The sequence below is a fragment of the Pseudomonas mucidolens genome, assembly GCF_900106045.1.
GTDB classification, from domain to species: Bacteria; Pseudomonadota; Gammaproteobacteria; order Pseudomonadales; family Pseudomonadaceae; genus Aquipseudomonas; species Aquipseudomonas mucidolens.
In genome coordinates this window covers 4,751,918-4,809,588 of the sequence record NZ_LT629802.1, presented here as the reverse complement: position 1 = coordinate 4,809,588, position 57,671 = coordinate 4,751,918, and the positions used below count along the sequence as shown (strand labels likewise).

Below are 57,671 nucleotides of genomic sequence, written 5' to 3'. Positions count from 1 at the left end.
CTCGGAGGACTTGTCGATGAATACGTCATCGGTTGGCGCATCGACTGTCACGGTACCGACGGTTTCGCCGGCCTTGATAGTGATGGTCGCGTTGTTGTCGAGCTTCAGAGTCACGTCAGACCCGGCCTTGTTGCTCAAGGTCGCGGTGTAGGTGATCTGGCCACCTTCGTTAACCGATGACGGAGCCGTCAAGGTCACGGTCGTGGTGTCATCAGTGCCCGGTGTGTCGGTGACAGTGGTAGTAACGGTGTCAGTTCCCGGAACCAGATTCTCGAAGTGCCCACCGCCCGCGACGTTAGTGATCGCAGTGCTGACGGTTTGGTCGCCGGCGTACACATCGTTTGGCGCCAGAACCGAAACAGTGCCACTCGACTGGTTCACACCAATGGTAATGGTCTCGCCATTACCCAGAGTCACAGTCAACGGATTGGTGATGTTCGTCACCGGAGCGCCGTTTTTATCCACAAGGCTGGCGGTGTAAACGATCTGACCACCTTCACCCACAGTGTTGGTAGCGCTCAGTACGACCTTCACATCATCAATGGTGTCATTGATCTGCGTCGTCGCCCCGCCGGGTGCGATATCAAGTTTCTCGAAACCACCCCCTACGACGTGCGGATTAATCGTGACGTTGATCGGACCTGCATCTTTGAAGACATCGTCGCCTGGCGCCTTGGAAATCACCTGGCCTGTGGTTTCGCCCTTGGCAATGGTGATGACATCACCATTGCTCAGCGTGAGGGTCAGGTCGCTGCCGGCTTTGTTGCTCAAGGTCGCAGTGTAGGTGATGGTGCCGCCTTCGCTGGCTTGGGCGGGCGCCGTCAGGGTTACGGTGGTGGTATCGGTAGTGCCCGGCGTATCGGTCACAGTGGTGGTGACCGGCGTGGTGCCCGGCACCAGGTTTTCGAAGTGCGCGCCACCGCTTACGTTGGCGATGGCGGTGGTAACGGTCTGAGTACCTTCATACACATCGTTCGGCGCAGGCGCGGTGACAGTGCCGCTGGACTGGTTCACACCGATGGTGATGGTCTGGCCATTGCCCAAGGTCACGGTCAGCGGGTTGCTGATATTAGTCACCGGCGCACCGTTTTTATCCACAAGGCTGGCGGTGTAGACGATGGTGCCGCCTTCGCCAACGGTAGGCGTGGCGGTCAGCACCACATCGACCTTGTCGATCGTGTCGTTAATGGTGGTGGTTGCACCGTCACCAGCGACTTCCAGTTTCTCGAAGTTGCCGCCAGTAGCGTCAGTGATCTTGACTGTCTGGGTGCTGTTGTCGACGAACACGTCATCGCCAGGCGCATCAACCGTCACGGAGCCGACCGTTTCGCCCTGCTTGATGACGATGGTGGAGCCGTTATCCAGCTTCAGCGTGACGTCAGCGCCCGCTTTATTGGACAGCGTGGCGGTATAGGTGATCTGGCCGCCTTCGTTGACAGAGCTAGGCGCGCCCAGCGTCACGGTGGTGGTGTCGACCGAGTCGGTAACGGTCGTCACGGCGGGCGTGGTGCTCGGCACCAGGTTTTCAAAGTTGCCGCCGCTAGCGCCGGTGATGGTGGTGCTGACGGTGCTGCCGTTAACGTAGACATCGTTCGCCGGTGTATCGACGACCACGGTGCCGACCGACTCGCCGGCCTTGATAGTGATCACTGAACCATTGGACAGCGTGACGGTGACGGGTGTCTGCGCCGGGTTGGTCAGCGTCGCGGTATAGGTGATCTGGCCGCCTTCGGTGACCGTCTCGCCCGCAGTCAGGGTCACGGTGGTGGTGTCGAGGGTGTCGGTGATCTGGGTCATGGCCGGCGTCGGGTCGACGGTCAGGACCAGATTGGCGCCGCCGGTGGTGCCGGTGACCGTCACACTGATCTGGCTTGGGTCGATGTACGGGCTGTCGTTGGGGGCCAACGGTACATTGACGGAGCCGGTCAATTGGCCGGCCGGGATGGTGATCACCGAACCGTTGGACAGCGTGACGTTCAGGTCAGTGCTGGATGCCTGGGTAATGGTCGCGGTGTAGGTCAGTACGCCGCCGGCCTCGGTGATCGTCGGGGTCGCGCCCAAGGTCAGCGTGGCCGCCTGTTGTACCAGGCCGCTCGTGTTCGCGGCGCCACCCGTCTGTTGGGTCAGGGTCGAAGCGGCAGAGCTTGGCCCCGCAGTGGGGAAGCCGATCACGGGGGCGACGCTGCCCGCGGTTGCATCCAGCATCACAAAGCTGTGCCCGCCACCCGCAGCGCCCGTACCCGCGGCGGTTGCGCCGGCTGCCGTGGCTTCGAGTTCGGTCGTCGGGTCAGCACCGGCGGCAATGGCTTGCTGCAGTTCGGCAACCGATGGCGCGGCTTGCGCGGTCGCTGCGGCCAGGTCGGCGCTGGAATCAGGTGCGTCGGCGCTCCATTGCGTGTCGCGGCCCAGGTCCAGGATGCGACCGTCGGCCAACTCCAGGCTCACCGCGCCAGACAGGCCGGTGTCGATCTGATCACCTACAAATAACCGGTCACCTTCAACGAGTACACGTCGGGTCCCTTCCGGAGAAATAACAAAAACCTGACCAACAATGCTTTTGACTGTGGCAACAACACTGCTCATTGAAGATTTCTCCGGCGATCCGTTCGGGTGACTTCCATAATCCTGGCTACTATTTTGAGCAGCCGTATGGAGGCGATTTAAATTTTGACAGTCAGTATCGTCAATATTTTGGCTTTATTCTTCGATGATTAAGTTTGTGCCAAACTATTGACCTTCTTGGCGCCATCCTAAACAATCGCCCCACTAATGTCACATTGATATTTGCGCGGCGATCCGTCCTACATATGTGAACCAGTTCCGTTTTTTGAACTTTCCGACGTACGGTCCATAAGGTTGCCATTTTCCGCCGCTGCGGCACGATCCGCGGTGACTTGAGACAAGATGTCCTGGGGAATTCCTAAATGCGTCTACACCTTCTAAAGGCAATACCGTTCGCTCTCGCCGCCAGTTTCGTACAGGCCCAGACGTTGCCGCAGGCCATGCAGCAAGCGTTGGACGTGCACCCGGAAATTCAGGCAGGCGTGAACAGCCGTCTGGCCGCCGACTACCAGTTGAAGGCAGCTCGCGGCGGTTACCTGCCTCGTGTGGATGTGTTGGCCGGTTATGGGCGTGCAGGCACTGATAACTCCACCACCCGCGCCATCGGCGGTTCCGATCACTGGGACACGCTGAATCGTGGTGAGTCGAGCTTGCGGCTGCAGCAAATGATTTTTGACGGTTTTGCCACCTCCAGTGAAGTAGGGCGTCAACAAGCCACCGTCAATGCCCGTGCCTACTCGTTGCTTGGTACTTCCGAGCGTACTGCCCTGACCGTCGCCCAGGTTTACTTGGAAGTCCTGACCCGTCGTGAGTTCGTGCGCCTGGCTGAAGATAATCTGCGTAATCACGAACGCATTTACGACCAGATCAAGCTGCGCACCCAGCGCGGTGTGGGCAGCGGCGCCGACCTGGACCAGGCCGAAGCGCGTCTGGCCCAGGCCCGTAACAACCTGATCACCGAACAAACCAACCTGGCTGACGCCGAGACCAACTATCTCAGCGCCGTTGGCCAGATGCCCGACCAGTTGGAACGCCCGCCGACCTTCATGGCCATGCTGCCCGCCGATCTGAACGAAGCGCGTCGCCAGATGCTCGACAACAGCCCGATCCTGCGCTCGGCCGAATCCGATATCGTCGCTGCCGAACAACAGTACGAGGCCGCCAAATCCTCGTTCTACCCACGCTTTGATGCCGAACTGGGTACTAATGCCGACAACAACGTCGGTGGCGAGCCTTCCCACAGCAACGGCTGGGAAGCCATGGTGCGCATGCGCTTCAATCTGTTTGCCGGCGGCAGCAACAAGGCCGATCTCGAGTCCAAGTCCTATCAGTCTAATCAGGCTTTGGATATCCGCAACAACGCCCTGCGCCAGTTGAATGAAGAGCTGGGCCTGGCCTGGAACGCCTTGAACAACGCCAATGCCCAAGTGCCGATCGCCCAGCAATACGTCGATCACAGCACCAGCGTGCGTACGGCCTATCAGAAACAATTCAGCCTCGGCGAGCGCACGCTGCTCGACTTGCTCGACAGCGAAAACGAATTGTTCACCGCGGCGCGTCGTCTGGAAGAGATAAAAAACGTTCAGTTATTTACTCAGTATCGAATCAAGGCGACCATGGGCGAGTTGCTCAAGAGCCAGGGAGTGGTCGCACCAATGGCCTCCGTTGTACAGAACGATGTGAAGCCGAAAGTTCAACTGCCTGGGATGAATTGAGCTATTCCTTATAGTCCCATCAGTTAGTTGAGAGTGCCCGCGTGGAATCAGAAGTCAGTCGAGTTCATCTCAGTCATGATCCACGCACGTTGCACGATGACCCGTTACTTGATGGGTTGTTAGCGCTTTGTGCCTTGCACCAGAAACCCGCCAGTGCAGCGATGCTGACCACCGGCCTGCCATTGCCATCCCAGCGTCTGAGCGCCGATTTGTTGGCCCGTGCCGCGGCTCGGGCCGGTTTGCAGGGGCGTCTGTTGCAACGCAAGCTGGATGCAATTCCCGCCATTGCCATGCCGGCGCTGCTGTTGCTCAAAGAGGGTCGCACCGCCGTGCTGCTCGGTTGGCAGGGTGAAGACGAAGCGCAGGTGCTGCTCAGCGAAAGCGATGGCGGCGAAACCATCGTCAAGCGCCAGGCGCTGGCCGATGACTACACCGGCAAAGTGTTCTTTGCTCAACCCCAACACAAGTTCGACGTCAGCCACGGCACCCTGATTCCGCGTGCCCGTTCCTGGTTTCGCGATACCCTCAAGCGTTCGCGCTGGTTGTACGCCGACGCCATCGCCGCCAGTTTCCTGATCAACATCATCGCCATGGCTGCGCCGTTGTTCGTAATGAACGTCTACGACCGCGTGGTGCCGAACCAAGCCATTGCGACCCTGTGGGTACTGGCCACCGGTATTTTCATCGCCTACACCTTCGACCTGATCCTCAAAAGCCTGCGCAGTTTGTGCCTGGACCTGGCCGGCAAGAAAACCGACCTGATCATTTCGGCGACGCTGTTCGAGCGTATTGTCGGCATGTCGATGAAGTACCGCCCGGCGCGAGTCGGCAGCTTCGCCCAGAACATCCACGAGTTTCAAAGCCTGCGCGATTTTCTCGCGTCCCTGACCTTGACCAGCCTGATTGACCTGCCGTTCACCCTGCTGATTTTCCTGGTGATCGCCCTGCTCGGCGGGCACTTGGTGTGGATCCCGATGTTGGCCTTCCCGATTGCCCTGGGCATCGGTTACCTGTTGCAAAAGCCGCTGGTTGCGACCATGGAGCGGACCATGGCCTTGGCTTCCGAGCGCCAGTCGAGCCTGATTGAAACCCTGGCCGGGCTGGATGCGGTCAAGGTCAACAACGCTGAGAGCGAGCGCCAATACCAGTGGGAACAAACCATCGGTACCCTCAGCCGTCTTGAGTTGCGGGTGAAGATGCTCTCCGGGCTGTCGATGAATATCACCTTGCTGATCCAGCAACTCGCCGGTGTGATCATGATCGTCTTCGGCGTCTACCAGATCATTGACGGCAACCTCAGCATGGGCGGCCTGATTGCCTGCTACATGCTCAGCGGTCGTGCGCTCAGCCCGCTGGCGTCATTGTCGGGCCTGATGACCCGTTACCAGCAGGCCAAGGTCACCATGGTCTCCACCGACCAGATGATGGAGCTGCCTCAGGAGCGCAACTTCGAAGAGCGTCCCCTGAGTCGTCGCACCCTGCAAGGCGCCATCGAGTGCCGAGGCTTGAACTTTACGTACCCCAACCAGCAGAACATGGCGCTCAGGAATATCAACCTGGTGATCAAGCCCGGGGAGAAAATCGGCATCATCGGCCGTAGCGGTTCGGGCAAGAGCTCCCTGGCCAAACTGATCGTCGGCCTCTACCAGCCAGACTCCGGCGCCTTGCTGGTGGACGGTGTGGATATTCGCCAGATCGACGTCAGCGAACTGCGCCATAACGTCGGCTATGTGCCGCAAGACATCCAGTTACTGGCCGGCACCCTGAGGGACAATCTGGTCTCCGGCGCCCGCTACGTCGAAGACGAACTGGTGCTGCAAGCCGCTGAACTGGCGGGCGTGCATGAGTTTGCCCGGCTGCATCCGCAAGGCTACGAACTGCAAGTGGGCGAGCGTGGCCAAAACCTCTCCGGCGGCCAGCGGCAAAACGTCGCCTTGGCTCGCGCCCTGCTGCTCAATCCACCCATTCTGTTGCTGGATGAACCCACCAGCGCCATGGACAACACCGGTGAAGAACGCTTGAAACAGCGCCTGCAATCCGTTGTGGAAAACAAGACCGTGGTGCTGGTGACACACCGCGCGTCGTTGCTCTCCCTGGTGGACCGTTTGTTGGTGATCGACCGAGGGCAAATCCTCGCGGATGGTCCGAAAGCCGTGGTGATGGATGCGTTGAAGAAGGGGCAGATCAGTGTTGCGTAAATTCAAGGATGCGGTCCGTCGCTATTTCATTGGTTCCGATTCGCTGGATGGCCAGCCACTGCCGGAGGTCAAGAAAGCCCTGATCGAAGACGCTCCCCGCGTGGTGCGTCTGACCATCTGGGGGATTATCGGTTTTTTCCTGTGCATGTTGCTGTGGTCCGGCTTCGCCGAGATTGACGAGGTGACCCGAGGCGATGGCAAGGCCATTCCTTCCTCCAAACTGCAGAAGATCCAGAACCTTGAAGGCGGTATCGTCGCCGAGCTGTACGTCAAGGAAGGGCAGATCGTCGAGGCCGGTGCGCCGCTGATTCGTCTGGACGACACCCGGTTTGTCTCCAATGCCGGGGAAAGCGAGGCCCAGCGCTTGTCCTTGCTGCTGCGCATCGAGCGTTTGAGTGCCCAGGTCGAAGACCGGCCGCTGAACATTCCCGAGGACGTGCGCGTCGCCGCGCCAAAGCAGGCCGTGAGCGAGCAATCGTTGTACGAAAGCCGTCGCCAGCAGTTCAAGGACGAAATCGGTGGCCTGCAAGAGCAACTGACGCAACGCGAACAGGAACTGCGCGAATACACCTCCAAGCAGAGTCAGTACCGCAACCAACTGTCGTTGCAGCGTCAGGAAATCAACATGTCCGAACCGCTGGTCGCCCAGGGCGCGGTGTCGCCGGTGGAAGTGCTGCGTCTCAAACGTGCGGAAATAGAGACCCGCGGGCAACTGGATGCCACCACGCTGGCGATCCCGCGCGCGCAGTCGGCGATCAAGGAAGTGCAACGCAAGATCGACGAAACCCGTGGCAAATACCGCAGTGAGGCCCTGACCGAACTCAATGAAGCGCGCACCGACCTGAACAAGGCCCAGGCTACCGGCAAAGCGTTGGAAGACCGTGTGAGCCGGACCCTGGTTACCTCGCCGGTACGCGGGATCGTGAAACAGTTGCTGGTCAACACCATCGGCGGTGTGATCCAGCCTGGCAGCGACATGGTGGAAATCGTGCCCCTGGATGACACCTTGCTGGTGGAAGCCAAGATCCGCCCGCAAGACATTGCCTTCCTGCACCCCGGGCAGGAAGCGATGGTCAAGTTCACTGCCTACGACTACACCATCTACGGCGGCCTGAAAGCCAAGCTCGAGCGCATCGGTGCCGATACCATTACCGACGAAGACAAGAAAACCACCTACTACATGATCACTTTGCGCACCGACCGCAGCCATTTGGGCACGGACGAAAAACCCCTGCTGATCATCCCGGGCATGGTCGCTTCGGTGGACATTATCACCGGCAAGAAAACCATCCTCAGCTACCTGCTCAAGCCCATCATCAAGGCCCGCGCCGAGGCGCTGCACGAGCGCTGATTTTCAGTGTCTGGGCGGGCCTCATCGCGAGCAAGCCCGCTCCCACATTTTGAGCGTGTACACCGATCCAGTGTGGGAGCGGGCTGCTCGCGATAGGGCCCTCAACCTCACCACAATTCCCAGCCTTGAATTCCAAAACACCCTATCGTTATTCTCTAACGGTATTTAAATTCTAATTCTTATATCTATAAAGTCACTCTCCTGACTGCCAGGGAGTGATTCCATGTCCACCGTCACAGCCGCTTTTCCCGCAACCCAAACCTTCGACATCCGCCCATTCCCCGGCAGCGTAGGCGCCGAGATCATTGGCCTGGATTTGTCTCGCCCGGTCAACGGCCAGGACTTCGCCCGGATTCATCGCGCGCACCTGGATCACCATGTCGTGGTGTTTCGTGACCAGCACATTACCCCCGAACAACAAATCGCCTTCAGTCGTCGCTTCGGGGTGTTGCAGATCCACGTGCTCAAGCAGTTCCTGCTGGCCAATCACCCGGAAATCCTCATCGTTTCCAACATCATCGAGAAGGGCCAGTCGATCGGCCTGGGCGATGCGGGAAAATTCTGGCATTCAGACCTGTCGTATAAAGAACTGCCCAGCCTGGGTTCCATGCTCCACGCCCAGGAGCTGCCGTCCGAAGGTGGCGACACACTGTTCGCCGACATGCACAAAGCCTGGGACCAATTGCCCGGGCACTTGCGCAAAGCCGTTGAAGGCCGCAGGGCCGCGCATTCTTACACCGCGCGTTACAGCGAAAGCAAATTCGCAGGCAACTGGCGTCCAACACTGACCCCTGAGCAGTTGGCGCAGGTGGCAGAGGTGGTGCACCCCATCGTACGCACCCATCCGGAAAACGGTCGTCAGGCACTGTTCGTCAGCGAGGGCTTCACCACGCGCATCGTCGGCCTGCCGGAAGACGAGAGTCGCGATCTGCTCACCCAGCTCTACGCCCACAGCGTGTTACCGGAAAACGTCTACCGCCATTCATGGCAGCCCCACGACCTGGTGTTCTGGGATAACCGCTCGCTGATCCACCTGGCGGCCGGCTGCCCCAGCCACCTGCGCCGCAAGCTGTTTCGCACCACCATCCAGGGCGACGCGCCCTTCTGACTCGGAGTATGAGCATGTCCAGGAAAACCCCTTTTGCACGATTGGCCGCGTCCGTTGGCCTGGGTGTCAGCCTGTTGGTCGGTGGTTTGATCGCACCGGCGGCGGCCCAGGCCGAAGGTGAGATACGCATCGCCGAACAGTTCGGCATCGTCTACCTGCTGCTCAATGTGGTGCGTGATCAGAACCTGATCGAGAAATACGGCAAACAGGAAGGCCTCGACATCAAAGTCGATTGGACCCAACTGTCCGGCGGCGCGGCAGTCAATGACGCGCTGCTCTCGGGCTCTATCGATATCGCCGGGGCAGGCGTCGGCCCATTGCTGACGATTTGGGATCGCACCTATGGTAAGCAGAACGTCAAAGCTGTGGCTTCCCTGGGCAACTTTCCCTACTACCTGGTAAGCAACAATCCCAAGGTCAAGACGATCGCTGACTTTACCGAGAAAGACCGGATTGCCGTGCCCGCCGTGGGTGTTTCCGTGCAGTCACGCTTCCTGCAATACGCCGCCGCCAAACAATGGGGCGACAAGGAATTCAACCGACTCGACAAGTACACCGTTGCTGTCCCCCACCCGGACGCTACGGCGGCGTTGATTGCTGGTGGCACCGAATTGACCGGGCACTTCTCTAATCCGCCGTTCCAGGACCAGGCCCTGGCTAACCCGAACGTGCACGTGGTGCTCAACACCTACGACCTGTTGGGTGCGAACTCGCCGACCGTGCTGTTTGCCACCGAAAAATTTCGCAACGACAACCCGAAAACCTATAAGGCCTTTGTCGACGCCTTGACCGAAGCTGCGCAGTTTACCCAGAACGACAAGGGCGCAGCCGCCGACACCTATATCCGCGTAACCAAGGCCAAGATCGATCGTGCCGAGCTGCTGAAAATCATCGACAACCCGCAGTTCGAGTTCAGCATTACGCCGAAAAACACGTACCCGCTGGCGGAGTTCCTCCACCGCGTCGGAGCAATCAAGCACAAACCCGAATCGTGGAAGGACTATTTCTTCCAGGATGCCAAGCCGCTGCAAGGAAGCTGAGATGAACGCACCCTTGCAAGGCCACGTGGCCAGCAACCTGAGCACCACCGACGCGCTGCTCTCGGTGGACCGTGTCAGCCTTGAGTACCGTACCCCCGAGCGTGTGGTGCGGGCGACTCATCAAGTCAGTTTCGACGTCGATCCGGCGGACCGTTTTGTATTATTGGGGCCTTCGGGCTGCGGTAAATCCACCTTGCTCAAGGCGGTGGCCGGTTTTATCACGCCCTGCGAAGGCGAGATCCGCCTGTTGGGGCAAAAGGTCGAGCAACCGGGTGCTGATCGCATCGTGGTGTTCCAGGAGTTCGACCAACTGCCCCCGTGGAAAACCGTGAAACAGAACGTGATGTTCCCGTTGCTGGCTTCCAAAACCCTCAAGCGACGGGAAGCTGAAGAGCGGGCGCTGTATTACCTCGACAAGGTTGGCCTCAGCGCCTTTGCCGATGCCTATCCTCACACCTTGTCCGGCGGCATGAAAGCCCGCGTGGCCATTGCCCGAGCGTTGGCCATGCAGCCAAAGATCCTGCTGATGGACGAACCTTTCGCCGCCCTTGATGCACTGACCCGGCGCAAGATGCAGGAAGAGCTGCTGCGGCTCTGGGAAGAAGTTCGCTTCACGCTGCTGTTCGTCACGCACTCCATTGAAGAAGCGCTGGTGGTGGGCAATCGCATCCTGTTGCTGTCGCCGCATCCAGGTCGGGTACGTGCAGAAATTCACAGTCATCAGTACGACCTGCACAGCCTTGGCGGTGTGGCATTCCAAGCCTCGGTGCGACGCATTCATCGGCTGTTGTTCGATGAAACGCCGCACGCTGAAACCGAGCTGGATTTCGCCGATATCCGCATCGCTTATTAAAGGATTGGCCCATGCGCCAGGAATATGAAATCACCCTGCAACGCTCCCCGGTGTTCCCGTAGAGCGCGTGTTGCCGTTGCGTCAGCGCCTTTGGCAACAAGGCTGGCTGCGCAAGGGCCTGATTCTGATCGTGCTCGCCCTCCTGTGGGAGGCCGCGGCGCGGTATCAAAATAACGATCTGTTATTGCCAAGTTTCCTGCAGACCTTTCACGCCTTCTACGAAGGCATCGCCAGTGACGAATTGCTGAGCAAAGTCAGCATCTCGCTGGTGGTGCTGCTCAAGGGCTATCTGATTGGCATTGTCCTGGCGTTTGCCCTGACCACCTTGGCGGTGTCGACGCAGTTGGGCCGCGACCTGTTGAGCACACTGACCTCAATGTTCAATCCGCTGCCGGCGATAGCCCTGCTGCCGTTGGCATTGCTGTGGTTTGGCCTGGGACAGAACAGCCTGATTTTCGTATTGGTGCACTCGGTGTTGTGGGCCTTGGCGCTGAACACTTATTCGGGTTTTCTTGGTGTCTCGGAAACCCTGCGCATGGCCGGCCGCAACTACGGTCTGAAGGGCATGCGCTTTGTGTTGTTCATCCTGATTCCTGCCGCGTTGCCGTCGATCCTTGCCGGCCTGAAAATCGGCTGGGCGTTTGCCTGGCGTACGTTGATTGCCGCCGAACTGGTATTTGGCGCTACCAGCGGCAAGGGTGGCTTGGGCTGGTACATCTTCCAGAATCGCAACGAGCTTTATACCGACAAAGTTTTCGCCGGTTTGGCGGTGGTGATCCTGATCGGCCTGCTAGTCGAAAACCTGGTGTTCGACACCCTGGAGCGCCTTACGGTGAAGCGCTGGGGCATGCAGCGATAAACAAGAATGATTGCCCTTCGATCGTTACGAGTTCGATAATGGCGGTCGAACCTGACGCCGACCCGGCGTCAGGCATGGCCGGTAAAAGGATTTACGATGATGCGGTTTTTTGTCTTGGCGACGGCATTGACTTTGTCGACATCGGTTTTTGCTGGATCCGCGCCAGAAGCGGTTTCCATGCCCAAGCCGGTCTATCCCAAAACCCTGACAACGACCTCAGGCCATGCGCGGATCAGCCTCAATATTCACAGTGACGGTTCGGTCAGCGATGTGAAAGCGCTCAGCGCCACCAAGCCGGCCTTTGGCAATGCCGCCGTGGAAGCGGCAAAACTATGGCGCTTCAAGCCCTGGACAGCGAGTGCCGACCGGCCTGCGGTGATCAAGGCGCAAAACGACATGGTTTTTACCCCCGAACTGGGAAGAACTGAGACGGTTCAACTGACGTTCACCCAAACGACTTATCAGTCTTGCAGCAAGTTGAACGAAGAAGTCAGCCAGTTCCGTCACGACCATCCGACCCGCGCATTGATCGACATGAAGAGCTTTGCCATCACCCGCGTGGCGGTAATGTTCCCGGCGTTGAGCGGTAAAAGCGACTACATCGAAGGTCTGGAAAGGGCGGATAAGTTGGAAAAAGAGCTGCCGAGAATCGTCCGAAAATGCCAGGCCAACCCTAGAGCGGCCTATGCCGACTTCCTTCCGGCTAATCTGAAGCGCTACCTGTAAAGCCTGCTACGATTGCGTTCGGTGTACTCCACACTGTTCACGAGTGCTTGGCATGCAATTACCGGATATGAACCTGCTGGTCGCCCTCGACGCCTTGCTTGATGAAGGCAGCGTCGTGGGTGCCGCCCGGCGGATGAACCTGAGCCCCGCCGCCATGAGCCGCACGCTGACGCGCATCCGCGAGGCGGTTGGCGATCCGATCCTGGTGCGCGCCGGTCGCGGCCTGGTGCCGACACCCAAGGCCCTCGAGTTACAGGGGCAGGTGCGCAATGTAGTGGAGCAGGCGGCGCTGCTGTTTCGCTCGGCGGACGAAGTGGACCTGAGCACCTTGCGCCGGCGCTTCAGCGTGCGCGCCAATGACTTTTTTGTCGGCGTGTATGGTGGCCGCCTGTTCGACACCATGGAACGCATGGCGCCCCATTGCGAACTGCGCTTTGTCCCGGAAGGCGACAGCGATGATGAAGCGTTGCGCGAAGGTCGACTCGACCTGCGGGTGGGCAACACCATGCCGATTACCCCGGAAGTGAAGGTGCAGAATCTGTTTTCCACCACCTTCGTTGGCCTGGCCAGGGAAGGGCATCCGCTGTTCGATGAAGAAATCACCGCCGCGCGATTTGCCAGCTACTCGCATATCAGCATCTCGCGCCGAGGCATCGCCCGCGGCCCGATCGATACCGCCCTCAACGCCCAGGGCCTGGAGCGCCGCGTGGCGATGATTGCACCTGGGTTTCACGGTGCGATGTTCATGCTGCCTGATTCCGACCTGATCCTGCCGGTGCCCAAGGAAGCGTTGTACAGCGCCAAACGCCTGAAGTTACCGCTGCGCGCCTTTGCCTTGCCGATCTCCCTGCCAACCCTGGTATTGACCCAGGCCTGGCATCCACGCTTCGACAAGGACCCGGCCCACAAATGGTTGCGTGAAACCGTGCGCGAGAGCTGCGAAGCCACCTGGCGCGAAGCGCAGCCCGTATGACACCTAAGCAAACCCGTGTAGGAGCGAGGGGGGCGCCTAGCTCTTGCTCGCGAAAAACGTCAACGATAACGCGCGCTGCCTGGTTAGACGCGGCGTCCTTGAGTTCTTCGCGAGCAAGCTCGCTCCTACAAAGTGTTGCTCTGATCATTGCGCCTGATGCACTTATAACCTGCCAATAAGTCAGTTTTCGTCATGTCTATGCCTTATTAAACTGCTCGGGTATTCTTTTTCCGAGCTGCATCCATGACTTCCCTCGCTGCCCCCTTGGCCGCAGCCAAACCCAACGCCATCAGCCCGCCGGTATTCGGCCCGCGCATCATTGTCGGCCTGGTCGGTGTGTTGCTCGCGGTGCTGGTCTCGGGCCTCAACGACATGGTGACCAAGGTCGCCCTCGCCGACATTCGCGGCGCGTTGTGCATCGGCTTTGACGAAGGCACCTGGCTGGTGGCCGCGTATACCGCGACGTCCGTGGCGGCCATGGCTTTCGCGCCGTGGTGCGCGGTGACCTTGTCCCTGCGTCGTTTCACCTTGTGGGCCATTGGCCTGTTTACCGTGTTGGGCGTGCTGTGTCCCTTCGCCCCGAACTATCAAAGCCTGTTGTTGCTGCGCACTGTGCAAGGTCTGGCGGGCGGCGCCTTGCCACCGATGCTGATGACCGTGGCCCTGCGTTTCCTGCCCGCCAATGTGAAATTGTACGGCCTGGCCGGCTATGCCCTGACCGCCACCTTCGGGCCCAGCCTCGGTACGCCGCTGGCCGCGTTGTGGACCGAGTATGTCGGCTGGCAATGGGCGTTCTGGCAAATCGTTGCGCCGTGCCTGCTGGCCATGGTCGCCGTGGCCTACGGCTTGCCCCAGGATCCGCTGCGCCTGGAACGCTTCAAGCAATTTAACTGGCGCGGCCTGCTGCTGGGATTTCCGGCGATCTGCATGCTGGTAATCGGTCTGTTGCAGGGCAATCGCCTGGATTGGTTCGAGTCGTCGCTGATCACCACATTGCTGTGCGGCGGGACGCTGTTGCTGGTGCTGTTCATGCTCAATGAATGGTTCCACCCGATGCCGTTTTTCAAATTGCAGATGCTCGGGCTGCGCAATCTGGCGTTCGCCTTGATCGTGTTGGCCGGGGTATTGGTGGTGTTGCTCGCGGTCATCCTCATCCCCTCCAATTACCTGGCACAGGTCCAGGGCTACCGGCCATTGCAGACCGCACCGGTGATGCTGGTCATGGCGCTGCCGCAGTTGATCGCGCTGCCGCTGGTGGCCGCGCTGTGCAACCTGCGCTGGGTCGATTGCCGCTGGGTATTGGGGATTGGCCTGAGCATGCTGGTGCTGTCCTGTGTCGGCGGCGCGCAACTGACATCAGCGTGGATTCGCGATGATTTCTATGCGCTGCAACTGCTGCAAATCTTCGGGCAACCGATGGCGGTGTTGCCGCTGCTGATGCTTTCCACCGGCAGCATCGTGCCAGCGGACGGGCCATTCGCCTCGGCCTGGTTCAATACCGTCAAAGGCTTGGCCGCCGTGGTCGCCACCGGCGTAATCGAGGCACTGACCACCCACCGTCTGCATTTCCACTCGTTGATGCTGGTGGATGCCCTGGGCAACTCACCGCTGGCGGACAGAGACGCCCCGGCACTTGCCCATCGGCTGCACCAGCAAGCCGTGGTGCTGACCTCTTCGGATCTCTATTACGTCATGGCGGCTGTCGCGGTGGTGTTGATCCTGCTGATTTTCTGGATGCCGACGCGGATCTATCCACCCCGTGCGCCGTCTTGACTGAACAAAGGATGCTTATGAAACGTAAAGACCAGATTGCCGTGGCCGCCATCAGCGTATTCGCGGTGGGCGTGTTGGTGTACCTGCTGGCACCGGGAATGTTTGGCAGCAAACGCCAGACCACCAATGATGCTTTTGTCGCGGCCGACTACACCCTGGTGGCGCCGCGGGTGACCGGGTTTATCAAGGAGGTGCTGGTGGAGGACAACCAGCGCGTCAAGGCCGGGCAGTTACTGGCGCTGATTGACGATCGCGACTTGCGTGCCGCCGCCGAGGCCGCCGATGCTGAAACACTGGTGGCGCAAGCACAGTTGAAAAATGCCGTGGCAACGTTGGAACGCCAAAGCTCGGTGATCGCCCAGGCCCAGGCGAAGGTGGCCGCGGATCGTGCCGAAATGGCTTTCGCCCAGCACGAACTGAGCCGCTACAACCACCTCGCCGGTGTCGGCGCCGGTACGGTACAGAATGCCCAGCAAGCCAAGACCCGCATCGACCAGGCCACTGCGGGCCTGGCCCATGCCACCGCTGTATTGGCGGCCGAACGCAAGCAAGTGGAAATCCTCAGCGCCCAACGCGATGCCGCCGAAGGTGGCTTGAAACGTGCCCAGGCTGCACTGGAAATGGCCAGCTACCAACTCTCCTATACGCGCATCGTCGCACCGGTCGACGGCATGGTCGGTGAGCGTGCCGTGCGCGTGGGCGCCTTTGTCACGCCCGGCAGCAGACTCCTCGCCGTGGTGCCGTTGGCCGATGCGTACGTGGTGGCCAATTTTCAGGAAACCCAACTGTCGCACATGCGCGCCGGGCAGGCCGTTGAAGTGCGCATCGACAGCCTTGACGGCAAGGTGCTCAACGGTCGCCTCGAAAGCCTGGCGCCGGCGACCGGTGTGACCTTCGCCTCGATCAAACCGGACAACGCCACCGGCAACTTCACCAAGGTGGTGCAGCGTGTACCGGTGAAGATCGTTCTGGAGCCCGGCCAGGCGCTGGCCGAACGTTTGCGGGTTGGCATGTCGGTGGAAGTCACTGTCGATACCCAACCGGCAACGCTGCCACGCGAGGTGGCCGAGCAATGAGACGGTTTGTTCTGCTCACGTTGAGCCTGTGCAGCCTGGGCGCTTGTACCCTTGGCCCGGATTTCCAGCAGCCGTCGGCGCCGCAGCTCACGCAATGGTCTACGCCCCAAGGTCGGCAGGCTGCCAGTCGAGCCGTTAACGAGCCTCTTGAACAGCGTTGGTGGGACGTGTTTCACGATGAGCAATTGTCGGCGCTGGTACGCCGCGCTTTGAACGACAACCTTGACCTGAAACTGGCCAGCAGTCGCCTGCAACAAAGCCGCGCCGTGCGCCAGGTGACCACCGCCGAGCGTTACCCGAACGTTGATGCCGGCGCTGACTACGGGCGCAAACGCAACAGTGCCAAGGGCCTGAATGATCCGTCCGGGCACAACGGTCGCTCGGCCTTCAACCTGTGGGACGCCGGGTTTTCCGCGTCTTGGGAGCTGGACTTCTGGGGCCGGGTAAAACGTCAAACCGAAGCTGCCGACGCCACCTTGCAAGTGGCCGAAAATGATCGTCGCGCCGTGCTGTTGTCGGTGCTGGCCGAGACCGCTCAGGACTATATCCAGCTGCGTGGTGTGCAGAATACCCGGTCCGTCACCGAGCAAAACCTGGACGTCGCGCGCCATAGCCTGAAGCTCTCGAAACTGCGCCTGGCCGATGGTGTGGCCACTTATCTGGACGTGGCCGAAGCCGCCGCTCAAGTGGCCACCATCGAAGCGCGCTTGCCGGATTTGCAGCAACGCCAGGACCGATTGATCAACGCCTTGAGCCTGTTGATGGGGCAGGCGCCGCAAGCGCTGCATGCACAACTGTCCAAGGATGCCGCCGTTCCCCAGACTCGGCGCCAGGTGGCTATCGGCTTGCCGTCGCAACTGGCTGAGCGTCGTCCCGACATTCGCCAGGCCGCAGCGCGCCTACATGCGGCCACCGCCAGCGTCGGCGTGGCCAAGGCTGATTTCTACCCGCGTATCACGCTGACAGGCAATCTTGGGTCCCAGGCCATGCAGTTGTCGGACTTCGGTTCCTGGGGCTCGCGTACCTTTGCTTTCGGCCCGCAATTGAGCCTGCCGATCTTTAATGGTGGACGCTTGCAGGGCATGCTTGATCTGCGCGAAGCCCAGCAACAGGAAACCGCCCTGGCCTACCAGCAAACAGTGCTGCGGGCCTGGCATGAAATCGACGATCAACTGTCCCGCTATAACGCCAGCCAACTGCGGCGCGACAGCCTCGCCGAGGCTGTGCGCCAGAACCGGATCGCCTTGGTCACCGCCCAGCAGCAGTACGTTGAAGGCGTGGTGGATTTCGTCAACGTGCTCACCGTGCAGAGTGCGTTGCTGGCGACTCAGGAACAGTGGGTGGCAAGCTCGACTGACGTGTCCCTGGCCATGGTCGGCTTGTACAAGGCGCTGGGCGGCGGCTGGGAATCGGTGTATCCGCTGCAGACCGCCGGAGGCCAAGCCACAAGTTTTTTACCCACCGCTGATTAGCACCCCTTCAGGCTAATGCCGATCAGTTAAGGCTTTTTGTAGGCGCGAGGGGGGCGCCTAGCCCTTACTCGCGAAGAACTCAAAGGCGCCGCGTTGATCCAGAAGGCACGCGTTATCGTTGAGGTTTTTCGCGAGCAAGCTTGCTCCTACAGGTTCCGCTCCCTCCGGGCGGTGTGACATCGCCGCACCACCTCATGGGTTCTGCAAAAACACCACGTAGCCGCGAAACCACTCAGCGCTCTTCAAGTAGTGCGGCGCCTGCCACTCTCCGCCCTGGATCAAGCCAATCTTGAACGGCAGGCCCAGTCGGTTCATCCGCGGCAGATAGGCGGCGTAGTCTGGGATGCTGTGGCGCCCCTGGTAGGTTTGCACCACCACTTCATCCACCACGCCCTTGAGTTGCGCGATGGCCTCGGGGTCGGCGTTGCTGCTCCAGTCCATCAGCCCAGTGATGCTCAGGCACAGGTCCCGGGGCAGGCGTCGGCGCAGGTCTTTGAGGAAGTCGGCGTATTCGTGCAAGTAGTGGGTGCGGGCGTCGAAGTCGATCTGAATACCGATTACCGGGTTGCCGGCCGCCCGCCAGCGTTGCACTTGCCCCAGCAGTTGGGTGTAGACCGACGCCGGCCAGCGCAACGTATGAGCGCGGTAGACCACCCACACTTCACCTTGACGGATGCGCGGCACGCTCATGCCTTGGGCGATGAACTGCACGCCACGCCCGGGTTGACGGCGGGTGGAATTGATCTGGCCCTGGAGGATGTACAGCGTCTTTGCCTGTTTGAGCACCGGCTGGGGCGCGACGCCGCTCCACAGCCAGAATGCATCATAGTCATGGGCGTCGACCGCGCCGAAGACCGGGCTCGCCAGCAGGAGCAGCGATAACCAGAAGCCTCTCACGTGCTTACCAGTAATACTGCAGCGACTTGCCCCACTGAGTGTCGGCAAACCCGCTTTTCAACTGACGGAACCAACCCTTGCGCAGCGCTTTGTCGACGTCTTCGCCACCGCAACTGTTATAGCCGGAAGGTGCATAGCAGTTGATGGCACGGAACAGCGCGTAGGCCTTGTCGTCACGGGGCGCCTTGGGATTGGCGATCACCTGTTTGTAGCCTTCAAGCCGCGAGAAGGTCTGACCTTTGAAATCCGAGGCGCTGCTGCCCAGGCTGCCAGCCGAACGGGCGTGTTCCAGCGGCATGCTGTCCAGGCCGTTACGCAGGATGAACTCGCCAAGGCAGTTGAGGCCTTGCGGGTTTTTTGGATCGTTCTGCAACGTGCCCGCGGTCTGCGCAATGCTCGGGCAGGCATAGCCTGATTGCGCCTGGTCGCCATTCCAGTGGAACAACTTCAGAGACTGTCCGCCGTCGTAGACATAGCCCAGGCTGGTGCCGAGCTTGTCTGCGGAAGGCGATGCCGGCAGTTGCTGCAAATCCTCGGCAAACGTTGCGAATTGGCCGCGCAGCAAGTCTTTGTAGAGCAGCACGAATTGTGCGGTGGAACGCTCCTGGGGATCGCTGGCCTGGGTGATCTGCTGGCGCAACAGCTCCGGACCGGCAACGCTGCGCAACAGGATATAACGCACCTGCCTGGACTGGATCGGCGAGTCGCTGGCGAACACCTTGGCCAACTGGCCGCTGCGCTCGTAATTCATGGCCAGTGCCAGTTCCAGTTGGTCGCGTTGCAACGGCTGCTTGGCCAGCGGCAACAGTTGCAGCCAAAGGTCTGCCGCGCCTTGCCAATCCTGCTTGGCTTCCAGCGCCAGGCCGCGCAGGGTCTGTTGGCTGAAGGCGAAGTAATCCAGGTTCGAGGGCAGTTCCCGTGGCAAATGCTTCAAGGCGCTGTCGGGCTGGTGCTCGACATACAGCGCGAACGCGGCTTGCACGTAGGCGTATAACGCCGGTTCGTTGGCAAACGCGGCTTTCTGGGTGTCGAGGATTTCGCGGGTCAGCTTGGGCGGGTTGGACGCGCGCATCCCCATCAGGTCACTGATCAGCAGCAGCATCGGATTGCTGACGCTATCGGCATAGCTTGTCAGTAATTTGTTGTCGGTTTCTTCCACCAGTTCGTCGATGGAGACGTTGCGCTGGGCATCGCTGGCTTCGGTCAGTTGCCAGACAAAATCCTCCGCCAGTTTGTTCGCGTCGTCTGCCAGCCAATGTACCCGGCGCAGCAGGCCGTGAGCGGAGGCGGCGTATTCGCCCTGTGGATAAGTTTTCAGGTAACTGAGGAAACTGTGCTCGGCTTCGTCCAAGGCATTTTTATCCACAGCCTGGCGCTGCGGCATGCCGTATTCGTCGAAGGCATTTTCCTGAGCATGATTCAGCGAGGCGCGGGCGATCATGTACACCGCCGTTTCCTTCAGCCAGGGCAGCGAGGTCACGGAGACGGCGACAAACCCGCGTTCGGCATACACAAAGCGTCCGCTGTAGAAGTCGGAAGCGGCGAGCAAATACGTCGTCAGCTCACGACCCTGGGTTGACGCGATCAACTGCGGTTCCAGGAGTACCGAGCCCTGCCAGTCGCAGGTGGTGAGCAACTTCAGGCGCGCGTTGGCCAGCAATGCCCGTTCATTTGCCGGAATATCCGCCTGGCTCACCTGACGGATAAACGCTGCCGCACTGTCATCGTTATTGCTGCGGCAGCGACTGCCTTCGCCGGACAGAAACTGCTCGCCTGCCGCTGGGGCGATCTCACGCTGGATGCCCAGTGAACCGAGTAACTGATCCAATTCGGTGCTGCTGGCCGCGCCTTGTTCTTCTGAAGATTGCATGGCAGGTGGGTTGGGTACCAGGCGATACACCGGAAACGGCACCGGTCCGAAACCCTGGGCCAGATCGTCTTCGCCCAAGGCATTCGGGGTCAGCGGCGCGGACTTCTGATCAGCCAGCAACAGTCGCAGGTTGACTCGGCTGTCGTTGCCGGGGCTCAGGAAGGGCATATTGCTGCAACCGGTGAGGGTGTCACGCGACACTCGCCAGTCGGGGTAGCACGAGTCATCGCTGCTGGCCTGGGCCTGGATCGAAACGCCGGCAAACAGGGCCAGTGTGAGGGATGACAGAAGACGGATGCGCATGAATGGTCCTTATTCCTAGAGTCCATGAGTGCCGCAGGGCGAAGAGGTGGGGATGATAGCGCGAAGATTACAAATTGTTGCACGGTCGGTAATGCCGATCAGCTAAGCACCGCCACCCCCACAGGATTGTTGTCTAACTGACCGGCATCAGGTGCCGAACACTCCTGTAAGCCACCCGTCCGCGAATTTGTATCAAAACTTGACTGAGCGGGATTCATTCTTCACCATATTGATAGTTAGCAAACTAACTTTATGCGAATCCTTACGTGTCCCAACCCCTCGAACACCTTCAGATGAACCTTAGCAGCAGCATGGTGGCAGGCGCCCGCAACTGGCGCAAAATCTGCCAGGCCACGCTGATGAACTACGGTATTTCCGAAGCCTGCGCGGTGCCGCTGTTGATGATCGGCCGCCTTGGCGACGGCGTGCATCAGGTCAAGGTCGCCCAGGCCTCCGGGATGGAAAGCCCGTCGCTGGTACGTCTGCTGGATCAGTTGTGCAGCGCCGGTTACGTCTGTCGTGCTGAAGATATCCACGACCGTCGGGCCAAGGCCTTGAGCCTGACCGCCCGGGGTCGCGAGTTGGTGCAAGCGGTGGAAGTGCAGTTGGTGCGTCTGCGCCATGAAGTGCTGGCGGGCATTGACGTCGCTGATCTGGAGACCGCGTTGCGGGTCCTGCGGGCCTTTGAAAACGCCAGTCATCCGGCTGCGGTCGCGCCGTCGTGAACGGATTTTTTACCGGCATGCCGCCAGCCCGCGACTGGGTTTATGGTGTGCGTACCTTCGCCGCATCGATGATCGCGCTGTACATCGCCATGCTGATGCAAATGCCGCGACCGTATTGGGCGATGGCCACGGTGTATATCGTGTCCAGCCCGTTTGTCGGTCCCACCAGCTCCAAGGCGTTGTACCGTGCCATCGGCACTTTTCTCGGGGCGATGGCGGCGGTGTTTTTCGTGCCGATGTTCGTGCAGACCCCGTACCTGCTGGCGATCGTGATCGCGCTGTGGACCGGGATTTTGCTGTTCTTGTCTCTGCATTTGCGCACTGCCAATAGCTACGCGCTGATGCTCGCGGGCTATACGTTGCCGCTGATTGCCTTGCCGGTGGTGGATAACCCGCTGGCGGTGTGGGATGTCGCCGAGGCGCGTACCGAAGAAATCTTCCTCGGGATTGTCGTGGCGGCCGTGGTCGGAGCGATGTTCTGGCCGCGGCGCCTGGCGCCGGTGTTCGATGCTTCGGTGAGCAAATGGTTTGCCGATGCCACGCTCTACAGCCAGCGCTTTTTGACCCGCAACGTGCAGCCCGAGGAAGTAGCCAGCTTGCGCGGTGGCATGGTCGCGACGTTCAACACATTGGAGTTGATGATCGGTCAACTGCCCCACGAGGGCGCGCGCCCACAAACCGTGCGCAATACCAAAGAGCTGCGCGGACGCATGATTCATTTGCTGCCGGTGGTGGATGCCCTGGATGACGCGCTGTATGCGCTGGAACGCCGTACCCCGGAATTGGTCGACACATTCGCGCCGTTGTTGACGGCTGCCAGCGAGTGGCTGGAAAGCACCGCCAATGACGCATCGGTTGAACGTTGGCGCGCCCTGCGTGACCAGCTTGAAGCCTTGCAGCCCGACGCCGACGCCTTGGACGATCGCCATCAGTTGCTGTTCTCCAATGCCTTGTATCGGCTGGGCGAATGGATTGATCTGTGGCAGGACTGCCGCAGCCTGCAAGCCGCGATCCAGTGTGAAAGCCAGGCGCCGTGGCGCGCGGTTTACCGGCATTGGCGCCTGGGCCGACTGACACCGTTTCTGGACCGTGGGCTGATGTTGTATTCGGCGTTTTCCACGGTCAGCGCGATTATCGTGGCCTCGGTGTTGTGGATTCTGCTGGGCTGGGCCGACGGCGGCAGCGCGGTGATTCTGGCGGCGGTGGCCTGTAGCTTCTTTGCCTCGATGGACGACCCGGCGCCGCAGATCTACCGGTTCTTTTTCTGGACCGCAATGTCGGTACTGTTCGCCAGCCTTTATCTGTTTCTGATCTTGCCCAACCTGCACGACTTCCCGATGCTGGTGCTGGCCTTTGCGGTGCCATTCATCTGCGTCGGCACGCTGACGGTGCAACCGCGGTTCTATCTGGGCATGCTGCTGACCATCGTCAACACCTCGTCGTTTATCAGCATTCAGGGCGCCTACGACGCTGATTTCCTGAGCTTCGCCAACGCCAACCTGGCAGGTCCGGTGGGCTTGTTGTTCGCCTTCGTCTGGACCCTGATCGCGCGGCCGTTCGGCGCGGAACTGGCGGCCAAACGCCTGACCCGTTTCAGCTGGCGCGACATTGTCAGTCTCACCGAACCCGCCACCCTGGCCGAGCACCGTCGCCTCGGCGTGCAGATGCTGGACCGTCTGATGCAACACCTGCCACGGCTGGCCATGACCGGACAGGACAGCGGTGTGGCCCTGCGCGAGTTGCGCGTGGCGTTGAACCTGTTGGACCTGTTGGCCTATGCGCCGCGGGTCCTCGGCGTGCCGCGCGTGTTGCTCGATCAAGTCGTGGCCGAGGTCGGCGCTTACTTCAAGGCGTGTCTGAAAGCCGGTGAACGCTTGCCGACGCCCAGCGGTCTGCTGATGACCCTTGACCGAACCCGGCGCGCGCTGAATGGCCAGGGCTTGCAGGACGCGGGCGAAACCCGTCTGCACCTGCTGCACGCCCTCAGCGGCTTGCGCCTGGCGCTGTTGCCCGGCGTCGAGTTTGTCGGCTCGGGCGAGATGCAAGCGCCGTTACCGGATGGAGCACCCTTATGATCGGTGACCTGGATATCAGCGGGGTATTCCTGCCCACGCTGTTGGTGCTGATGGGTATTACGTATGTGTTGTACCTGGTGGTGCATGGCTTATTGACGCGTGCTCACTTCTATCGCCTGGTCTGGCACCGGGCATTGTTCAATGTAGCTCTCTACGCGCTGTTGCTGGGCGCGGTGGACTCACTCAGTCGATACCTGATGACATGAAAAAACCTTTTTTGACGATCGGCCGTGTGGTCCTGACGTTATTGGTCGTGACCTTCGCCTGCGTGGTGGTCTGGCGCATGGTGATGTACTACATGTTTGCGCCCTGGACCCGCGACGGGCACATCCGCGCCGACATCGTGCAGATCGCCCCGGACGTCTCCGGGTTGATCCAGCATGTGGACGTGCATGACAACCAGTTGGTTAGCCGAGGCCAAGTGCTGTTTTCGGTGGATCAGGACCGCTTCCAACTGGCCTTGCGTCAAGCCCGGGCCGCGGTTGCCGACCGCCAGGAAACCCTGGCCCAGGCCCAGCGCGAAGCCAAGCGTAACCGTGGCCTGGGTAACCTGGTGGCCAGCGAGCAACTGGAGGAAAGCCTGTCTCGCGTGGCCCGTGCCCAGTCGGCCCTGGCCGAAGCGCAAGTGGCGGTCGACAGCGCCCAGCTCAACCTCGACCGCTCGGTGGTCCGCAGCCCGGTGGACGGCTACGTCAACGACCGCGCGCCCCGACCCCAGGAGTTTGTCACCGCCGGACGCCCGGTGCTGTCGGTGGTGGACAGCAACTCTTTCCACATCGATGGCTATTTTGAAGAGACCAAGCTCGACGGTATCCATGTCGGCCAAAGCGTCGACATTCGTGTGGTGGGCGACCGCGCCCGCCTGCGCGGGCATGTGCAGAGTATTGTTGCCGGGATCGAGGACCGCGACCGCACCAGTGGCTCCAACCTGTTGCCCAACGTCAACCCGGCCTTCAGTTGGGTGCGTCTGGCCCAGCGGATTCCCGTGCGCATTGCCTTTGATGAGGTGCCCGATGACTTCCGCATGATTGCCGGGCGCACGGCCACGGTGTCGATCATCGACGACCAGCCCAACGCTGGAGAAAAACCATGAAGCAACTGCTGGCAGCCGCCGGGCTGGGTCTGTTGTTGTCGGCCTGTCAGGTGGTTGGGCCGGATTACCAGTTGCCCGAAAAGGCCGCCGTGAACCGTAGCGACCTCCAAGGGCAACTGGCCGGGCAGGGCAAGGACGTCGTCTCGGCCCCGGTGCCTGCGGACTGGTGGAAGTTGTACCAGGACCCGCGTCTGGACGAGTTGGTGCAGCAGGCCATGGCGTCCAACACCGATCTGCGTGTCGCGGCGGCCAATCTGCAACGGGCGCGCTTCCAGGTGCAAGAAGCGCAGTCCGCGGGCGGTTGGAGCGGCGGCGTAAAGCTCGGTGCCCAGCGTTTGCAGGAATCCGGCGAGGCGTTTTTGCTGGCGGATAAAGTGCCGGTGGCCAACGTGGGCGATGTCGGCATCACCACTTCGTACCAGTTTGACCTGTTCGGCACCCTGCAACGCGGTATTGAAGGCGCCCAGGCTAATGCCGACGCGACCCAGGCCGCTGTCGACACGGCCCGCATCACACTGGTGGCAGACGTGGTGCGTTCCTATACCCAGGTGTGCGCGGCCAATGAAGAACTGGAAATTGCCCGTCACTCCCTCGACCTGCAAGCCCAGAGCACGCGCTTGACCCAGCGCTTGCGCGATGCCGGGCGCGGTGATGAAACCCAGGTCACGCGTTCGCAAACCCAATTCAAATCCCTGCGCGCCGAACTGCCGCGTTATGAAGCATCGCGCCAGGCCGCGTTGTTCCGCTTGTCGATGTTGCTGGCCAAGCCGCTGGCGCAATTGCCTGCCGGCACCCGCGATTGCGCCGAGCTGCCGCACATCGCTCAACTGCTGCCGGTCGGCGATGGCGCGGCCTTGCTCAAGCGCCGACCTGACGTGCGCCAGGCGGAACGTCGATTGGCCGCCGCCACCGCAGGTATCGGTGTCGCCACTGGCGAGCTGTACCCGGATATCAGCATCGGCGCCTCCATTGGCACGATCGGGCTTCTCGAAAACCTCGGAAAACCGGCCGCCAACCACTGGGGTTTTGGTCCGTTGTTGAACTGGACCGTGCCGTCCAACGGCTCGCGCGCGCGCATTCACCAAGCTGAAGCCGCGACGCAAGGCGCCCTGGCGCAGTTTGACGGCGTGGTGCTCAACGCCATTCGCGAAACCCAGACCGGGCTGGCGCACTACACCGCGCTACTGCAGCGCCGCGACGCCCTGACCGAGGCCGAGCAGTCGGCACAGCAGGCCGCCGAGCAGACCCACCGTTTCTTCCAGGCCGGCCGCGAGTCGTTCCTCGCCGACCTGCAAGCCACCCGCACCTACACCGACATGCGCGCGCAACTGGCGCAGGCCAATACCCAGGTCGCCATGAGCCAGATCGATTTGTTCCTGGCCCTGGGCGGCGGCTGGGAAAGCGGACGAACGCAAGGTGCGGAACCCGGCAAACCCTGACGTGGTTGCTATGCTTTGACAGGCGGGTCGTGGTGATGGCCCGCTGATCACTGCTTGCGTTGCTCATGGGGATTCCAATAATGAAAAACCCTTATGCTCCCGCTTTCTGGTGCGTGCTCTTCGCACTGGTGCTGTTATCGGCCACTTATTTCTATGGCGTCATGCTGTCCCATCAGATCGACAAGGCCATGATCTTCCTCGACAGCGCCTGCGCGCTGATCGCCGTGCTGTCCATCGGCGTTGTGGCCTGGGCCTCCTACCAGAGTCAGCGAACCAAGAAAAAACTCCTCGAACAAGGCAAGACGCGGGTCGCGATCTGGGACACCAAGGTCGCGTTACGCCGGGTCGAAACAGTGTTTGATCGCTATTTCTGGGGCAGCTACTGGCAGCCGGGTCGCACCTTCCAGGAAGTCATGGGCGAACTCACGGGCACGCCTCTGGAAAAAAGCCTCGAAGCCTTGAAGCAACAATGCGTGCTGCTGGACCAGCAAGTGGCCGACGGGCGGCATTGGCTGAACAACGCCCGGGAACTCTCCGATGTGGCCACCGCAATGGCCCGCGAGCGCTATCAGCTGGACTTTTGCGACCCGCGAACCGACACGCCGGGCAACGCGGTCATTCATCGCGAGTTTGAAGTGCTGGTGTATACCTGGACTGTGCGCCTGAAGAGTTTCGATCATCAGCTTGACGAGATCGAGATGGAGTATTCCTGAGCCGAGTATCCCGTAGATACCTCATGAACTACCCCGAGCAAGCATAAGTCCGAACCCTCGACAGCTGCTACGCGGTCCGGCTACCCTTCGCAGGCTTCGGCGGGCTTGAGCCGACACCCCATTTTGGGGGTCAGGGAAGACAGCCCACTTTCACACAGGATTCGATCAGGTCACTTCATGAATAAATCAGCCGTTGTACTTTTGGGTTTTGTCGCCGCAGTCGGCGTGGTCAGTGCCGGTGGCGCCTGGTACACCGGCAGTCAACTGGAAGGGGTGTTGAAAACCGCGACCGAAGACGCCAACAAGGAAATGGAACGCTCCATGGCCGGTGTCGATGGCCGCTTGACCCTGGAAATGCTCTCCCTGGATCGCGGCTGGTTCAGCAGCACCGCGCACTGGCGCCTCAAGGCTGAAGGCTCAGCGTTCGGTGAAGACTACAAAAACAGCGAACTGTTGTTTGTCGATCGTATCGAACATGGTCCGCTGCCGTTCTCGCGCCTGGTGAGTCTCAAGTGGTGGCCAGTGCTGGCTACCAGCAATATGGCGCTTGAGAAGAGCCCCACCACCGAAAAATGGTTTGCCGCCACCAAGGATGTGCCGCCACTGCATGGCGTTGCCAACATCGGCTTTAACCGTTCGGTGGATGGCACGGTGGAATTGGTGCCGTTGACGTTCAAGGACGCGACCAGCAGCGTCGACTTTTCCGGTTTGAAACTGGACTTCTCCAATACCGCCAAGGGCGAGAAGGTCAAGGTCGATGGTTACATGGATGACCTCAAGGTCTCGATGATCGATCCCAACGGCGCGCCGTTCCAGGCGCAGTTGAACGGTCTGACCCTGGCCAGCAACCTGTCCAAATCCAGCTTCGGTTTCTATGTCGGGCAAAACACCATTGAGCTGAGCAACACCAAGCTCACCCTGGGTCCGCAGCAGGCGGTGCTGACCTTGAAGGGCTTCGAGCAGAAAGACAGCAGCGACACCCAGGGCAACAACCTCGCGGGCCGTGTCGATTACAAGATCGACGAGATCGGTTACCAGGGCAAGACCGTGGGTTCGGCTGCGATGGCCGTGAGCCTGAAGAACATTGATGTGCCGTCCACCCTGGCACTGACCAAGCTGTATCAAGACAAGATGCAGCCGGTGCAAGCCGCGTCCGCCGCCGGACAGCCGGTCCCCGAGCTGCAACTGACCGAAGCCGAGCAATTGCTGGCCCAGGCCAACATTGATTTGTTGCTGGCGGCCAAGCCGCAGGTGGCTCTGGAGAATCTCTCCCTCAAGACCACCCATGGGGAAAGCCGCTTCAGCCTGCTGGTGGACATGACCAAACCGTCCACCATGGAACTGCCGCCGGTCGAACTGGGCAAGCAGATCATCACCCTGCTTGAAGCCAATCTGAAACTGTCCAAGCCGATGATTGCCGATGTCGCGGCATTGCAAGCGCAGATCGGCGGTGTCACCGACCCGAAAGCCGTCGAACAGCAATCCCAGATGGCCAGCGAGATGGTCAGCAACATGGCCGTAGGCACTCAACTGGCGACTGTTGAAGGTGACGACATCCTGTCCAAGCTGCACTACGCCAACAATGAAGTGACCTTCAACGGCCAGAAAATGACCGTTGAGCAGTTCATCGGCGGCGTGTTGGGCAAACTCGGCGGAATGAGCGGCGCGCAGTAAGCCTACGCCCTGTAGGAGCGAGCTTGCTCGCGAAGAACGTCAACGATAACGCGTGCATTCTGGATAAACGCGGTGCCTTTGAGTTTTTCGCGAGCAAGCTCGCTCCTACATTGCAGCCCTAAAATTCTGTAGGACAATTCTGAACAATTGTCTTGATTCACCCCTTTCCATCCCCCCTTCAAAGATAGTGCGCTCCTGGAAAGCTTGGCCGGGTCATCAGACGCCGGCGGCCTGATGAGTGCTGTGCAGGTAAACAAATCGCTACAGCTTTCCGTGTAAGTAAGGAAGCTGACGACATGCTGCGTAACCTACCTCCCTCTGGTTCTGGCCGATTGCGTATTTTGGTCGCCGCCACTTTGCTGCTGCCAACCCTGGCCTTGGCAGATTCTGCCTACGATTCGCTGATCAACCAGGCGCGCTCCGGCAACCACGGCCCCGCCCTCGATCTGCTGCGCCAACTGCCCGCGGAACGTCAGACGTCGGGGCAAGTCAGCGATCACCTGTTGATTGCCAGTTGGGCCCGGCAGGATGACGAGGTGCTCAAGGTCTATGAGACCCAGGGCCGCCAGTGCCAATTGACCACCCAGGCCCTGGCCACGGTGGCCCGCACTTATCGCAATCAACAGCGTTGGCAGCCCGCCGAGGGGCTGTATCGCCAGGCGCTGTCACGCGAGCCGAACAACCCGGACCTGCAACTGGGTCTGGTCCTGACCCTGGCCGATGGCGATAAAACCGCCGAAGCCGTGCAGCGCGCCCGAGCCCTGGTTGCCGCCAAGCCGGACGACGCGCAACGGCGCATGGCGCTGGGCTACGCACTGTCCCGTGCCGGAGCCACGTTCGATGCGCTGTTCGAGTTCGACCAAGCCTTTATCCGCGCCGGCGACCAGCCCGAGGTGGTGCGCGAATACCTGATCGCCCTGCAACGGGCGCGCATGCCGGAACCGGCACTTCGCTTGAGCGCCCGTCACCCCGGCCTGCTTGACCCGGTGAACCAGCGCCGACTGGAAGGCGATCTGGCTGCCGAGCGCGTGCGCCTGGCCGAATTCCCCACGCGCAGTGAAAGCGAGCGCTATGTAATCGCTGATCGCGCCCTCAAGGATTACGACCAACTACTCGCCACCTGGACCCCGGATGCGAGCGCCCATGACGATGTGGTGCGCTGGCGCATCGACCGTCTGGGTGCGCTCAAGGCCCGTGCGCGCACCGCCGAGCTGGTCCACGACTACGAAGCCCTGCATGCTCAAGGTGTGCAACTGCCCACCTACGCCCTGCGCTGGGTGGCCGCCGCCTATCTCGACCAACGCCTGCCGGAAAAGGCTGCGCCGCTGTATCGCCAGGTGGTGACGGCGCCGGATGCCGACCCCAGCAACCAAGTCGTAGACAGTACCGCGCTGTACTACGCCATGCTGGAGAACGACCAGGCCACCGAGGCACGCGTTGTCGCTGACCACCTGGCGAACACGCAAGTCCCTCGGGTCGAACTCAAGGGCTTGACCCTGGGCAACCCCAACGACGCGTGGCTGGATGCCCAGCAACTGGCGGCCCAAGCCGCGACCTACGGCGCCGATCTGCCGACCAGTGAAAAAAGCCTGGAAACCCTGGTGCGTACTTCGCCCGGCAATGTCGGCATGCGTGTGGCCCAGGCGGATATGTTCCGCGCCCGTGCCTGGCCACGGCGTGCCGAGAGCGCCCTCAAGGACGCCGAAAACCAGGCCCCGCGCAACATCGACCTGGAAGTCTCCCAAGGCTACAACGCCTTGAATCTACAGGAATGGCGCCAGCTCGATGCTCTCGCCGATGACGTGGTCGCCCGCACCCCGGAAAATCGCCAGGTCCAACGCCTCCAGCGCCTGCGCAAGGTGCATGAGATGGCCGAGTTGCGCATTGAAACCGAGACCGGCAGAAGTCATGGTGGCGGGGCGGTCTCCGGTAGCCGCGACTGGGGAATCGAAACCCTGCTCTACAGCCCGCCCATCAATGAAGACTGGCGGATATTCGGCGGTATCGGCTACGCCACTGCCGACTTTGAAGAAGGCACTGGCCACCACCGTTGGCAGCGCTTGGGTGTGGAGCGGCGTACCCGCGATATGACACTGGAGGCCGAAGTCTCCAACCACGGCTACGGCAACGGCACCAAGCAAGGCGCACGCCTGGCGATTGCCCGCGACATCAACGACCACTGGCAATACGGGGGCAGTCTCGACTACCTCGCCGCCAGCACACCGTTGCGCGCGCTCAATGCCAACGTCACCGCCAACGGCGGCAGTGGTTTTATCCGCTGGCGCGCTAATGAGAGTCGTGAGTGGAAACTGGCCCTGAGCCCATCCCACTTCAGCGACGGCAACGACCGTGTCGAAGCGCTGCTCACCGGCCGTGAGGGCGTCTACCGCTCGCCGGGCGTGCAAGTGGACCTTGGCCTGGAAGTCGCCACCAGCCGCAACAGCAAGGAAGACGCCGCGTATTTCAACCCGCGCTCGGACTTCAGCGTGCTGCCCACGGTCAACGTCAACCATGTGCTCTATCACCGCTACGAGACCCAATGGAGTCAGCAGTTCCAGGTCGGTGCGGGCACCTACAGCCAGCACGATTACGCCACCGGCGGCGTCGGCATGCTCAGCTACGGGCAGCGCTATCGCTGGAACGACGTGGTGGAAACCGGCGCCAACCTGAGCTGGATCAATCGACCTTATGACGGTGAGCGCGAAAGCGATGTGCGCCTGATCGTCGACCTCACTTACCGATTCTAGAAGAGTCCGATCATGACCATTGTTTCCCGTTGCCTGTTGGCCCTGGGGTTCTTGCTCGGCAGCGCCTGCGCCCAGCAACCCGCGCCGTACACCCCACCTGCCGAGCGGCTCAAGTCGGTCAATGAAGCGCCGTGGCCGAAAAACCATTTCCTGGGTATTGCCTACCACGATGTCAACGACCGTGACCCCGACCAAAGAGTGGTGGCGGTGCGTACCGAACGCCTGATCGAACAGTTGGCCTGGCTGCGCGAGAATGGCTACCAGGCCGTTAGCGTCGATCAGGTCCTCGCTGCCCGCGCAGGCGGGCCAGAGCTGCCGCCCAAAGCCATCATGCTCAGCTTCGACGACGGCTATTCGAGCTTCTACACCCGTGTCATGCTGATTCTGCGTGCCTACCATTGGCCGGCAGTGCTGGCGCCGGTGGGCAGTTGGCTCGACACGCCGCTGAGTCAGCCGGTGGATTTTGCCGGTGTACCGCGTAACCGTTCGGAATTTTTGACCTGGCAACAAGTGCGCGAAGTGGCGCAATCGGGCCTGGTGGAAATCGCCGCCCACACCGACGCCAACCACAAGGGCGTGCTGGCCAACCCCCAGGGCAACCTGCAACCGGCCGCCGCCACCCGGCGCTTTGACCCGGCCACTAACCGTTACGAACCCGAAGCGCAGTTCCGGGCGCGGATGCGCGCCGACGTGGCGGCGATTTCCAACAAAATCCGCGCCGTCACCGGCAAGGCCCCGCGTGTGTGGGTCTGGCCATATGGGGCGGCGGACGGCACCTCCCTGGCAGTGGTGGGTGAGCAGGGTTACAAGATGGCCCTGACCCTGGAAGACGGCCTCGACAACCTCGGCAACCTGATGAGCAGCCCGCGCTTTCTGGTGGACAACGACCCGGACGGCGAGCGCTTCGCCACCAGCATTGTGTCGACGCAGGCCAAAGCGCCGATGCGCGTGCTGCATGTGGACCTCGATCACGTCTACGATCCGGACAAGGCGCAAGAGGCGCGCAACCTCGACGCGTTGGTCCAGCGTGTGCTGGACATGGGGGTCGACACCGTATTCCTCCAGGCTTTCGCCGACCCCAAGGGCGATGGCCTGGTGCATTCGCTGTACTTCCCTAACCGCCATCTGCCGATGCGCGCCGACCTGTTCAACCGTGTCAGTTGGCAGTTGCACACCCGTGGCGGCCTGGTCAAGGTCTACGCCTGGATGCCCGTGCTCAGCTTTGCCCTGGATGCCAAGTTGCCCCGCGTCACCCGTTGGGACCCGGCCACCGGCAAGGTTGCCGTCGACCCGAAACAGTACCAGCGCCTGTCGCCGTTCGATCCGCAGGTGCGCAAAATCATCGGTGAAATCTACGAAGACCTGGCCCGCACCAGCGCTATCCACGGGGTGTTGTTCCATGACGACGCGGTGCTCTCGGACTTTGAAGACGCCAGCCCCCAGGCTCTGAAAACCTACGCAGCCAATGGTCTGCCGGGCAACATCCAGGACCTGCGCGCCGACCCCGACGTGATGCAGCGCTGGACCCGTTTCAAGAGCCGCTACCTGATCGATTTCACCCATGAACTGACCGCCAAGGTCCGCACCCTGCGCGGCCCGGAAGTGCTCACCGCACGCAATATCTTTGCCGAGCCGATGCTCAACCCGGCCAGCGAAGCCTGGTTTGCGCAGAACCTCGACGACTTCCTCCAGCACTACGACTGGACCGCACCTATGGCCATGCCGTTGATGGAAGGTCAGTCGCTGAAAAGCTCCAATGCCTGGCTGGAAAAACTCGTGGCCACGATCAAGGCCCGGCCCGGTGCGATGCAGCGCACAGTCTTCGAGCTACAGGCCAAGGATTGGCGCACCCCGGCCGCGCCGGACATTCCCGGCGTGCAAATGGCCGAGTGGATGGGTGTGCTCAAGCGCCAGGGCGCCAGCAGCTTCGGTTACTACCCCGACAACTTCCTGGAGAATTCGCCGGATCTGAACACCGTGCGTCCGGCCCTTTCCAACAAATGGAATCCTTGACCCATGTTCGACAGAATCCTCGCGTTACTCGTGCTGGCACTGGTGTTGGGTGTGCCCCTGGGCCTGATCTTCCTGGTCACCGGGCAGTTCCTGATGGACTTCGTATTTTTCTACCCGCTGTTCATGTCCGCGCTGTGGATCGCCGGCGGTGTGTATTTCTGGCTGCACTGGGAGCGCCACTGGCCGTGGGCCGATGACACGCCGGCGCCGGAGCTCAAGGGTAATCCGCTGATCTCGATCCTGATCCCTTGCTACAACGAAGGCGACAACGCCGCCGAGACCATCGGCGCGGCGCTGGGCCAGTTGTATCGCAACATTGAAGTGATCGCGATCAACGACGGTTCCAGCGACAACACCGCCGCCGTGCTCGATGCCCTGGCCCTCAAGGAGCCGCGCCTGCGGGTGCTGCACCTGGCGCAAAACCAGGGTAAGGCCGTGGCCCTGCGCATGGGCGCGGTGGCGGCTCACAGCGATTACCTGGTGTGCATCGACGGTGATGCTTTGCTCGATCGCAATGCGGCGGCCTATCTGGTGGCGCCGATGCTCGACAACCCACGGCTTGGCGCGGTCACCGGTAACCCGCGTATCCGTACGCGTTCGACCTTGATCGGTCGGGTGCAGGTGGGTGAGTTCTCTTCGATCATCGGCTTGATCAAGCGCACCCAGCGGGTATTCGGGCGGATCTTCACCGTATCCGGCGTGGTGGTGGCATTTCGGCGGGCGGCCCTGGACCGGGTCGACTACTGGAGCACCGACATGATCACCGAAGACATCGACGTCAGCTGGAAGCTGCAACTGGACCACTGGAGCATCTTCTACGAGCCGCGCGCGTTGTGCTGGATCCTGATGCCGGAAACCCTCGGCGGCCTGTGGAAACAGCGCCTGCGCTGGGCCCAGGGCGGCGCCGAAGTGTTGTTCAAGAACATCCGTGGCATCTGGCAATGGCGCCACCGCTACTTGTGGCCGCTGTTGTTCGAATACTGCCTGTCCACCGGCTGGGCCTTCACCTTTCTGCTGTCGGTAATCTTCTGGGGCGTGGGCAAAGTGGTGCCGCTACCCGAGGCGATTGCTGTCAGTTCACTGATGCCACCGGCCTTTACCGGTCTGTTGCTGGCGGTGGTGTGCCTGGTGCAATTCGCCGTGAGCATCATGATTGATCGTCGCTATGAACGTGGCCTGTGGAAAACCCTGTTCTGGACAGTCTGGTACCCCCTGGTGTTCTGGCTGGTGAGCTTGTTCACCACCTTAGTCAGCTTCCCCAAAGTGCTGTTCCGCCAACATCAAAAACGCGCGCGCTGGGTCAGCCCGGATCGCGGCATCAAAGCTCCCGGCAAGGAAATCAACCCATGAACCTGATCCGAACTTCCCAGCGTCCGGTGATGCGCGCCGTCGATATCGTGCTGACCCTGCTGGCCTGGGCCGGACTGATTGTGCTGTTAGTGCGCGGTCTGGTGCCGATGCTCGACACCCACGGCGGGCCGCGCATCGACGCGCCGATCTTTGCGGCGCTGCAAACCTTGCAGATCTACCTGTGGATCGCTTTGGTCAACGCCGCGCTGTTGATCGGTTGGGCGCGTTATCAGCAGCGGCGTGGCAAGCACTTTGCCCAGCGGCGCTCAGCCGTCAAGGCCTTGAGCGACCAGCGCCTGAGTGACAGTTTCAACCTCGGCGAGGGCGACCTGAAACAACTGCGTCGGCCGGGGGTATTGGTGATTCATAACGATCATGAGGGTGGCGTGCAGGAAGTGAACGCGCACGTGTCCCTGGGTGTGCGGTGGCCACGCTTGAAAGGGGTGGAGCGGGTGTAGCGCGCCTGCGAGAAGAGGCGATCAATGGATTCCTGGGAATGCGATCCAGGTCACAAAACGCCCGCGAACTTTTCGGGTTATTTGGGTACTAACCTCGCGCAGTTGCACTTTGATGGCTAAGTGATGGCATTTTAAAATGCTGCGGAGCACTGTTTCAAAACTGATACCGCTTGTCGGAAGAAAAATCAGAAGTGCAAATGGATAATCGTTGCTGATTTTAATATTTGTTATTTATCAATAGCTTGGCTGCATATTATTTAGTTTTTCTAACGAGTACAAAATTTTGGCTCGCTGGAAGTTAGATGTTAGTTTGCGCCCCCTTGTCATTCGATGGATCGAACATGTTTTTTTTAGTGCCATGGACTCGGTATTCACTGGGCCTTACTCTGCTCGCCTGCTTCGCGCTAAACAGCGCGATGGCCGCGACCACGCCCGGCGATCAAGACCTGATCCGCGACCGGCAAAATCGCCTGCTGGAAGAGCAGCAACGACGCCTTGAGGAACTCAAGAACCTGCCCGGTAAACAGGCCGAACCTGCCGCTCCCGCTGCGCCGGTGGATACCCGTTGCTTCCCCATCAAAACCATCGAACTCACGGGCGCCGACAGCCTGTCCGCCGCTGATCGCGAGCGCCTGCTCAAGCCTTACATCGACCAGTGCCTGGGCGTGTCCCAGCTCAATGCATTACTCAAGGCGATCACCGATTACTACATCGACAAAGGCATGGTCACCAGTCGGGCCTACCTGCCACAACAGGACATGTCCAAGGGACACCTGAGCGTGCTGGTGGTGGAAGGCAAGCTCGAAGGCCTGAAAGGTGCCGAGGGCAGCAAGATCACCGACCGCCAACTGGCAATGGCCTTTCCGGGGCGGGTTGGCGAACACCTCAACCTGCGGGAAATCGAGCAACTGGTCGACCAGTTGAACCGCCTGCCGTCGAACCAGGCGCAAATGGAGTTGGCCCCCGGCAGCCAGGTCGGCGACAGCGTGGTGCTGGTCAAGAACGCCCCGCAAAAACCCTGGCGTGCCAGCCTGTCGCGTAACAATGACGGGCAGAAAAGCACCGGCGAGCAACAGTGGGGCGCCGGCCTGGAATGGGATAACCCACTGGGCCTGGCCGACCAACTGATGCTGCGCGGCGGCCACGATGCCCTCAGCGATCATCAGAAAACCTCGAAAAGCACGATGTTTTACTACAACCTGCCGTGGGGCTGGTGGAACTTCAGCTACAGCTACAACCAGAGCGAAAACCGCTCGGTGGTACAGGCTGATAGCTATGACTTCAAACAACGCGGCGACAACCAGACCCACCAACTGCGCGCCGAACGCGTGATCCATCGCGACGCGTTGAGCAAAACCTCGATCAATGCCGGCCTCTCGCACCTGCGCACCAACACCTATATCGATGACACCCATCTGGACGTCAGCAGCCATCGCTTGAGTGAACTGCAACTGGGCATCAACCATGGCCGGCGGGTGGGCAGTGCCTACGTCAACGTCGACCTCGGCGTGCAGAACGGCATCGGTGCTTTCGATGCCCAGGCTCAAGAAGAACGTGGCGAACAGGGCAGTCGGCAACCCAATGCCCGCTATCGCAAATACACCGCCACCGTCAGCTATCTGCAGCCCTTCACGTGGTGGGGCGAGTCCTTCACCTTCACCAGCCTGGCCACCGGGCAACGCAGTGAAGACATCCTGTTCAGCCCGCAGCGCATGAGCCTTGGCGGCTCGTCGTCGATCCGCGGTTTCAAGGATCAGCAACTGACCGGCGACAGCGGCGGCTACTGGCGCAACGACCTGCGCTGGTCGCGCCCGGTGACCTGGGCCTGGCTGCGCCCGGCCTTCGGGGAGTACGGCGCCAGCGTCGGTTACGACCAGGGCGTGATCCGCAACGACCGCTACAACGGCGAAGTGCATGGCCGGGTCTCGAGCAACTCCCTGGAGCTGTTCGCCCGCGGCAAATACGTCAGCACCAGCGTGACGTTTGCCCACTCGCTGGAACGCCCGGCCGTGATGGCCGATAGAGAAGCGCCTGTGTATTTCCGTATGGACTTCTTCCTTTAATTCAACGCCTGGTTGCATCGAGAGTTTGAAAATGGACGTTCGCCAATTTGCCTTCCTGGTTCGCCAGCCTTCTGCCACCCTGAAAAACCGTGATGCGTTCTGGGGCCTGCCCAAACGCGGGGTCGCGCTGATTCTGGCGAACGCCATGTTCTGGCAGCCGTTGCTGGTTCAGGCCGAAGGCATCGTGGTCAGCGGTCCGGGTACAACGCTCGGGCAGGCGGGCAATGGCGTGCCGGTGGTGAACATCGCCACGCCGAATGGCAGCGGCTTGTCCCACAACAAATTCAAGGACTACAACGTCGGCGCCAACGGGGTGATCCTCAACAACGCCACCGGCCGCACCCAATCGACGCAACTGGGCGGGATCATCCTCGGCAACCCCAACCTCAAAGGCGGCGCCGCCAATATCATCCTCAACGAAATCAACGGCGGCAGCCCCAGCCAACTGCGTGGCTACACCGAAGTCGCGGGCCAGTCGGCCAAGGTCATCGTTGCCAACCCGTATGGCGTGACCTGCAACGGCTGCGGCTTCATCAACACCCCCAACGTCACCCTGACCACCGGCAAACCCATCCTCGATAACGGCCGCCTGGACCGTTACCAGGTCGATGGCGGCGCAGTCACCATCGATGGCCAGGGCCTCAACGCCAGCAACGTCGACCGCTTCGAAATCATCACCCGCTCGGCCAAGATCAACGCGCAGATCAATGCGCGCAATTTGACCGTGATCGCCGGGCGCAACGACGTCAATGCACAAAGCCTGAAAACCACCGCGCGTGCTGACGACGGCAGCGTCAAGCCGGAACTGGCGATCGACTCCTCGGCACTGGGCGGCATGTACGCCGGCGCGATCAAGCTGGTGGGCACCGAAGCCGGCGTGGGCGTGAAGCTGGATGGCACGCTGGCAGCGAGTGGTGGGGATATTCAGCTGGATGCGAATGGGCGGTTGAGTATGGTCAACGCCAAGGCCAGCGAAGCGATCGTCGTCAAGGCTGACCAGCTTGATGCCAGGGGGGCGGTCTACGCTGGAACCCGTATCGATATGCAAGCCTCCACGGGCCTGAGTAACCAGAAAAGCCTCGCCGCACGTGACAGCATTACTCTCTCCAGCAAGGGGCAACTGGTCAACAGCGGCATCATCGAGGCCGGCGTCAATGCGGATGAAAGCCGCAATCTGAACGGTGATGTCAGCCTGTCAGCGGCGAACCTTACGAACACTAAAAGTGTGGTTGCGAGTCGTTCCCTGACGGTGGCCGCCGCAAAAAACCTGGATAACCAGGGCGGCACGTTGAGCGGCGCAAAAGTCGTGGCCAACGCCGGCCAGCTGGATAATCGCGGTGGCCGCGTTCTCGGTACCAACTCGCTCAAGGTCAATGCCACCGGCCTGGACAACCGTGCTACAGGTCTGCTGCACAGTGACAACACCGCTGACGTCGCGGTTACGGCTGCCCTGGATAACCAAAACGGTCGAGTGATCGGGCTCAAGAACCTGACGCTCAACGCCGGCAAACTGAACAACGACAACGGCCTCGTTGCCAGCCAGGAAAATGCGCGCGTAACGGCTGGGCAGGTGAGCAACCGTGCGGGCGAGATCTCCGCCAGCCAGGCCACGCTTACCGCGACTAACCTGGACAACCGTACTGGCAAGTTGCTGGGTGACGCGCTCAGTGTGAGCGCCAGCAATGCGATCGATAACCGCTTGGGGATTTTTTCCGCGACCCGCTTGCTGACGGTGAAAGCCGCCAGCCTGGATAACAGCGATCAAGGTTCCGTCGTCAGCCAAGGCAGCTTGAACGCCTCTATCGCCGGGCTCTTTGACAACCGCAATGAAGGCAACCTGGTCAGCCAGGGCGCCCAGCAGGTTGCCTTTGGGCAGTTCAATAACAGCCAGGGCGGGCTGGTCTCCAGTAAAACGACGCTGGCGCTGCACGGCGATAACCTGCTTAACCAAGGCGGTCTGGTGATCGCTGACGGCGCGCTGACCTTGACCGGTGGCAGCGTTGATAACAGCCAGAAAGGTGTCGTCAGCAGCAAGGCGGACACCCGCGTCGAGCTGGTCAGTCTGAACAACAGCAACGGCGGCAGTCTGAACAGCGATGCACGGCTGACGCTCAACGCCAAGCAACTCGAAAATGGCAGCGGGCGCATCAGTACCAAAGGCGATCTGACGGCGACTGTTGGTGTACTTAATCAACAAGCGGGTGAGTTGGTCAGTGAAGGTGCGTTGACCCTCACGGGTACCACGCTGGATAACCGCAACGGCGGTCTCGTTGCGGCCACTAACGGCGTGGAGGTTCGCAGCCAGAACATCCTCAACCAGAAAGGCGAAATCTCCAGCCAGGCCACGGTGGTGCTGGTGGCCGATCAGTTGAATAACAGCACCGGCAAGGTGATTGGTGACAGCGGCCTGAACCTGACCGTGCAGCGCTTGATCAATCAAAGCAAAGGCCTGCTGGCGGGGCGCGAGAGCCTGGTACTGAGCGGTGGCCAACTGGATAACCGCGTGGGCGGGCGTATCACCAGCCAGAAAAACCTGACGCTCAACCTGACCGGGGATCTGCTCAACCAAGGCCAGGGCACCTTGCTCAGTGAGGGCGGATTAACCGTCAAGGCTGGCACGCTGGACAACAGCCAGGGTGGCATTCTGTCGGCGGCCAACGCGCTGTCGGTGACGACCAAGGGATTGCTGAACAACCAGGCGGGCAAGCTGCTGGCCGATGGTACCGCCACGCTGGTGAGCGCCGATCTGAACAACAGCCAGGGCGGCGTGATCAGTGCCAAGCAAAACGTCGACGTGCGCAGCGCGAGCCTGAATAACAGCCAGCGTGGCAGCATCAGCAGCGATGCCGGGATCAAGCTCAGCGCCGGGCAGTTGAATAACAGCCAGCAAGGTTCGATCTTTGCCAAGTCCACGATCAAGGCCAACTTGACCGGGCTGGACCAGCAGGACCGTGGCGAGTTGGTGAGTAATACCGGCATCGAACTGGACTTGAATAACGGCCAGCTGATCAACCGTAACCACGGCTTGATCGCGACACCGGGCCAGTTGCTGTTGAGCAACCTGGGCGCGGTCGATAACAGCCAGAACGGTGAAATTTCCAGCGCCCAGTCACTCGAGTTGACGACAGATGCGCTGAACAACCGTGGCGGCAAAGTCATCAGCGGCGACAGCCTTCAAGTGCGTGTTGCCAAAGCGTTGGATAACAGTGTCGAAGGTATCTTGTCGGCCAAGAGCCTGCTTCGGGTAGACGCAGGCAGCCTGGATAACCAGGCCGGTGGCGCACTCGCCAGCCGTGGTGCCTTGAACCTCAAGGTCAGCGACGCTCTGGACAACCGAAACCAGGGTCTGATCAGCGCAGCCACCGTGCTCACGATCAACTCGGGCTCACTGAACAACAGCGACAAAGGCCGCCTCTCGGCGGGCACCGTGCAAACGCTTGTCACTGGCGCTGTGGATAACAGCCAGGGCGGGCAACTGGTCAGCGATGGCAGCCTGACGGTCACTGCGGGTGACGTGAATAACCAAAGTGGCGTGATCGGCAGTCAGCAAATCTTGCACCTGACCACCGCCAACCTCGACAACGGCGCGGGCCTGATCAACAGCCAAGGCGCTCTCACGTTATCGGGCAAGCGTGTGGATTCCAGCCTGAATGGCGAGATATCGGCCAAGGGTGACTTGAAGCTCGTCGTCCAACGGTTGATCCAGCGTCAGGGCCGCTTGATCGGCGAGCGCGCCGTAAACCTTGACCTGCAAGGCGGCAACCTTGACAACAGCGCGGGCTTGATCAGCGCCAAAGGGCCATTGACCTTTGCCCGGCTGGCCAACCTGAACAACCGCGAACAAGGGGAAATCTCCAGCCAGACGGCGTTCACCGTAAAAGCCAAACGTATTGATAACGGTGATCGCGGGGTCATCCTCAGCGCCGATCAACTGCGTCTCGAAGCCGACACGATGGTCAACGCCGACAAAGGGTTGATCTCGGGCTGGAACGGCCTGACGGTGGTTGGCAGCACCCTGGACAACAGCGCCCAGGGTACGCTGTCGAGCAAGAGCGGCACCCTGAAAGCCACATTGACCGGCGCGTTGGACAACCATGCGGCCGGGGCGCTGGTCAGCCAGGGCGCGCAAACCGTGCAGGCGGCGAGCCTGAACAACGACAAGGGGATCGTTTCCGGTCAAGGCGACGTGAACCTGATCGTCGCGGGTGTTCTGGACAACAGCAACAACGGTCTGATTTCCGCCGGCCAGGTATTGGACTTCAAGCACGCCCAGAGCACGATCCTCAACCGTGGCGGCCGGATCAACGCCGCCAACATCGCGCTGATCGGCCAGAGCCTGGACAACAGCGCCGGGCAACTGATCACTCAGGGCACGCTGCAAGGCACCCTCAGCGGCGCATTGATCAACGCCAACAAGGCTCGCCTGGCCAGTGGCGCCGCCTTGCTGCTGAACGCGGCCAGCCTGGATAACCGTGGCGGCCAACTGGTCAGCCAGGACCGGCTCGACCTGACCCTCGCCAGCGGCGATCTGGATGACCGCGACAAAGGCACGCTGGCCAGCCAGCAAGACCTAGTCATCAAACTGCTCAAAGGTGACCTCGACAACCAGCAAGATGGTTTGATTTTCAGTCAAAAGGGCAAGCTCGATATCGCAGCGCGAACCCTGAATAACCAGCAGGGTACGCTGCAAAGCCAGGCCGACAACCTGTTGCGCCTGACAGGTGAACTGAACAACCAGGGTGGCCGGGTCGATAGCCTCAGTGGCAATCTCGATCTGCAAACGGCGAATGTCGCCAACAGCGCTGGCGGTGTGCTCAACAGCAGCCAGGGCTGGATCAAACTGGTCACTGGGCTGTTTGACAACAGTGGCGGCATCACCCAGGCGCAATCGCTGGATATCGAAGCCAAGGGCGGGCTGCTCAACCAACTCGGGCACCTGTCTGCACTGGGCGGTGAAAACCGTATCGTTACCAGCAGCTTGAACAACCAGGGTGGCGGCCTGTATGCCGACACGCTGCTCAACGTCACCGCCCGGGATTTCGATAACCAGGGCACGGCGGTCGATAACGGCGGCAAGGTCGGCGCACGCAACATCGACTTCGGCCTGACCGGCACCTTGAGCAACGGCTATGGCCTGATCGAAAGCGACGAAACCCTGCGCATTGCAGCGCAAGCCATCAACAACGTCAGCGGCAATCTGCGGGCCATGGGCCGCACCGGCAACACCAATATTGATGTTTCGGGCCTATTCGATAACCGCCTCGGCGCGCTGGAAAGTGCCAACGAACACCTCAACCTGCAAGCCGGTGGCCTGGACAACAACGGTGGGCGCATCGTCCATACCGGCACCGGCACGTTCGACCTGACCTCGGACCAAGTCACCCGTGCTGGCGGCAGCTTCGTCACCAACGGCCAACTGGATATCAAGGCGGCGAGCTGGACCAACAGCAGTGTGATCCAGGCCGGGCACTTGAACCTCGACATCGGCCAGTTCACCCAGACCGCCAGCGGTCAGTTGCTGGGCGCGCAAAGCCTGACCGGCAGCGGCGACACCTGGACCAACGAAGGCCTGCTGGCCAGTGACGGCAACCTCAAGCTGACACTGACCGGTGGCTACAGCGGCAATGGCCGGGTCAGCAGCCTGGGCGACATGACCCTCACCAGCGCCCAAATGGACCTGGGTGACAACGCGCGTATCGCTGGCGGCGGGCTTACTCAGATCAACAGCACCGTCCTGAACAACCGCGGGCGGCTGACCTCCATCGGCGACCTGACAGTCAACGCCACCACGTTGAACAACTACGGCACCCTGGGTAGCGCTGAAAAAGTCCGGCTGAACACCACCCACCTGCTCAACGACAAAGGCTTGCTCTTCAGCGGCAACGACATGACGTTGCGGGTCAATGACTTCAGCAACCGCTACGGCGACGTCTACAGCCTCGGTGGCCTGGACATTGCCCGTGACGATGCCGACGGGCGCAGCAGCCTGATTGAAAACGTCTCAGGTAGCCTGGAAAGTGCCGGCAATATGCGTTTGCTGGCGGATACGCTGAGCAATCGTCGAGACCAATTCAGCACCGAGAAGAAGCTGGTATCGGGCAACCTCAATATCTATTGGAACGACTACTGCAAGGGCAAAGGCTGCGAGCTCTACTTTACCTCGGTCGAGAAATATGAAGATGTGATCACCGGCAGTTCGGCGTCAGCCTTTATCAACGCCGGCGGTGACCTGACGGTGGGCAGCCAGACCTTCGATAACCTCTACAGCTCTGTGTCGGCGGCCAAGAACATCCTGATCAACACCGATGTGCTGAACAATCGGGGCGCAGCCGGCGGTGAAGAACGTCATCTGAATTCAGGGTTCTATACCCGTGATCGCAGCTATTACAGCACCTTTATCAATCGCCAGAACCAGTTCAACGTTTACAACAGTCCGACGTCGGGAGACTACCGCCCGGGTGAGATGACCATGGCCAAGGTCATGGACGGTATCGGTAACTTCTACGAAACCAGCACCTATGTAGTGCCGACGTCGGGCAGCGTCCTCGCCCAAGCCGTGATCCAGGCGGCGGGCTCTGTCACGATCAACGCGACACAGGAAATCAACAACAGTGTTGTCCGCCCGAACGCCACCGATATCAACACCCCGGCGGCCAACCGCAACACCAACTCCGAGGTATTCGCCTCCACGGTAAAACCGGCGATCACCGCGCAACTGCCACCCGACCTGGCCCAGCGCCAGGTCAACCCGGTGACTTTGCCTGGATTCAGCTTGCCCACTGGCGAGAACGGTTTGTTCCGCCTGAGCGGTCAGCAAGCCAAGGCTGACGGTGCCACCAGCGCTTCGACGGCCAATGCGGACTTCAGTGTCGGCGGCCATCAGATTGCCGCGAAAGACCGGGAAAAGACCCTCGACTACGCCGCCGTGCAAGAGCGCGGTTTTAATGTCGATGGCCAGCCCCTCAGCGCTGCGGTCAACGGCCAAGGGCCGCTGGTCCTGGACAGCCGCGCACCGTCGGTCAACCGCGTGCAAGGTCTGCCGGAAATCGCCCCGGTAGACAACAGCCACAAATACTTGATCGAGACCAACCCGGCACTCACCGACCTCAAGCAGTTCATGAGCTCCGACTACCTGCTCGACAAGCTCGGCCTGACCCCGGACGAATCCAATCGGCGCCTGGGTGACGGCCTTTACGAGCAACGCTTGATCCGCGAAGCCGTGGTAGCCCGCACCGGCCAACGCTACATCGACGGCATCGCCAGCGACGACGCGCTGTTCCGCTACCTGATGGACAACGCCATCTCCTACAAGGACTCGCTCAACCTGCAACTAGGCGTGGCCCTGACCGCTGAACAAGTGGCGGCGCTGACCCACGACATCGTCTGGATGGAAGAAGTCCAGGTCAACGGCCAAAAAGTCCTGTCCCCCGTGCTCTACCTGGCCCAGGCCGACAACCGCCTGGCGCCCAACGGCGCGTTGATCCAGGGCCAGGACGTCAGCCTGATCACCGGTGGCGACCTGCACAACAGCGGCACCTTGCGCGCGGCCAACAACCTGAACATGGTCGCCGGCAACATCGACAACAGCGGCCTGATGCAAGCCGGCAACCGCCTGGAGATGCTCGCCACCGACTCGATCCGCAACACCCGTGGCGGCGTGATCACCGGTCGCGACATCAGCGCCACCGCGATGACTGGCGACATCATCAACGAACGCACCGCCACCACCTTCAAGCAGGAAGGCGAGGGCTATCAACTGCGCAACGACGTGGTCAGCGAAGGGTCACGCTTCGAGGCCACCGACACCCTCAAGCTCAGCGCCGGACGTGACCTGCTCAGCATCGGCAGCACCCTCAAGGCCGGTGGCGATGCAAGTGCCGCCGCCGGGCGCGACGTGATCATCGCCAGCCAAACCGAACAGGACGACTACGCCTACCAACGCCGACGTATCAAAGGCACCGAGCAAACCATCCTGCAACACGCCTCCAGCGTGGAAGTCGGCGGCAACCTGGCCCTCGATGCCCGACGCGACATGGCCGTCATCGGCAGCACTGTCAGCGCCGAGAAAAACCTCAGCGCCAAGGCCGGTGAAAGCATGACCCTGGCCGCTGCCGCCAACGAACAGCACGAGTATTCCAAAGGCAAAAAAGGCGACACCAAAACCACCACCCAACTGGACAACGTCACCCAACACAGCGCTGAACTCAAAGCCGGCGGCGACCTGATCGCCATCGCCGGCACCGACCTGACCCTGGTCGCGAGCAAAATCAGCGCGGGCAACGAAGCCTATGTACATGCCGACAACGAACTGAACCTGCTGGCGGCACAGAACAGCGATTACACGCTGTACGACATGACGAAAAAAGGCGGTTGGGGCAGCAAGAAAACCCAGCGTGATGAAGTCACCGATGTGAAAAACATCGGCAGTGAAATCAAGACCGGAGGCAACCTGACGCTGGAGAGCGGCGGGGACCAGTTGTATCAAGCGGCGAAGCTCGACAGTGGCGGGGATATTGCGATTGTCAGTGGTAGGGCGGTGACGTTTGAGGCGGTTAAGGATCTGCGGCAGGAGAGTCATGAGAAGAGCAATGACAACGCCTTCTGGGTCTCGTCCAAGGGTAAGGGAAACACCGACGAAACCTTACGCCAAACGCAGATGATTGCCGAAGGCAGCATCGCGATCAAGGCCGTGGAAGGCCTGAAAATCGACGTCAAGCAGGTCAATCAACAGACCGTCAGCCAATCCATCGACGCGATGGTCAAGGCGGACCCGCAACTGGCCTGGATCAAGGATGCTGAAGCTCGGGGCGATGTTGACTGGAGGCAGGTCAAGGAAATCCACGACAGCTTCAAGTACAGCAACTCGGGGTTGGGGCCGGCTTCGCAGATCATTATTGCGATTGTGATGGCGGCGGTGGTTGGGCCGATGGCGGCGGCGGCGGCAGGTGGCGGTGTGGGTGGCGCCATGGTGGGCGCTGTAGCCGCAAATGCGTCGACTAATGCCACTGTCAGCACGGTCAACAATCGAGGCAATCTCGGTGCGGTCGTCAAGGACGTGACGTCATCCGATGCGATGAAGGGGTATGCGATTTCCGGGATCGCCGCGGGCCTGACAGCGGGTTATTTCGACAAGTGGACCGGGACCGAAACCACCACGTCGATCAGCAAAGTTACTGTCCCGGGATCGCTGAGTACCTGGAGTGGTGTTGGTCAGTTTGCAGCCAACCAGACGTTACAGAACGGCACCACCACGTTGCTGAGTAAAGCGCTTGGACAGGGTGGCAGTGCCGGGGATGCGTTGAAAAACGCACTGTTCAATACGTTAGCCGCGGCCAGTTTTAACTTGGTGGGTGATTTCACGAAGGGTGTGATCAGGGATGGTACGGCTCCGAAAATTGCGATTCACGCGATGGTCGGTGGTTTGTTGGCTGAAGCAACCGGTGGTGATTTTAAAACGGGTGCGTTGGCGGCGGGGGCGAACGAAGCGCTGGTTACTCATCTGGATACGTTGGTCAAGGGTAACGATGAGCTGCTGACGATGAGTTCGCAGATCGTTGGTGTGCTGGCGGCGGCAGGGCAGAAGGATGCCGATGCTGCCAAGATGGAGAAGGGTAGCTGGGTTGCGAAGAATGCTACGCAGTACAACTACTTGCTTCATCGTGAAGTGAAGGAAATGCTTCAGGAGGTTGATAGTAAGAACACAGAAGAAGAAAAGAGAGAGGTTCGGAATCGATACGCTCAACTTGATCAGGAACGAAATGAACAGTTGGGTGAGGTTTGTGCTAAGACACCAGACATTTGTAAGTCTATTTCTGCAGAACTTGTTAACGATGACCAGAAATTGGCTGACTTGGTTAGCCAGTTAAGGGCGCAGGGTAAAGGCGGAGCGGCGCTTGCGGTTGGCAGCTATATTGACAGTAATTTATCTGCGACTAATATAATTGCAGCGGAGATAAAAGCTGCAGACGGCGGTGCTTTGGAAACACTGGCCGCTGAGGGTGTTAAGGCCGGTGTTGGTGTTGTGGCTATTAAGCCAGGCGCAGGGAAAGGAAAGCTTCCTCCGAGTGAAAAAGAAATACTACTATCTCGAGAAAAATACGGAGAAGCGGCTGACCATATATCGGATGCACAAAAAGCCGGTCACCCCGATATATTAACAATCGAAAGGTCAGGGGCCAAAGGGAACAGAAAGGAATCTATTGGCGGCCTTCCTAAAGTCCCTGGAAAGCAGTTGGACGAGTACCCGCCAGCAATGTTTAAGGAAGGTGGAACTGGAGCGAGTGTTAGGCCGATAAGCCCGAAAGATAATATGGGCGCTGGTGCATGCATAGGGAATGCATGTAGAGGATTATCAGATGGAGAGAAAGTCAGAATTAAGGTAGTGGACTGATGGCTAAAATTGAAGAAAGTGTATATTTGTCATATTCACAGTTTTGCGTGTTTATGAGTTCGCTCGATCAGCCGTATAACGATTGGAGTGATAGGAGTTACACGCAAGGATTCTCCTGGCGGGTAGGAAGCGTTTCTTTTAGAGCAATAGTTGATCAGGGAGATCATAAGGTTAATATTTTTCTCAATGAGGAAGAACCCGCGCTGGGCACTGAAGTAGTGCGGGCATTTAGAGTGCCATTCATAATTAAAGACAAAAATATTGAAGTTGGTAGCATATCGGATGCGATTCCTCTAGAGATACCTGAAGGAGAGTATATTCTTCGGGTCGAGTTTGTCAGCCCGTCTTCAGATGGTTTATATGAGATAAATGTCCGTTTTAATAAAGGGGTTTGTGATTTTGAAGTGCTAAGGGCGGATGCTGAAATTAATGATCAAGATGAATTTGATATCAATGCGGCTCCAGCGACTTGAAAAATGCAAAAGCAGGGGGCGGGCCACGATTTTCCTAAGTGAAATTTTAGGTTAGATGATTAGTTTGTGGGTTGTGAGACTTCGATCTTTAATAGTTTAGCTTTTATTTTTCGTATCTGGGGGCTTTAAGCCCAACCAGATTGGGCGGCAATAAACCGCCCACTTTATTTATGAAATCTGCGAACTCAATCTTCGTCCAATCACGTCCATCAAATCGCAGCCATCGCGCAGCGGAATAGCTAACAGGTGCGCGAAGTCGTGAAGGATGATTGCATCACTGCTGAGGTCCTCCCGAAATGAAAAAGTGAAAAAGCAGTGAAAAAGTGAAAAAGTGAAAAAGGCGAAAAAGGGGACAGATTTATTTTTCACCCTTGTCCCGTCCTGAATAAGGTTTACACCTTCTGATCTCTCTTCAGGAATGGTAGCCTGGGTTTCGGAAAAATAAATCTGTCCCCTTTTCCGGACCGGAGCAGAATTAAAGAGTTGGGGGCAGCAATGAGCATTGAAGACGTAGTGGCTGATAGGCTTGGAAGAATAGTTGCGGATGAGTTTGATATTTTTAAAATATCAAAAAAGGCACTTGATATTTATCAAGATCCAAGTTTTTCACTCACGGAAAAGTTAAATTTTGCGTTGTTGTCACTAATGGCAATGGCCGAAGGACCAGAGTTTGAGATGACAGAAAAAGAGTTTCATGAATTTTTATCTGATATTCGAAATATGTAGTCTCTTCAAAATACCTATATTGGTCAGGCATCGACACCGGCCCTGCACCCTGACTGCACTCTAGAACCAACACTACAAAAAAAGAAGAAAAAAAGGGGACGGATTTATTTTTCACCCATCTGCTAGGCTGTAAGCTCTTAAGGAAGGAGATTACTTATGCCCCGGATGGGTCGTGTTGTTCTGCCAAACTATCCCCACCATATTGTGCAACGTGGCCATAATCGTCAGGTTGTATTTGCAGCAGCGGAAGATTATCTGCGCTATATAAAAGATCTCCGGGAATTGAAGGAGGTATGGGGCGTAAAGGTATACGCTTATTGTTTAATGACCAATCATGTTCATTTGCTAGTCGCGCCAAGTGAGTCGGCCGCTGGGTTGGGACAGTTAATGAAGGCGCTTGCAGCGCGGGCTACGCGCTATCGGAACCGGTTAGAAGGGCGAACAGGTACGTTATGGGAAAGTCGCTACAAGTCGAGCATCGTACAGTCTGAAAAGTATCTTCTGGCGTGCTGTCGATATATCGAGCTGAATCCTGTCCGTGCCTGTATGGTGACGAGTGCAGCCGACTATCTATGGTCAAGTTATAACGCTCGCGTGGGCGTTTCTCCTGAAAGCGATTGGTTGGATCTTGATGCGTGCTTTGAGATGCTAGGTGACACTGCGGAAAACCGTCAGGAGAGTTACAAAAAATTTATAAGTCAGGCTGTTTCAAACGAAGAGTTGAAAACAATACGCTTGGCGCTACAGCGCGGACAACTTACTGGAACTACTCGATTCATTGATGAGGTCGAGCGTATCGCAGGCATCCGAATCGAGCATCGAGGGCAGGGTAGGCCGAGGAGTGATAGATGAAAATAAATCTGTCCCCTTTTCCATCTGAGGAATCCATTCAAAGTATCTGGTCAAGTCCCATGCAAACAGCTGGTCAGGTCGAATGCAAATGGGTGGTCATATGCAACGCAAAAGGGTGGTCAGGTAGGGTGCAATTTTCCACTAAAGCGTCGGTAGCCGGTCTAACGCACAATTGCGGTCCATTTTCGGCTCATCGGCCATGGGGACGCGCGCACCCGAATCGACATTGAATATGTCAATGTAACAACGGCTCAGCGAGCCCGGGACGTCGACAATCCCTCCTTTGATCACGTAACGTGCGCCCGGCGCAAATTCGCTGACAAACGCTACGCTGCACGAGCGATTGGCATTGGCCGCGCCGCGCATCACCAAGTGCAGCGGCTTGCCGGCTTCAATCGGAAAAAACCCTTCCGGCGTCGATACATTCTTATAAACGGAAACCAGCTGTCTCCCCACCCCCGGCTCAGTCGCCACGGTTCTGCCGTATTTGCAGCCGATGGCAGGCGCCTCGACCAGAGACACACCGTTTCGATAATTCTCCATCGACACCAATTCGCTGCGGATAATCGCGTGAGGCGCTCCCGCAGGCACAAGGTATTTCGGCGCTGGAGCGCAGCCTGCAAGCAGCAGAACGGAACACAGGTAAAGAGGCTTCATAATTTCCTTATTAATGTCTGTATGGGGCGGCATTAACTAGCCTGATGAATCAGAATGAGTCAAGAAATAAGTGAGAAGAGTAGGCGTCTGACCAGGTTTGTGTCCCGTCCTGAATAAGGTTTACACCTTCTGATCTGTCTTCAGGAATGGTAGCGCGGGTTTTGTCTAGTCCTGAAATAGGTTTACACCTGTTTCACCCCAACGCCCGATGCATCGCATCGGGCGTTTTGTATTTCAAAGACAGGTGCGGTCGTTCGCGGTTGTAGATCGATACCGACTCACTCACCATCTTCTTCGCCTGCGTTAAATCCTGTGGTCGCTGGAGCAAAAGCTCTGTCTTCAATATTCCATTGACCCGCTCTGCCAAGGCATTTTGGTAGCAGTCATAGCCGTCCGTCATCGAACACCTGATGCCGTGTTTCGCGTGCAGTTCCTGGTACATTCCCGAGCAATACTGGGCGGATTCAACCGGTCGTCGCAACACCTTGATCGAGGTGTTTATGGGACGACCCGCAGGATGGATGCAAAAATTGACGGGCCGGGGAGCGATGCGTTCTCCAGGTGCACCCTCACTTCGTAATGAGATCGAGCGGCTATTTTGGGTGCAGATTGCAACAGGCATCACAAGCGAAAAAGCAGCACATGCCGTTGGCGTATCAACAGCGGTAGGTACACGCTGGTTCCGTCATCGAGGCGGGATGCCATTATTCATGTCGAATCACATATCAGGACGATACTTATCGTTTGCAGAGCGAGAAGAGATCGGGCTGCTTCGAGCGCAAAGTGTTGGCGTTCGTGAGATTGCCCGTCGCCTTGGACGAAGCCCATCGACAATTTCACGGGAGCTGACACGAAATGCTGCTACCCGTTGCGGTCGGCTTGAATATCGAGCGTCAGTAGCGCAATGGAAGGCAGAACTGGTGGCCAAGAGGCCGAAACCAGCGAAACTGGTCACTAACCCGCGACTGCACCAGTACGTACGCGACCGCCTTGAGGGCAAGGTTCAAGACGCCGATGGCCGTGAGATTCCTGGGCCTCGGCAAGCGCCCTTCAAAGGCCGAAATAAACCGCATCGCAGTGACCGTAAATGGGTCAATGGCTGGTCGCCTGAGCAGATTGCCAACCGGCTCCAGATCGATTTTCCGGATGATGAATCCATGCGCATCTCTCATGAAGCCATATATCAGGCGCTCTACATTCAGGGTCGAGGAGCTCTCAAGCGCGAACTGGTGAGCTGCCTGCGCTCAGGACGAGCACTGCGCGTGCCGAGAGCCAGAGCGCAGGCCAAAGTGTGGGCACACGTCAGCGAGGACGTCATGATCTCCAGTCGCCCTGCTGAGGTAGAAGATCGGGCTGTACCCGGGCATTGGGAGGGCGACCTGATCATCGGTCTGAACCGTTCTGCGATTGGAACTCTGATCGAGCGCTCAACTCGATTTACCATGCTCGTCCATCTGCCTCGCGAGAAAGGTTATGGGCTAATTCCCCGCACGAAGAACGGCCCGGCGCTGGCTGGCTATGGGGCTGTTAGTATGGCCAACGCATTGAAGAAGTCGGTGACTGATCTTCCCATCGAGCTGTGGCGATCTTTGACCTGGGATCGTGGAAAGGAGCTGTCGGATCACGCTCGATTTACCATCGAGTCCGGAGTAAAGGTTTTCTTTGCTGATCCACATAGTCCATGGCAGCGCGGCACAAACGAAAATACGAACGGCCTTCTACGGCAATACTTCCCGAAAGGCACTGACCTCTCTCGTTGGAGTGCCCAAGAAATACAGGCGGTAGCTCACGTACTTAACACTAGACCTCGAAAAACACTCGGCTGGAAAACACCTGCCGAAGCACTGAATGAGTATCTAAAGTCTGTACAACAATCCAGTGTTGCGACGACCGGTTGAATCCGCCCTGGCTGCCTCTGTCCGAGTGATGAACCAGTGGCCGCACGGTTTGACGGTGTTTCACCGCCCGGCGCAGCGCCTGTGCGACCGACTCGGTGTGCAGGCTTTCATGGACGTGATAGCCCACCATTTTTCGCGAAAAAGCATCCGTCACAAGGCTCAGATAGGCCACGCCTTCCTGAGTGGGCAGATAGGTGATGTCAGCCACCCAGACCTGTTCCGGGCCGCTGGGAACAACCTGATCAGGCCCAGGTTTGAGCAGGTTCGGATGACGTCGAAAGCGATGATGGCTGTCGGTTGTCTTGTGATACGCACGTTTGCGGGCTACCAATAAACGCCGTTCCCGCAGAATCGAAAACAGGCGATCTCGCCCCACTTGCAGCTCAAGCAGCGGCTGACATTGCAGCAGGTAATGCAGTTTTCTAGTGCCCAACCGCGGCTGCCGCAGGCGCTTTTGCTGAACGAAAGCGGCAACTTTCTGATCCAGAATCAGACGAGCAGCATCGGCTCGATTGCGCTTGTAGTAAGCCTGTCGGCTTATCCCCATGAACTGGCAAGCCCTGCTGACGCTCAGGTTTTGGATTCGTTTTTGCGCGAGGACTTGCCGGGACGCTTTTTTACGACAGAGAGACCGTAGTCATTTTTTAAGACGTCTACGATCGCCTCGAAAAACTGCGCTTTCTGATTGGACAGCGCCAACTGCTCTTCAAGCTCTTTGATGCGTTGCTCTGGCGTTAATGGTCGGTTTTTGTCGGGCATAGACCCCATCCTCGGCGAGCCAATGTATGTGCCTGGGCTCCAATCTTGCCGACCATGCTTGCGTAACCACGTCAGAACGGTCGTTTTACCTTGAATCCCGTAGCGCTCCTGAGCCTCTTTATAACTCAGCTCGCCTTTTTCGACCTGGTCGACGACCGACAATTTAAAGGTCAGCGTGTAGTCTCGCTGACTACGTCTTTTTCCTGCTTCCATTACGCCCTCCTGAAAATAGATCAGAAGGTGTAAACCTTATTCAGGACGGGACATTTCTGAAAAATAAATCTGTCCCCTTTCCGTCAATCTGTCCCCTTTCCGTCGTCCCCTTTCCGTCACTGGTCCCCTGTCCCCTTTTCCCTAACTACCCTGAAGTACACTGCCGCGCTGAAATCCCCAGTTACCACGTCAAATTGACCCGAGACGCTATTGGACGGCAACCTTCTCGGTTTGATATGGACTCATACAGGACTTCGCATGACGAAGGACGATAAGGACGACCCTTTTTTAGACTCGCTCTGGCATCAGAAACGCCCAAACGGTGGCGCCTCATGGGCAGCGTGGGCAAAGCCCTCTGTGCCAGAACCGGTGTACGTCCCAAAAGATGAATGGCCATCCCCCAAGGAACGTGCCGACCTGGTCTTCGCCAAGTCCTGCGTCTCTGAAAACTGGTGCAGCACAGATGCAGGGACGGCCACCGAGCCCGCCTCCAACTTCGGCAACATCATGGTCGTTGCCTCCATGCTTTTGCCTTCTGCGTCAGATGCAATTGCAATGGCCATCGGTGCTGATGCCGGGCTAGCCCGTATTGCTGGCGGCGGCATCATGCAACAGCGTATGACCTGGGCAATACGTGGCGCGGGGGGACCGGTTAGCGTTTTTATAATGGGCATGCTCCCCGCCAAAATGGGCGACGGCACACTCCATACCGACGAACAACTGCGCAGCATGAGCAAGGCCACTACACGGGTGCGCTTTCAGTTCCGACGTGATGCCGAAGGCGTACTACAGATTTACGGTATTCACACCGGCGCGTCAGGTGATGACTCAGTACGCATCGTGCAGGTGAAGTGGAACGCAACCAAGACTGCGATGGAGGCCGAACTAAATGGGATCACCATCCTCTGGACGCCGCCACACAGCTCTTCAGGAATGCCTCCACTGACTTACCCCGACGAAAGCGGTAAGCAACTGGGCACCATCCTCGTACACCCGATCCCGGAGAACACCGACAGCCAGCTTGAAGGCTTTCCCGGCGATGACATTACAACCGACGACTGTATTCTGGTCTTTCCGGTAGATACAGGCCTAAAGTCGCTGTATGTGGTGTATGCAAAACCGCTTGGTGGTGACCATAGCTATCATCCAGCACCAAAAGGATTAGCAGCTTTCCCCGATGCAGTACGAGATAACCCTAAATCTAGCGTTCAAGGGGGCGGTAAAAAACGGAGCCGCTGGAAAGACAAAAAAGGCAAAATTTATGAGTGGGATAGCCAGCATGGAGCCGTGGAAATATATGACAAACAGGGTAAACACTTAGGTGAGTTCGATCCCGACACTGGCGAGATGACCAAGCCACCAAAGCCAGGCCGAACAACACCAAGGTAAAGGGAGAAACACATGTTCTTAGAAATCACAGGATTTCTTGCAGATGACAGCGAAGATAGCTCAATCAAATTTGAACTGGACGTGCAACCTGAGTTTGAAAAAGCAGTAATGGATATTCTAGGCTGGGAAAATTTAGCTGCCGAATGCGATGGCGAGCTGCTTTTGACCGATGAGCAAGTCCGGAAAATTTCCTCAGCCATAAATGAACAACTGCCAATGACGTTAGACATGTTTATAGGTGTACGAGGCTAATACCCTGGACTTGCCCCTACAAAACCGGACACCAACTCCCGGTTAAACTGATGCAACTGCCAAGTGCCTGGATTCCCTCGGTGAGCGATAGTTCAAGGCGCTATGCGGATGCTGCTCGTTGTAGTGTTCGAAGGCAATTGCCAGGTTCCGCAACGCCGTTTCTCGATCCGACTTGGGCATGTGCGCCGCGTAGTCACGCTTATCGTCTTCACGAAACTCTCGGCCATGCCATTGCTCTACGGGCTGCGTACCGGGGTGGCCACCGGCTGCAAACCGATCTGTCGAGCAAACAGGCGCGCCTGTTCAGCGGTATAGGCTGAGCCGTTGTCGCTTCGCCAGTGCGCCGGGCTGTTTGATCCGGCGCTCCAGCAGCAAGTTGTGATCGCGCATGACCCCGTAAACCCGCTTCACGTTGATCGTCGGTAGCGACTGGGTTTCACGTGCGCGACGCAGTAATCCCCAGACACGACGGTAGCCATAGCTAGGCAACTTTCAACTACCAACTCAGCATCGTTCACAGACTTGCTTCGCCGCACTTTGGGCGATACCGATTGCTTGATTCGAACCGTTAATTACGAGCGCGCCACACCGAGACATACGCTGACCAACTTCACGGGTCATCATTCCGTCGGTGAACTGTTCGAGCAGTTGGGTTACCGCTCGAATGCGGTGTGCGGCGGCAGCGTGCAGGACGTCGAGAGGGGATTGAGTATCGATTAACAGTGCGGGGATTGTGCAGTCGTGGCCGGTAAGAGGCATGTATCGATTCATGGATGAAACCTCGGTCAATTCAATTGAGGCTGTCATCTATCGTCGCCAAACGAATGGGTGACAGCTGTACGCAGGTTGGCGAACCGGGACCGAGTTCCGGCAGACCCGAAGAACTCCCACGCACAGCTGCCATAAAGCAGCGATGCGGGTACAAAAGCCCCTGCAACAAGCAGATAGCTTTCGTATACGGTCAACGGATCGCCAAACCCGATCGCCCTGTTGGGCGACCGCCGGACTAAAAGTCCCACGCCTGAATCGACGCAAGGCGCCACTGCGCCGTAGCCAATGAAGCCCCCTGTAGGAGCGAGCTTGCTCGCGAAAATCGTCAACGATTACGCGTGCACCCAGGCAGAACCTGTCGTGCTCAGGTTCTTCGCGAGCGAGCTCGCTCCTACAGTGGCCGCTGTTGAATGGTTGAAGCTCAGGCAAACTGGAGCGGCGGTGGATAAAACAACTTGAGAACCGCTTTCAACCCCGTAAAATGCGCCAGCCGTTACACACCGGACACTTTTCAGGGACGAAATCAGACATGCGTGTTTTTGCTTTACTCCTGGCCCTCTCCTTCCTGGCCGGTTGTGCCTCCAAGCCCGATTACTACATTTCCCCCGCGCCCGTCAGCATTCCCAAGACTGCGACCTTTTGGGTCGATACCTTCGACGTGGAAGTGGTGGGGCAGAACCCGCGTTTTCTGCCGGACGCCAAAGTCCGTGAGCAATTGGGCGTCGATCTGGTCGAGCGCCTGCTCAAGGCCAAGCGTTATGCGACCAGCAAGGCGAGCGCCGATTACTTGCTGGACGTGGATATCGTCTACACCCGCCATATCGCCGACTCCAAAGGCGGCCTCAGCACGCTGATCGTCGACGACAACACGATCCTCAGCAGCATCGACTTCAGCTATCAGGTCAAGGTCAAGCAGGCCGGCGCCGAGGTGCTGCACTTTGCCCAGGCTCGCGAGGGGCTGGTGCCCAACAATTGGGCCGGCCAGGCGCAGCAATGGAAAACCATCGGTGGAATCGTCACCAATACCGGCAACGCCAGTGTCGAGCTGCATTTCACTGGCGGGCTGAGCCGCTACATCCTTGATGACCTGCGTGACATCCCGTCGCGCTAGTTGCCCCCTGAACACCCTGGATTTCTTTACTTAGGAGCACCCCGTGAAAACACTGTTCAAAACCCTGCTGTCGGGCCTTGCCGGCGCCGCGCTGCTGACGTTGGCCGGTTGTGCCGCCACGGAAAGCTCGCGCGCGCTGCAGGTCGAGAAAGTCGCCAGCGCCGGCGTGGTCTATTCCGGTGTGCGCGTACCGATTGCCGTGGGCAAGTTCGACAACCGCTCCAGCTACATGCGTGGGATCTTTTCCGATGGCGTGGATCGCCTCGGCGGTCAGGCCAAGACGATCCTGATCACCCACTTGCAGCAGACCAACCGCTTCAGCGTGCTGGACCGCGACAACATGGGCGAAATCTCCCAGGAAGCGAAAATCAAAGGCACTGCACAGAAGCTCAAGGGCGCTGATTTCGTGGTGACCGGCGATGTGACCGAGTTCGGCCGTAAAGAAACCGGTGATCGCCAGCTGTTCGGCATTCTCGGCCGTGGTAAGACCCAGGTGGCCTACGCCAAGGTCAACCTGAACATCGTCAACATCAGTACTTCGGAAGTGGTGTATTCCACCCAGGGCGCCGGTGAATACGCACTGTCGAACCGCGAAGTGGTCGGCTTCGGCGGCACCGCCAGCTACGACTCCACCCTCAATGGCAAGGTCCTGGACCTGGCCATGCGCGAAGCGATCAATCGCCTGGTCGACGGCATCAATGCCGGCGCCTGGAACCCGCGCAACTGATTTAATTGTTTTCAAGGAGCAGTACACGGATGAGCAAGGCAGTGAAGTTGGCGCTGATGCTGACAGCAATGGCAGTGGTCGCCGGGTGCCAGACGGCACCCAAGCCGCTGTATCAGTGGGAAAGCTATCAGCCGCAGGTTTATGAATATTTCAAGGGTGAGCCCAAGGAAGCCCAGGTCGAAGCGCTGGAGCGGGATCTGCAAAAGATCAACGCCAGTGGTCGCCAGGCCCCGCCGGGTTATCACGCGCACCTGGGCATGCTGTACCTGAGCATGGGCAAGGATGATCAGATGGTGCAGCAGTTCCGCACCGAGAAGGCGCTGTTCC

At 59.3% G+C, this 57,671-nt stretch carries 38 protein-coding genes and 4 pseudogenes (2 of these 42 running past the window's edge); 34 read left to right on the top strand and 8 right to left on the bottom strand.

Going from position 1 to position 57,671, the window contains the following annotated elements:
* Positions 1-2,583 carry the 5' end (the start) of a retention module-containing protein gene (locus tag BLU75_RS22090; protein WP_090221563.1) on the bottom strand. Its footprint begins 11,070 nt before the window's first position, so only the first 2,583 of its 13,653 coding nucleotides appear in the window; its start codon is at positions 2,581-2,583; its stop codon lies off the left edge, out of view.
* A 341-nt stretch (positions 2,584-2,924) separates the two neighbouring features.
* On the opposite strand from BLU75_RS22090, the gene BLU75_RS22085 reads away from it, so the two are divergent.
* The 12 genes and pseudogenes from BLU75_RS22085 to BLU75_RS22030 all read left to right on the top strand — a co-directional run bounded on the left by BLU75_RS22085 (position 2,925) and on the right by BLU75_RS22030 (position 17,706).
* A complete protein-coding gene (locus tag BLU75_RS22085; RefSeq protein ID WP_084381621.1) occupies positions 2,925-4,277 on the top strand; it encodes a TolC family outer membrane protein in 1,353 nt (450 codons plus the stop codon).
* A 41-nt stretch (positions 4,278-4,318) separates the two neighbouring features.
* A complete protein-coding gene (locus tag BLU75_RS22080; protein ID WP_084381622.1) occupies positions 4,319-6,475 on the top strand; it encodes a type I secretion system permease/ATPase in 2,157 nt (718 codons plus the stop codon).
* Positions 6,465-7,826, top strand: a complete 1,362-nt coding sequence (locus tag BLU75_RS22075) for an HlyD family type I secretion periplasmic adaptor subunit (protein WP_084381623.1) — start codon at positions 6,465-6,467, stop codon at positions 7,824-7,826. The genes BLU75_RS22080 and BLU75_RS22075 overlap by 11 nt, the downstream gene beginning before the upstream one ends.
* Before the next feature lie 223 nt (positions 7,827-8,049).
* Positions 8,050-8,934 (top strand): TauD/TfdA dioxygenase family protein, encoded by an 885-nt coding sequence (locus BLU75_RS22070; RefSeq protein ID WP_084381624.1) that lies wholly within the window; start codon positions 8,050-8,052, stop codon positions 8,932-8,934.
* A 14-nt stretch (positions 8,935-8,948) separates the two neighbouring features.
* Positions 8,949-9,974 carry an ABC transporter substrate-binding protein gene (locus BLU75_RS22065; protein WP_084381625.1) on the top strand — a complete coding sequence of 342 codons (1,026 nt, stop codon included), beginning with the start codon at positions 8,949-8,951 and terminating at the stop codon, positions 9,972-9,974.
* A gap of 1 nt (position 9,975) precedes the next feature.
* Positions 9,976-10,827, top strand: a complete 852-nt coding sequence (locus BLU75_RS22060) for an ABC transporter ATP-binding protein (RefSeq protein WP_084381626.1) — start codon at positions 9,976-9,978, stop codon at positions 10,825-10,827.
* An 11-nt stretch (positions 10,828-10,838) separates the two neighbouring features.
* A pseudogene (locus tag BLU75_RS22055) lies at positions 10,839-11,686 on the top strand (ABC transporter permease).
* Between the two features lie 177 nt (positions 11,687-11,863).
* Positions 11,864-12,412 carry an energy transducer TonB gene (locus BLU75_RS22050; protein ID WP_169716222.1) on the top strand — a complete coding sequence of 183 codons (549 nt, stop codon included), beginning with the start codon at positions 11,864-11,866 and terminating at the stop codon, positions 12,410-12,412.
* 52 nt (positions 12,413-12,464) lie between these two features.
* Complete coding sequence (locus tag BLU75_RS22045) at positions 12,465-13,385, top strand: LysR family transcriptional regulator (protein WP_084381627.1); 921 nt, start codon at positions 12,465-12,467, stop codon at positions 13,383-13,385.
* A 243-nt stretch (positions 13,386-13,628) separates the two neighbouring features.
* Positions 13,629-15,158, top strand: coding sequence for an MFS transporter (locus BLU75_RS22040; protein WP_084381628.1), 1,530 nt, complete (start codon positions 13,629-13,631; stop codon positions 15,156-15,158).
* Between the two features lie 17 nt (positions 15,159-15,175).
* Entirely contained in the window at positions 15,176-16,234 is a 1,059-nt protein-coding gene (locus BLU75_RS22035; protein WP_084381629.1) for an HlyD family secretion protein, read from the top strand.
* A complete protein-coding gene (locus tag BLU75_RS22030; RefSeq protein ID WP_084381630.1) occupies positions 16,231-17,706 on the top strand; it encodes an efflux transporter outer membrane subunit in 1,476 nt (491 codons plus the stop codon). The genes BLU75_RS22035 and BLU75_RS22030 overlap by 4 nt, the downstream gene beginning before the upstream one ends.
* Before the next feature lie 192 nt (positions 17,707-17,898).
* On the opposite strand, the gene BLU75_RS22025 is transcribed toward BLU75_RS22030, so the two are convergent.
* Both BLU75_RS22025 and BLU75_RS22020 read right to left on the bottom strand, forming a co-directional pair.
* Complete coding sequence (locus BLU75_RS22025) at positions 17,899-18,603, bottom strand: DUF3142 domain-containing protein (protein WP_084381631.1); 705 nt, start codon at positions 18,601-18,603, stop codon at positions 17,899-17,901.
* A 4-nt stretch (positions 18,604-18,607) separates the two neighbouring features.
* Entirely contained in the window at positions 18,608-20,776 is a 2,169-nt protein-coding gene (locus tag BLU75_RS22020) for a PA5441 family protein (RefSeq protein WP_084381632.1), read from the bottom strand.
* A gap of 293 nt (positions 20,777-21,069) precedes the next feature.
* On the opposite strand from BLU75_RS22020, the gene BLU75_RS22015 reads away from it, so the two are divergent.
* From BLU75_RS22015 to BLU75_RS21935, 16 genes are all read left to right on the top strand, one after another.
* On the top strand, positions 21,070-21,501 hold the full coding sequence (locus tag BLU75_RS22015; protein WP_084381633.1) for a MarR family winged helix-turn-helix transcriptional regulator: 432 nt from the start codon (positions 21,070-21,072) through the stop codon (positions 21,499-21,501).
* Positions 21,498-23,576: an FUSC family protein gene (locus tag BLU75_RS22010; RefSeq protein ID WP_084381634.1), complete on the top strand. Its 2,079-nt coding sequence runs from the start codon at positions 21,498-21,500 to the stop codon at positions 23,574-23,576. The genes BLU75_RS22015 and BLU75_RS22010 overlap by 4 nt, the downstream gene beginning before the upstream one ends.
* Entirely contained in the window at positions 23,573-23,782 is a 210-nt protein-coding gene (locus BLU75_RS22005; protein ID WP_084381635.1) for a DUF1656 domain-containing protein, read from the top strand. The genes BLU75_RS22010 and BLU75_RS22005 overlap by 4 nt, the downstream gene beginning before the upstream one ends.
* Positions 23,779-24,669: an efflux RND transporter periplasmic adaptor subunit gene (locus tag BLU75_RS22000; RefSeq protein WP_084381636.1), complete on the top strand. Its 891-nt coding sequence runs from the start codon at positions 23,779-23,781 to the stop codon at positions 24,667-24,669. Before BLU75_RS22005 ends, BLU75_RS22000 begins: the two co-directional genes overlap by 4 nt.
* Positions 24,666-26,108: an efflux transporter outer membrane subunit gene (locus tag BLU75_RS21995; protein ID WP_084381637.1), complete on the top strand. Its 1,443-nt coding sequence runs from the start codon at positions 24,666-24,668 to the stop codon at positions 26,106-26,108. The genes BLU75_RS22000 and BLU75_RS21995 overlap by 4 nt, the downstream gene beginning before the upstream one ends.
* 80 nt (positions 26,109-26,188) lie before the next feature.
* Positions 26,189-26,821, top strand: a complete 633-nt coding sequence (locus tag BLU75_RS21990; protein WP_084381638.1) for an NADH:ubiquinone oxidoreductase subunit N — start codon at positions 26,189-26,191, stop codon at positions 26,819-26,821.
* 177 nt (positions 26,822-26,998) lie between these two features.
* Positions 26,999-28,495, top strand: coding sequence for a YdgA family protein (locus BLU75_RS21985; protein WP_084381639.1), 1,497 nt, complete (start codon positions 26,999-27,001; stop codon positions 28,493-28,495).
* A 296-nt stretch (positions 28,496-28,791) separates the two neighbouring features.
* Complete coding sequence (gene pgaA / locus BLU75_RS21980) at positions 28,792-31,242, top strand: poly-beta-1,6 N-acetyl-D-glucosamine export porin PgaA (protein ID WP_084381640.1); 2,451 nt, start codon at positions 28,792-28,794, stop codon at positions 31,240-31,242.
* A gap of 12 nt (positions 31,243-31,254) precedes the next feature.
* Positions 31,255-33,255, top strand: coding sequence for a poly-beta-1,6-N-acetyl-D-glucosamine N-deacetylase PgaB (gene pgaB, locus BLU75_RS21975; RefSeq protein WP_084381641.1), 2,001 nt, complete (start codon positions 31,255-31,257; stop codon positions 33,253-33,255).
* Between the two features lie 3 nt (positions 33,256-33,258).
* The gene (pgaC, locus tag BLU75_RS21970; RefSeq protein WP_084381642.1) at positions 33,259-34,605 is read left to right on the top strand and encodes a poly-beta-1,6-N-acetyl-D-glucosamine synthase; all 1,347 of its coding nucleotides are present in this window, start codon (positions 33,259-33,261) and stop codon (positions 34,603-34,605) included.
* Positions 34,602-35,063: a poly-beta-1,6-N-acetyl-D-glucosamine biosynthesis protein PgaD gene (gene pgaD / locus BLU75_RS21965; protein WP_084381643.1), complete on the top strand. Its 462-nt coding sequence runs from the start codon at positions 34,602-34,604 to the stop codon at positions 35,061-35,063. Before pgaC ends, pgaD begins: the two co-directional genes overlap by 4 nt.
* Before the next feature lie 341 nt (positions 35,064-35,404).
* Positions 35,405-37,126 carry a ShlB/FhaC/HecB family hemolysin secretion/activation protein gene (locus tag BLU75_RS21960; RefSeq protein WP_084381644.1) on the top strand — a complete coding sequence of 574 codons (1,722 nt, stop codon included), beginning with the start codon at positions 35,405-35,407 and terminating at the stop codon, positions 37,124-37,126.
* Positions 37,127-37,157: 31 nt separating this feature from the next.
* Positions 37,158-47,516, top strand: coding sequence for a two-partner secretion domain-containing protein (locus tag BLU75_RS21955; RefSeq protein ID WP_090221562.1), 10,359 nt, complete (start codon positions 37,158-37,160; stop codon positions 47,514-47,516).
* Positions 47,516-47,989 (top strand): competence protein ComJ, encoded by a 474-nt coding sequence (gene comJ, locus BLU75_RS21950; RefSeq protein WP_084381432.1) that lies wholly within the window; start codon positions 47,516-47,518, stop codon positions 47,987-47,989. Before BLU75_RS21955 ends, comJ begins: the two co-directional genes overlap by 1 nt.
* A 495-nt stretch (positions 47,990-48,484) precedes the next feature.
* Positions 48,485-48,715 (top strand): hypothetical protein, encoded by a 231-nt coding sequence (locus BLU75_RS21940; RefSeq protein ID WP_084381431.1) that lies wholly within the window; start codon positions 48,485-48,487, stop codon positions 48,713-48,715.
* A gap of 156 nt (positions 48,716-48,871) precedes the next feature.
* Positions 48,872-49,567 carry a transposase gene (locus BLU75_RS21935; protein WP_084381430.1) on the top strand — a complete coding sequence of 232 codons (696 nt, stop codon included), beginning with the start codon at positions 48,872-48,874 and terminating at the stop codon, positions 49,565-49,567.
* Positions 49,568-49,708: 141 nt separating this feature from the next.
* On the opposite strand, the gene BLU75_RS21930 is transcribed toward BLU75_RS21935, so the two are convergent.
* Both BLU75_RS21930 and BLU75_RS21925 read right to left on the bottom strand, forming a co-directional pair.
* Positions 49,709-50,224: a hypothetical protein gene (locus tag BLU75_RS21930; protein WP_165447493.1), complete on the bottom strand. Its 516-nt coding sequence runs from the start codon at positions 50,222-50,224 to the stop codon at positions 49,709-49,711.
* Between the two features lie 193 nt (positions 50,225-50,417).
* Positions 50,418-50,681: pseudogene (locus tag BLU75_RS21925) on the bottom strand (integrase core domain-containing protein); the annotation flags it as partial.
* A 64-nt stretch (positions 50,682-50,745) separates the two neighbouring features.
* On the opposite strand from BLU75_RS21925, the gene BLU75_RS21920 reads away from it, so the two are divergent.
* Positions 50,746-52,122: an IS30 family transposase gene (locus BLU75_RS21920; protein WP_084381428.1), complete on the top strand. Its 1,377-nt coding sequence runs from the start codon at positions 50,746-50,748 to the stop codon at positions 52,120-52,122.
* A gap of 7 nt (positions 52,123-52,129) precedes the next feature.
* On the opposite strand, the pseudogene BLU75_RS21915 reads toward BLU75_RS21920, so the two are convergent.
* Positions 52,130-53,094, bottom strand: a pseudogene (locus tag BLU75_RS21915) (IS3 family transposase); the annotation flags it as partial.
* Between the two features lie 258 nt (positions 53,095-53,352).
* Here BLU75_RS21915 and BLU75_RS21910 point away from each other — a divergent pair.
* Together BLU75_RS21910 and BLU75_RS21905 are read left to right on the top strand one after the other, a co-directional pair.
* Positions 53,353-54,483, top strand: a complete 1,131-nt coding sequence (locus BLU75_RS21910) for an S-type pyocin domain-containing protein (protein ID WP_084381427.1) — start codon at positions 53,353-53,355, stop codon at positions 54,481-54,483.
* A gap of 12 nt (positions 54,484-54,495) precedes the next feature.
* On the top strand, positions 54,496-54,735 hold the full coding sequence (locus tag BLU75_RS21905) for a pyocin S6 family toxin immunity protein (RefSeq protein ID WP_084381426.1): 240 nt from the start codon (positions 54,496-54,498) through the stop codon (positions 54,733-54,735).
* Positions 54,736-54,777: 42 nt separating this feature from the next.
* Here BLU75_RS21905 and BLU75_RS28005 read toward each other — a convergent pair.
* Positions 54,778-55,224: pseudogene (locus BLU75_RS28005) on the bottom strand (integrase core domain-containing protein); the annotation flags it as partial.
* 15 nt (positions 55,225-55,239) lie between these two features.
* On the bottom strand, positions 55,240-55,506 hold the full coding sequence (locus BLU75_RS28405) for a hypothetical protein (RefSeq protein ID WP_130909387.1): 267 nt from the start codon (positions 55,504-55,506) through the stop codon (positions 55,240-55,242).
* Positions 55,507-56,035: 529 nt separating this feature from the next.
* On the opposite strand from BLU75_RS28405, the gene BLU75_RS21890 reads away from it, so the two are divergent.
* The 3 genes in view from BLU75_RS21890 to BLU75_RS21880 are tightly spaced (at most 43 nt apart) and all read left to right on the top strand, a layout consistent with a single transcriptional unit that may run on beyond the window.
* On the top strand, positions 56,036-56,617 hold the full coding sequence (locus tag BLU75_RS21890; protein ID WP_084381424.1) for a hypothetical protein: 582 nt from the start codon (positions 56,036-56,038) through the stop codon (positions 56,615-56,617).
* A gap of 43 nt (positions 56,618-56,660) precedes the next feature.
* Positions 56,661-57,344, top strand: coding sequence for a CsgG/HfaB family protein (locus BLU75_RS21885; protein WP_084381423.1), 684 nt, complete (start codon positions 56,661-56,663; stop codon positions 57,342-57,344).
* Between the two features lie 29 nt (positions 57,345-57,373).
* Positions 57,374-57,671, top strand: partial view of a DUF4810 domain-containing protein gene (locus BLU75_RS21880; RefSeq protein WP_084381422.1) — the 5' portion only. It continues 65 nt past the right edge of the window; only the first 298 of its 363 coding nucleotides appear in the window; its start codon is at positions 57,374-57,376; its stop codon lies off the right edge, out of view.

Bases quoted from the DNA above. Each gene is read 5' to 3' on its own strand.
- BLU75_RS21940 (WP_084381431.1), top strand. From the start codon at position 48,485: ATGAGCATTGAAGACGTAGTGGCTGATAGGCTTGGAAGAATAGTTGCG.
- BLU75_RS21960 (WP_084381644.1), top strand. From the start codon at position 35,405: ATGTTTTTTTTAGTGCCATGGACTCGGTATTCACTGGGCCTTACTCTG.
- BLU75_RS21995 (WP_084381637.1), top strand. From the start codon at position 24,666: ATGAAGCAACTGCTGGCAGCCGCCGGGCTGGGTCTGTTGTTGTCGGCC.
- BLU75_RS22040 (WP_084381628.1), top strand. From the start codon at position 13,629: ATGACTTCCCTCGCTGCCCCCTTGGCCGCAGCCAAACCCAACGCCATC.
- BLU75_RS22020 (WP_084381632.1), bottom strand. From the start codon at position 20,776: ATGCGCATCCGTCTTCTGTCATCCCTCACACTGGCCCTGTTTGCCGGC.
- pgaC (WP_084381642.1), top strand. From the start codon at position 33,259: ATGTTCGACAGAATCCTCGCGTTACTCGTGCTGGCACTGGTGTTGGGT.
- BLU75_RS22060 (WP_084381626.1), top strand. From the start codon at position 9,976: ATGAACGCACCCTTGCAAGGCCACGTGGCCAGCAACCTGAGCACCACC.
- BLU75_RS28405 (WP_130909387.1), bottom strand. From the start codon at position 55,506: ATGAATCGATACATGCCTCTTACCGGCCACGACTGCACAATCCCCGCA.
- BLU75_RS21930 (WP_165447493.1), bottom strand. From the start codon at position 50,224: ATGAAGCCTCTTTACCTGTGTTCCGTTCTGCTGCTTGCAGGCTGCGCT.
- BLU75_RS22050 (WP_169716222.1), top strand. From the start codon at position 11,864: ATGCCCAAGCCGGTCTATCCCAAAACCCTGACAACGACCTCAGGCCAT.
- BLU75_RS22005 (WP_084381635.1), top strand. From the start codon at position 23,573: ATGATCGGTGACCTGGATATCAGCGGGGTATTCCTGCCCACGCTGTTG.
- BLU75_RS21910 (WP_084381427.1), top strand. From the start codon at position 53,353: ATGACGAAGGACGATAAGGACGACCCTTTTTTAGACTCGCTCTGGCAT.
- pgaA (WP_084381640.1), top strand. From the start codon at position 28,792: ATGCTGCGTAACCTACCTCCCTCTGGTTCTGGCCGATTGCGTATTTTG.
- BLU75_RS22000 (WP_084381636.1), top strand. From the start codon at position 23,779: ATGAAAAAACCTTTTTTGACGATCGGCCGTGTGGTCCTGACGTTATTG.
- BLU75_RS21890 (WP_084381424.1), top strand. From the start codon at position 56,036: ATGCGTGTTTTTGCTTTACTCCTGGCCCTCTCCTTCCTGGCCGGTTGT.
- BLU75_RS21905 (WP_084381426.1), top strand. From the start codon at position 54,496: ATGTTCTTAGAAATCACAGGATTTCTTGCAGATGACAGCGAAGATAGC.
- BLU75_RS22045 (WP_084381627.1), top strand. From the start codon at position 12,465: ATGCAATTACCGGATATGAACCTGCTGGTCGCCCTCGACGCCTTGCTT.
- BLU75_RS21985 (WP_084381639.1), top strand. From the start codon at position 26,999: ATGAATAAATCAGCCGTTGTACTTTTGGGTTTTGTCGCCGCAGTCGGC.
- BLU75_RS22070 (WP_084381624.1), top strand. From the start codon at position 8,050: ATGTCCACCGTCACAGCCGCTTTTCCCGCAACCCAAACCTTCGACATC.
- pgaB (WP_084381641.1), top strand. From the start codon at position 31,255: ATGACCATTGTTTCCCGTTGCCTGTTGGCCCTGGGGTTCTTGCTCGGC.
- BLU75_RS22015 (WP_084381633.1), top strand. From the start codon at position 21,070: ATGAACCTTAGCAGCAGCATGGTGGCAGGCGCCCGCAACTGGCGCAAA.
- BLU75_RS22035 (WP_084381629.1), top strand. From the start codon at position 15,176: ATGAAACGTAAAGACCAGATTGCCGTGGCCGCCATCAGCGTATTCGCG.
- pgaD (WP_084381643.1), top strand. From the start codon at position 34,602: ATGAACCTGATCCGAACTTCCCAGCGTCCGGTGATGCGCGCCGTCGAT.
- BLU75_RS22085 (WP_084381621.1), top strand. From the start codon at position 2,925: ATGCGTCTACACCTTCTAAAGGCAATACCGTTCGCTCTCGCCGCCAGT.
- BLU75_RS21920 (WP_084381428.1), top strand. From the start codon at position 50,746: ATGCAAAAATTGACGGGCCGGGGAGCGATGCGTTCTCCAGGTGCACCC.
- BLU75_RS22030 (WP_084381630.1), top strand. From the start codon at position 16,231: ATGAGACGGTTTGTTCTGCTCACGTTGAGCCTGTGCAGCCTGGGCGCT.
- BLU75_RS21990 (WP_084381638.1), top strand. From the start codon at position 26,189: ATGAAAAACCCTTATGCTCCCGCTTTCTGGTGCGTGCTCTTCGCACTG.
- BLU75_RS22065 (WP_084381625.1), top strand. From the start codon at position 8,949: ATGTCCAGGAAAACCCCTTTTGCACGATTGGCCGCGTCCGTTGGCCTG.
- comJ (WP_084381432.1), top strand. From the start codon at position 47,516: ATGGCTAAAATTGAAGAAAGTGTATATTTGTCATATTCACAGTTTTGC.
- BLU75_RS21935 (WP_084381430.1), top strand. From the start codon at position 48,872: ATGCCCCGGATGGGTCGTGTTGTTCTGCCAAACTATCCCCACCATATT.
- BLU75_RS21955 (WP_090221562.1), top strand. From the start codon at position 37,158: ATGGACGTTCGCCAATTTGCCTTCCTGGTTCGCCAGCCTTCTGCCACC.